The organism is Shewanella sp. 3_MG-2023 (assembly GCF_030548765.1).
Classification (GTDB): Bacteria; Pseudomonadota; Gammaproteobacteria; order Enterobacterales; family Shewanellaceae; genus Shewanella.
Genome location: NZ_JAUOSH010000015.1, coordinates 57,672 through 107,683 on the forward strand (window position 1 = coordinate 57,672; position 50,012 = coordinate 107,683).

Annotated in this window: 51 protein-coding genes (1 of these 51 only partly in view); 14 read left to right on the top strand and 37 right to left on the bottom strand. The window is 42.5% G+C overall.

Translation table 11 applies throughout. From position 1 onward, the window contains the following. The 6 genes from Q4591_RS10365 to Q4591_RS10390 all read right to left on the bottom strand — a co-directional run. On the bottom strand, positions 1-726 hold the 5' portion of the coding sequence (locus tag Q4591_RS10365; protein ID WP_102435965.1) for a formate dehydrogenase subunit alpha. 2,124 nt of this gene lie to the left of the window's left edge; 726 of the gene's 2,850 nt are visible here — the first part of the coding sequence; its start codon is at positions 724-726; the stop codon falls past the left edge of the window. Positions 727-743: 17 nt separating this feature from the next. After that, positions 744-947, bottom strand: coding sequence for a twin-arginine translocation signal domain-containing protein (locus tag Q4591_RS10370; protein WP_102435964.1), 204 nt, complete (start codon positions 945-947; stop codon positions 744-746). Between the two features lie 136 nt (positions 948-1,083). Continuing rightward, positions 1,084-1,779: a molecular chaperone gene (locus tag Q4591_RS10375; protein ID WP_102435962.1), complete on the bottom strand. Its 696-nt coding sequence runs from the start codon at positions 1,777-1,779 to the stop codon at positions 1,084-1,086. Positions 1,780-1,789: 10 nt separating this feature from the next. Continuing rightward, a complete protein-coding gene (locus Q4591_RS10380; protein ID WP_303460951.1) occupies positions 1,790-3,469 on the bottom strand; it encodes a 4Fe-4S binding protein in 1,680 nt (559 codons plus the stop codon). Between the two features lie 152 nt (positions 3,470-3,621). After that, a complete protein-coding gene (locus Q4591_RS10385) occupies positions 3,622-4,245 on the bottom strand; it encodes a DUF3306 domain-containing protein (RefSeq protein ID WP_102435958.1) in 624 nt (207 codons plus the stop codon). After that, a complete protein-coding gene (locus Q4591_RS10390) occupies positions 4,245-4,709 on the bottom strand; it encodes a DUF3305 domain-containing protein (protein ID WP_076541409.1) in 465 nt (154 codons plus the stop codon). Before Q4591_RS10390 ends, Q4591_RS10385 begins: the two co-directional genes overlap by 1 nt. Before the next feature lie 401 nt (positions 4,710-5,110). Here Q4591_RS10390 and Q4591_RS10395 point away from each other — a divergent pair, with 401 nt between their 5' ends. After that, on the top strand, positions 5,111-5,950 hold the full coding sequence (locus tag Q4591_RS10395; protein WP_102520200.1) for a formate dehydrogenase accessory sulfurtransferase FdhD: 840 nt from the start codon (positions 5,111-5,113) through the stop codon (positions 5,948-5,950). 73 nt (positions 5,951-6,023) lie between these two features. On the opposite strand, the gene rlmF is transcribed toward Q4591_RS10395, so the two are convergent. Further along, complete coding sequence (gene rlmF, locus Q4591_RS10400; protein WP_241903444.1) at positions 6,024-7,064, bottom strand: 23S rRNA (adenine(1618)-N(6))-methyltransferase RlmF; 1,041 nt, start codon at positions 7,062-7,064, stop codon at positions 6,024-6,026. A gap of 11 nt (positions 7,065-7,075) precedes the next feature. Continuing rightward, a complete protein-coding gene (locus Q4591_RS10405; RefSeq protein WP_102435952.1) occupies positions 7,076-7,477 on the bottom strand; it encodes a flagellar basal body-associated protein FliL in 402 nt (133 codons plus the stop codon). Positions 7,478-7,584: 107 nt separating this feature from the next. On the opposite strand from Q4591_RS10405, the gene Q4591_RS10410 reads away from it, so the two are divergent. Further along, positions 7,585-8,163, top strand: coding sequence for a chorismate lyase (locus Q4591_RS10410; RefSeq protein WP_102435951.1), 579 nt, complete (start codon positions 7,585-7,587; stop codon positions 8,161-8,163). Positions 8,164-8,245: 82 nt separating this feature from the next. Here Q4591_RS10410 and Q4591_RS10415 read toward each other — a convergent pair whose 3' ends face one another. The 3 genes from Q4591_RS10415 to Q4591_RS10425 form a co-directional block, all read right to left on the bottom strand. After that, positions 8,246-10,624: an immune inhibitor A domain-containing protein gene (locus Q4591_RS10415; RefSeq protein ID WP_303460953.1), complete on the bottom strand. Its 2,379-nt coding sequence runs from the start codon at positions 10,622-10,624 to the stop codon at positions 8,246-8,248. Positions 10,625-10,636: 12 nt separating this feature from the next. Then, positions 10,637-10,918: a hypothetical protein gene (locus tag Q4591_RS10420; RefSeq protein WP_102435947.1), complete on the bottom strand. Its 282-nt coding sequence runs from the start codon at positions 10,916-10,918 to the stop codon at positions 10,637-10,639. A 211-nt stretch (positions 10,919-11,129) separates the two neighbouring features. After that, positions 11,130-11,723, bottom strand: a complete 594-nt coding sequence (locus Q4591_RS10425; protein ID WP_102435945.1) for a YhgN family NAAT transporter — start codon at positions 11,721-11,723, stop codon at positions 11,130-11,132. Between the two features lie 224 nt (positions 11,724-11,947). Here Q4591_RS10425 and Q4591_RS10430 point away from each other — a divergent pair, with 224 nt between their 5' ends. Both Q4591_RS10430 and Q4591_RS10435 read left to right on the top strand, forming a co-directional pair. Beyond that, a complete protein-coding gene (locus Q4591_RS10430) occupies positions 11,948-13,555 on the top strand; it encodes a metal transporter (RefSeq protein WP_102435943.1) in 1,608 nt (535 codons plus the stop codon). A gap of 100 nt (positions 13,556-13,655) precedes the next feature. Then, positions 13,656-14,432: an NRDE family protein gene (locus Q4591_RS10435; protein WP_102476486.1), complete on the top strand. Its 777-nt coding sequence runs from the start codon at positions 13,656-13,658 to the stop codon at positions 14,430-14,432. A 30-nt stretch (positions 14,433-14,462) separates the two neighbouring features. Here Q4591_RS10435 and Q4591_RS10440 read toward each other — a convergent pair whose 3' ends face one another. Further along, positions 14,463-14,861, bottom strand: a complete 399-nt coding sequence (locus tag Q4591_RS10440; protein WP_102435939.1) for an SgcJ/EcaC family oxidoreductase — start codon at positions 14,859-14,861, stop codon at positions 14,463-14,465. 625 nt (positions 14,862-15,486) lie between these two features. Here Q4591_RS10440 and Q4591_RS10445 point away from each other — a divergent pair. After that, on the top strand, positions 15,487-16,059 hold the full coding sequence (locus Q4591_RS10445; RefSeq protein WP_303460958.1) for a lysophospholipid acyltransferase family protein: 573 nt from the start codon (positions 15,487-15,489) through the stop codon (positions 16,057-16,059). Here Q4591_RS10445 and Q4591_RS10450 read toward each other — a convergent pair. Then, positions 16,056-17,312 carry a mechanosensitive ion channel family protein gene (locus Q4591_RS10450; RefSeq protein WP_102476488.1) on the bottom strand — a complete coding sequence of 419 codons (1,257 nt, stop codon included), beginning with the start codon at positions 17,310-17,312 and terminating at the stop codon, positions 16,056-16,058. The genes Q4591_RS10445 and Q4591_RS10450 overlap by 4 nt on opposite strands. Before the next feature lie 287 nt (positions 17,313-17,599). Here Q4591_RS10450 and Q4591_RS10455 point away from each other — a divergent pair, with 287 nt between their 5' ends. Next, positions 17,600-18,136 (top strand): TonB-dependent receptor, encoded by a 537-nt coding sequence (locus Q4591_RS10455; RefSeq protein WP_303460960.1) that lies wholly within the window; start codon positions 17,600-17,602, stop codon positions 18,134-18,136. A gap of 104 nt (positions 18,137-18,240) precedes the next feature. Here Q4591_RS10455 and hutH read toward each other — a convergent pair whose 3' ends face one another. The 3 genes from hutH to hutC form a co-directional block, all read right to left on the bottom strand. Beyond that, positions 18,241-19,785: a histidine ammonia-lyase gene (hutH, locus tag Q4591_RS10460; RefSeq protein WP_303460963.1), complete on the bottom strand. Its 1,545-nt coding sequence runs from the start codon at positions 19,783-19,785 to the stop codon at positions 18,241-18,243. Continuing rightward, entirely contained in the window at positions 19,785-21,458 is a 1,674-nt protein-coding gene (hutU, locus tag Q4591_RS10465; RefSeq protein ID WP_303461018.1) for a urocanate hydratase, read from the bottom strand. Before hutU ends, hutH begins: the two co-directional genes overlap by 1 nt. A 91-nt stretch (positions 21,459-21,549) precedes the next feature. Beyond that, entirely contained in the window at positions 21,550-22,254 is a 705-nt protein-coding gene (gene hutC / locus Q4591_RS10470; RefSeq protein ID WP_102435927.1) for a histidine utilization repressor, read from the bottom strand. Positions 22,255-22,375: 121 nt separating this feature from the next. Between hutC and hutI the strand changes: the two genes are divergently transcribed. Beyond that, the gene (hutI, locus tag Q4591_RS10475; RefSeq protein ID WP_102435925.1) at positions 22,376-23,620 is read left to right on the top strand and encodes an imidazolonepropionase; all 1,245 of its coding nucleotides are present in this window, start codon (positions 22,376-22,378) and stop codon (positions 23,618-23,620) included. A 170-nt stretch (positions 23,621-23,790) separates the two neighbouring features. Here hutI and Q4591_RS10480 read toward each other — a convergent pair whose 3' ends face one another. The 4 genes from Q4591_RS10480 to Q4591_RS10495 all read right to left on the bottom strand — a co-directional run bounded on the left by Q4591_RS10480 (position 23,791) and on the right by Q4591_RS10495 (position 28,257). After that, positions 23,791-25,182 (bottom strand): tetrathionate reductase family octaheme c-type cytochrome, encoded by a 1,392-nt coding sequence (locus Q4591_RS10480; protein WP_303460966.1) that lies wholly within the window; start codon positions 25,180-25,182, stop codon positions 23,791-23,793. Positions 25,183-25,220: 38 nt separating this feature from the next. Next, on the bottom strand, positions 25,221-26,948 hold the full coding sequence (locus tag Q4591_RS10485; protein WP_303460968.1) for a DUF3373 domain-containing protein: 1,728 nt from the start codon (positions 26,946-26,948) through the stop codon (positions 25,221-25,223). A gap of 186 nt (positions 26,949-27,134) precedes the next feature. Next, entirely contained in the window at positions 27,135-27,461 is a 327-nt protein-coding gene (locus Q4591_RS10490; protein WP_102435919.1) for a c-type cytochrome, read from the bottom strand. 346 nt (positions 27,462-27,807) lie between these two features. Continuing rightward, positions 27,808-28,257 (bottom strand): dCMP deaminase family protein, encoded by a 450-nt coding sequence (locus Q4591_RS10495; RefSeq protein ID WP_102435917.1) that lies wholly within the window; start codon positions 28,255-28,257, stop codon positions 27,808-27,810. A 260-nt stretch (positions 28,258-28,517) separates the two neighbouring features. Between Q4591_RS10495 and mtnC the strand changes: the two genes are divergently transcribed. Continuing rightward, positions 28,518-29,198 carry an acireductone synthase gene (gene mtnC / locus Q4591_RS10500; RefSeq protein WP_076541452.1) on the top strand — a complete coding sequence of 227 codons (681 nt, stop codon included), beginning with the start codon at positions 28,518-28,520 and terminating at the stop codon, positions 29,196-29,198. A gap of 103 nt (positions 29,199-29,301) precedes the next feature. Here the strand turns inward: mtnC and Q4591_RS10505 are convergent, their stop codons facing one another. Next, positions 29,302-30,570, bottom strand: coding sequence for a hypothetical protein (locus Q4591_RS10505; RefSeq protein WP_303460971.1), 1,269 nt, complete (start codon positions 30,568-30,570; stop codon positions 29,302-29,304). A gap of 148 nt (positions 30,571-30,718) precedes the next feature. Between Q4591_RS10505 and Q4591_RS10510 the strand changes: the two genes are divergently transcribed. Further along, positions 30,719-31,144, top strand: coding sequence for a thioesterase family protein (locus tag Q4591_RS10510; protein ID WP_303460973.1), 426 nt, complete (start codon positions 30,719-30,721; stop codon positions 31,142-31,144). Between the two features lie 13 nt (positions 31,145-31,157). Here Q4591_RS10510 and Q4591_RS10515 read toward each other — a convergent pair whose 3' ends face one another. From Q4591_RS10515 to Q4591_RS10550, 8 genes are all read right to left on the bottom strand, one after another. After that, a complete protein-coding gene (locus tag Q4591_RS10515) occupies positions 31,158-31,568 on the bottom strand; it encodes a thioesterase family protein (RefSeq protein ID WP_303460975.1) in 411 nt (136 codons plus the stop codon). Between the two features lie 104 nt (positions 31,569-31,672). Next, positions 31,673-32,461, bottom strand: a complete 789-nt coding sequence (locus tag Q4591_RS10520) for an Mbeg1-like protein (protein WP_303460978.1) — start codon at positions 32,459-32,461, stop codon at positions 31,673-31,675. A 127-nt stretch (positions 32,462-32,588) separates the two neighbouring features. Then, a complete protein-coding gene (locus Q4591_RS10525) occupies positions 32,589-33,050 on the bottom strand; it encodes a hypothetical protein (RefSeq protein ID WP_303460980.1) in 462 nt (153 codons plus the stop codon). Continuing rightward, on the bottom strand, positions 33,050-33,979 hold the full coding sequence (locus Q4591_RS10530) for a hypothetical protein (RefSeq protein ID WP_303460983.1): 930 nt from the start codon (positions 33,977-33,979) through the stop codon (positions 33,050-33,052). The genes Q4591_RS10525 and Q4591_RS10530 overlap by 1 nt, the downstream gene beginning before the upstream one ends. Before the next feature lie 141 nt (positions 33,980-34,120). Beyond that, positions 34,121-35,914, bottom strand: coding sequence for a long-chain fatty acid--CoA ligase (locus Q4591_RS10535; protein ID WP_303460985.1), 1,794 nt, complete (start codon positions 35,912-35,914; stop codon positions 34,121-34,123). 116 nt (positions 35,915-36,030) lie between these two features. Further along, positions 36,031-37,323 carry a hypothetical protein gene (locus Q4591_RS10540; protein WP_303460987.1) on the bottom strand — a complete coding sequence of 431 codons (1,293 nt, stop codon included), beginning with the start codon at positions 37,321-37,323 and terminating at the stop codon, positions 36,031-36,033. Next, positions 37,320-38,165 carry an ABC transporter ATP-binding protein gene (locus Q4591_RS10545; protein ID WP_303460990.1) on the bottom strand — a complete coding sequence of 282 codons (846 nt, stop codon included), beginning with the start codon at positions 38,163-38,165 and terminating at the stop codon, positions 37,320-37,322. Before Q4591_RS10545 ends, Q4591_RS10540 begins: the two co-directional genes overlap by 4 nt. A 104-nt stretch (positions 38,166-38,269) precedes the next feature. Then, a complete protein-coding gene (locus tag Q4591_RS10550; protein ID WP_102531645.1) occupies positions 38,270-38,644 on the bottom strand; it encodes a GntR family transcriptional regulator in 375 nt (124 codons plus the stop codon). A 131-nt stretch (positions 38,645-38,775) separates the two neighbouring features. On the opposite strand from Q4591_RS10550, the gene Q4591_RS10555 reads away from it, so the two are divergent. From Q4591_RS10555 to Q4591_RS10570, 4 genes are all read left to right on the top strand, one after another. After that, positions 38,776-40,323 (top strand): alpha/beta hydrolase, encoded by a 1,548-nt coding sequence (locus Q4591_RS10555; protein ID WP_303461020.1) that lies wholly within the window; start codon positions 38,776-38,778, stop codon positions 40,321-40,323. Between the two features lie 2 nt (positions 40,324-40,325). Beyond that, the gene (locus tag Q4591_RS10560) at positions 40,326-41,060 is read left to right on the top strand and encodes an ATP-binding cassette domain-containing protein (RefSeq protein ID WP_303460994.1); all 735 of its coding nucleotides are present in this window, start codon (positions 40,326-40,328) and stop codon (positions 41,058-41,060) included. Positions 41,061-41,181: 121 nt separating this feature from the next. Next, positions 41,182-42,315 carry an ABC transporter permease gene (locus Q4591_RS10565; protein ID WP_303460996.1) on the top strand — a complete coding sequence of 378 codons (1,134 nt, stop codon included), beginning with the start codon at positions 41,182-41,184 and terminating at the stop codon, positions 42,313-42,315. A 107-nt stretch (positions 42,316-42,422) separates the two neighbouring features. Next, positions 42,423-42,659 (top strand): hypothetical protein, encoded by a 237-nt coding sequence (locus Q4591_RS10570; protein WP_303460998.1) that lies wholly within the window; start codon positions 42,423-42,425, stop codon positions 42,657-42,659. A gap of 31 nt (positions 42,660-42,690) precedes the next feature. Here the strand turns inward: Q4591_RS10570 and Q4591_RS10575 are convergent, their stop codons facing one another. The 7 genes from Q4591_RS10575 to Q4591_RS10605 form a co-directional block, all read right to left on the bottom strand. Next, positions 42,691-43,698 carry a GlxA family transcriptional regulator gene (locus Q4591_RS10575; protein ID WP_303461000.1) on the bottom strand — a complete coding sequence of 336 codons (1,008 nt, stop codon included), beginning with the start codon at positions 43,696-43,698 and terminating at the stop codon, positions 42,691-42,693. A gap of 411 nt (positions 43,699-44,109) precedes the next feature. Continuing rightward, positions 44,110-44,601, bottom strand: coding sequence for a hypothetical protein (locus Q4591_RS10580; protein ID WP_303461002.1), 492 nt, complete (start codon positions 44,599-44,601; stop codon positions 44,110-44,112). Positions 44,602-44,603: 2 nt separating this feature from the next. Continuing rightward, positions 44,604-45,026, bottom strand: a complete 423-nt coding sequence (locus Q4591_RS10585) for a DUF5675 family protein (protein ID WP_303461004.1) — start codon at positions 45,024-45,026, stop codon at positions 44,604-44,606. A gap of 405 nt (positions 45,027-45,431) precedes the next feature. Further along, entirely contained in the window at positions 45,432-46,583 is a 1,152-nt protein-coding gene (locus Q4591_RS10590) for a lipase family protein (RefSeq protein WP_303461005.1), read from the bottom strand. Continuing rightward, positions 46,580-47,215 carry a DUF6795 domain-containing protein gene (locus tag Q4591_RS10595; RefSeq protein ID WP_303461007.1) on the bottom strand — a complete coding sequence of 212 codons (636 nt, stop codon included), beginning with the start codon at positions 47,213-47,215 and terminating at the stop codon, positions 46,580-46,582. The genes Q4591_RS10590 and Q4591_RS10595 overlap by 4 nt, the downstream gene beginning before the upstream one ends. A 208-nt stretch (positions 47,216-47,423) precedes the next feature. Further along, the gene (gene mog / locus Q4591_RS10600; protein WP_303461009.1) at positions 47,424-47,957 is read right to left on the bottom strand and encodes a molybdopterin adenylyltransferase; all 534 of its coding nucleotides are present in this window, start codon (positions 47,955-47,957) and stop codon (positions 47,424-47,426) included. 110 nt (positions 47,958-48,067) lie between these two features. After that, positions 48,068-48,556, bottom strand: coding sequence for a C40 family peptidase (locus Q4591_RS10605; protein WP_303461011.1), 489 nt, complete (start codon positions 48,554-48,556; stop codon positions 48,068-48,070). Positions 48,557-48,902: 346 nt separating this feature from the next. Here Q4591_RS10605 and Q4591_RS10610 point away from each other — a divergent pair, with 346 nt between their 5' ends. Then, complete coding sequence (locus Q4591_RS10610; RefSeq protein ID WP_303461013.1) at positions 48,903-49,874, top strand: LysR family transcriptional regulator; 972 nt, start codon at positions 48,903-48,905, stop codon at positions 49,872-49,874. 36 nt (positions 49,875-49,910) lie between these two features. Here Q4591_RS10610 and Q4591_RS10615 read toward each other — a convergent pair. Continuing rightward, the coding region (locus Q4591_RS10615; protein WP_303461022.1) for an NAD(P)/FAD-dependent oxidoreductase at positions 49,911-50,012 on the bottom strand (102 nt) is incomplete at its 5' end.

Consider the following 50,012-nt stretch of genomic DNA (forward strand, 5'->3'; position numbering starts at 1 on the left):
AAGGATGTGTTGCATTGAAACCGGATGAGCTTCACAAGGGTTCGAACCGATAAACATCATCGCTTTCGAGCTACGCATGTCGTTAAAAGAGTTTGATTGCGCACCGTAGCCCCAAGTGTTTGCAACACCGGCTACAGTGGTAGAGTGACAAATACGTGCAGAGTGGTCGACATTGTTGGTGCCCCACATTGCTGCCAATTTGCGGTACATATAAGCTTGTTCGTTTGAAAACTTCGCACTACCCATGAAAAATACTGAATCAGGACCAGATTCTTGACGAATATCGAGGGCTTTTTGACCCACTTCTTCAATGGCTTGCTCCCAAGAAAGTTTCTTCCATTTGCCTCCTTCTAGCTTCATTGGGTATTTAAGACGTTTTTCACCATGACCATGTTCACGCAGTGCAGCACCTTTGGCGCAATGGCCACCAGCGTTAAATGGGTGATCGAATGCAGGTTCTTGACCTGTCCATACACCATTTTGCACTTCAGCATAAATACCACAGCCCACTGAGCAGTGAGAACAAATAGTACGTATCACTTCAGTCGGCGCATCGTAAGCAACATCTTTCGCTTCAGCTTTACGCATCATTCCGGCGCCCAGCATTGAAGCGGCAGCAATACCACCTGTAGCAAGGGTTGCAGACTTCAAAAATTGGCGACGATTGAGTCCAAGTGCAGGTTTATCTGCGACTTTGACTGCTTCTGTTTTGCGGGTTAATCGCATCACATATTCTCCTTAAATTACTTGCTACTACGTAATGTGTCGTAATAACTACGTACATGGTCTGTTTCTCTATAACCATCACTTTTACCTACAACGGGTGTAGCTTCTGGTGAGGCGGCAAGAGCTTGTCCGCTAACAGTGGCAACTGCGCCAGCGGCACTGCCGACAGCCAATGCTTTTAGCATTTGACGACGACCCATGTCGGAAGCTTGCTTCTTCATAGTCTCTCCTTAATTTAACGCGTGTTATAAGAGTAAAATTACTCTCTGTTTTTATGGAAGTTGCCTTCCTTTTCAGTCTATGCCACAGAGTCAAACTCTGTGGCATAAATCTTTGCACCAACAGCCTAAAAATTACCTAAGAGGCAAGTTCATTGGTTGATGGTTCAATCTTGTCTGCTTCATCAGCAGCAGTTTTTTCGGCTTCAGAACCTGGGCAATTAACTGGAATATCTAAGCTTAGTTGCTCAAACTCATTGGCTTCAATGATGAAAAATGCTTTTGCTAGCTGCGCCACAGGCACATAAAACGCTGCACTCGGTGTTTTCTCTAAGGTGTCACAAAATCGCGCAATCCAGCTGCCAATATGGCGCTGATAAAATGCTAATTGACGATAACCTGGCGCCTCTAAAATCAAGGTACCCATCACTTCACATAATGCTGCAACATGATCTTCTGGCTCTTTAACGTCTTCTTCGCGAGCAAAACCTAATTGCATTAAATCTTGGCGTAACAGTGCTAATGGCTTATCCATTAACGAGCCTGTCATAAACCAGCTGCCGTATGGCAATACTTCACCACGGCCAACACCGAAGAAAATATTGAAGTATTCTTCTTCAAGTTGCTCTTGTGTGTACTGGGTCGCAGCTGCCTTTAGCGCCAGCCAAGCCGTGCTCATGTCGTTATCATCTTCAGCTTCTGTTTCTATTTCGATGTCAGCTAAAAATGACAGCAGTTCTTCACTCGGATGGCGACGTAGTAATGCAGCTAATAATTGGTAAATATCTGCCCGTAGCTGATCGTTTTCTGAAATTTCTCTAACTAATTCGGTCATATTGGATCTCTTATCGAAGTTGCTTCTCTGGGTCTTCAAGAATGTCTTCAAACATATCTTTTACGCGGCAATCACCACACATTTTTAGGCGCTCAATATTGGCGTTAAATGCAGAATGTCCACCAATCATATCGATCATTCTATGAACCATCGATTGTGTAGCAAAAGCGGTTCCGCAACGAATACACTCGAACGGAGCCTCTTCTTTTAACGTTTGACGCTGCTGACGTGCTGCTTGGTCCAAATTGATTTGCGGCGTTAAGCTAATCACGTTTTCAGGACAAGAGGTTTCACATAAACCACATTGCACACAGTCTTGCTCTACAAAATGCAGTGACGGTGATTCACCACCATCGGTTAATGCTTGTGTTGGGCAGGTTGCTACACAAGACATACACAAGGTACATTTATCAACTTCGACGTTAACTACACCGTAAGGCACATTGCTCATTGCAATGGCACTATCAGTCGCTGCTGCTTGTTCATTTAAATGATCAATTGCAGCGTATAATGTTTCGCGCTTGGTGCTTGGCGTGAACGCAGCAGGTACGATTAATGGCCAATCTAGGCTGATAGCCAGTTTGTCACTCAACGACGTTAGTGTTTGAGTATCAATTAAGCTAATGCGTTGAGGTTGGCCCATTTCATCTAGAATACTATTAGCTAATATTAGTTCACCATTTAACATTTGCGTTAACGTGGGTGCTGTCGCGTCAGTATTAAGGATCAATACCTGACGTGCGCCCCATGCTAATGCTGACATCCAATGATCAATGCTAGCAACCGTGATTTCTTCCAGCTCAACTGGAATGATGTCACCCACTAGATCTGCGGTAATGTGCTCTGCACCAACGGCACCGTCATGGAATAAGATGACAGGGGCAGCTTGTGCTTGCTCAAGGTAACGACTAACCAGTTTTTGAATATAGCTATGAAGTGCTTGTGGCGTTGGTAAATCAAATGCGATAGCCCCTGTAGGACAAGCATTAGTACAACTACCCGCACCATGACAAAGGTAAGGATCAATTTCGATTTTTTGTTCGATGCTACTAATTGCATCAGCAGGGCAGAAGTTTAAACAGCGATTACAGCCATTGACGCCATTACGGTTATGAGCACAGATATCACTGTTCACTTTCACATAACGTGGCTTATCAAATTCACCAACTAAATCTGGAATTTGCTCCAGCGCATCAGCTAATTTATCTGCATCTTGACCGACATAGAAATAACCTGGTGGTAGCATTTCAAGGTTAAGACATGGCGACATGCTCAGGTCTAAAACCATATCAAAATGCGGCTTACGAATAGCAACAAGACTTAACTCAGTCGCCGCTTGGTTTTCACCCGCGCCTTCATTCTCAACGGTTACCTGAAACTGACCTAAAAAGCCTTTAACAGAAATAAGTTTGTTGTAATAGCTTTCGCTATTTACTGCAGCGTTCATTACCGCTTCAAGATGAGCTTCATCTTGGCTGGTAATGGCTTCATTTGCCAAAATAACCGTATTGGCCATGGTTGACAGTTTATCCGCAGCTAATCGGGCCAAATCTTCTGGGCCGATGACTAACACATTGCCTTCAGTCGTATAACTGACTGTTGGCGGGATCAAGTTTTGGATCACTTGAGTCTGTGCTAATACCTGCTGGCGAACTTGTTTTAGTTCTAGCGGGGTTTGACTATTGCTCACATTGCGTTCCTGAACAGTTTTTTAACGCTTAGGTGATTTATCAGGGCTGCAAATCCATTTTGTATTTAAACATTTATTTAAATACATCAGCTTAAAATGATAAACAAAACACCTTATACGCTAAATAGTGGACTAAAATTTTTAACTACACACTAAGCCTTAGCGCTACTTGAAGCCGTTATAGCTTCTTCATCAACCATTCCCAGAACATCACTCTGGTCTTGGTTGGTATCTAAGTCAGTGGCAGACACGATTTCGCTCTTATCATTTAATACTGGTGAGGCATCAGTTGTATCAACAACTGTGTCATCATCCTCACGAGCAAGTAACTCTTGCTCTTCCGTTTCTTCTTTGTCTTTTACGACGTTACGGAAGACTTTTTTGGCTAATTCAGCCGAAACTTCGGCAGACAATTTAGGTTGATTACTGTAATCAAGGGCGTACTCGAGTAAGCCGTCGATTTCATTGTATTGGGGTTGTTTCCACAGTGCTTTTAACGCTGCTGATTTCGCTTGAGGTGATACATTCGCCCCCATAAACGAAGCAAAACTGCCTCCAACTTCAATTTTTTCGGGATCCGGTAAATCTTCAGCTTCAAGGATCTTCTCAGGCTGAGGCGCTTCTTGTATGGCATCCTCAGTGGAAGAGTCAGCAAGGCTTTCTTCCTCTGCCGCCACACTCTTTTGCTGCAGTTCAGTCTCACGAGCAGCTTCAGCTTCAACTTGCTCACGACGCTCAGTCCAACGAGAGAAAAAACCTTTCGAATTATTGCTCATTAATGTCTCCGAAGGTGATCTGTGCTAGGGCCAGTATCCTTTCGGCGGTTCACATGCTTACGGCGTTTAGCTGATATTTCAACTTCGCCATGACGGGTGATGAAAGCTTCAACCCAACATGCCAGTGCTTCTGGCATTGGGATATTCAGCACTGGGGTTTCAGACTCCAAACAGGCTGCGGCAATATTTTGGTCTGCAGAGATAGCAGCAGGAACCCAAGTGCCATCCGATAACTCATCACAAACGATATATAACATGGTGTTATCCATGTCTAAATTTATCCGGTAACTGCCACGTTCATCTTTATAAAGTTGAAACAATATTAATTTGGCCCCTTCAGGTGCCTCATGAGTCGCAGGAACCATTTGTTCCACTTCCCAAGTGATTGAGGGCCAACGCCCCATCATTTTTTCGACTTTTCTAAGCGAAACATACATAGGCCAAACATTTTCAGTGTGTTGCATACAAGCCTTGCCCTTAAAACATAAATCCACAAGAAATAAATAAAATATATATTAACAACGACTTAAAAGTTGCTCTTGATTATTTTTAGAAGCTAAAAACCACTTTATTTCTCTTAACTAATCAGTGCACTGCAAAAATAGTGCCAGATAAATAAGAACAAAAAGCTAGATCCAGATCTCCTAATTACCACTAAGAGTAGGACAATTTGTCTATATTGCTAATTATACTAGGACATAAGGCTACGTTAATTAGTCGCTGCTGATTAACATCAGAGTTAGATCACGCATTTACAAACTACATTGCCGCCTCGGGAATAAAAGTTGCTATGCTGATAGTTAATTAGTTTTCATTACCATCCTCACTACCGAGCTAGTTAACTATTTCAGAGGCCACACTTTCAATGACCCAATCAAATGCTAATAAATCGCTAAAACTGGTCAAAACCAATGCTGAAGTTCCCCTTACAATTGCAGTTAAAGCAATTAATGAGCAAGGAGAGAGTGTTGATAAATTCGTGGCCTGTGAAAGACCATTAACGGTATATTTGAACTGGCAACCCATAGTGACCTTAATGACCTTGGGCGCAAAACCTGAGTCATTAGCTTTGGGTTACTTGAAAAATCAGGGCTTTATTAACGATGCCAGCTTACTTGAATCAATTATCGTCGATTGGGATGTTGACTCTGCAGCCATTTTGACTAAAGAGCAAACAGCTGATTTAGATAAACAATTATCTGAAAAAACCGTCACTTCAGGTTGCGGTCAAGGTACTGTTTACGGTGGTTTCATGCAAGGGCTCGATGATATAAAGCTGCCAACGCCCCAATTACAACAATCAACCTTATATAGCCTGCTAAAAAACATTAGTGCTTATAATGAAACCTACAAAAATGCCGGTGCCGTCCATGGTTGCGGCATTTGTAAAGACGACCAAATTTTAGCTTTCATTGAGGATGTTGGCCGCCATAACGCGGTTGATACCCTCGCGGGCGACATGTGGCTTGAAGGTGAAAATGGGCACGATAAGATTTTCTATACCACTGGCCGTTTAACCTCTGAAATGGTGATAAAAATTGCCAAGATGGGTATACCAGTATTGTTATCACGCAGTGGTGTCACTCAGATGGGGTTAGAACTAGCTCAAAAGTTGGGGATCACTATTATTGCCAGAGCCAAGGGGCGTCACTTCTTGGTTTACCACGGCGCAGAAAATATTGAATTTGATGCGATGAAAGTTTAGCGTTACCTATTAACGCAAACAAGTGATAACAAGGTGATGACCACCTTGTTATCACTCATCATGTAACCCTATGCTAAATAGCATTATGCCTAAATTTAGCCCACTGCTTTCTTGCCGCTTCGGGCAAATAACTCCAAGCTAAAACCCGGGTAATTTTATTGCCTTGCTTCATTTCAATGGTCTGCACACTATCGGCATGTAACTGTTTTAATAATTGATAACAGGGCTTTAGGTTTTCTGACTTGGACACTAATGAGCTAAACCACAAACATTGTTGCCCAAACTGCTGACTTTCTTTAATCATATTCGTTAAAAACTGCTGCTCACCACCTTCACACCATAACTCAGCTTTTTGCCCACCAAAATTAAGTGCGGCACTACTTGAGCTAACGGCTGGCTTTTGGCTGTGCTTTTTAGCTCTGTTGGCGGCTAAATTGGCATTTTTCTTGGCGCTGCCTTGACTCGCTTCGGCTAATGAGCGATGAAATGGCGGGTTGCACAGAGTAATATCAAAGCGCTCATTATCCCCGATAATTCCGCTAAAAATAGCTTGAGGATTAGTCTGTTGGCGCAGGTCAATTTTCGATGCTAAATCAGGGTTATGGCTAATAATTTCAGCGACATTTGCAATTGAAACTGGGTCAATATCGCTGGCTACAAACTGCCAACCATAGCTTTTAACCCCTAATAATGGATAAATACCATTAGCACCGGTGCCAATATCCAATGCACGGATCTTATTTCCTTTAGGCGCTTTACCATTAACAGCCAGTAAATCAGCAATGTAATGCAAATAATCTACTCGACCTGGTACTGGCGGGCACAAGAACCCTGCCGGAATATCCCACTGCTCAATGTGATAATCAGTCAATAAAATTGCTGCGTTGAGGCTTTTGACCGCTTCAGGATCTGAGAAGTCGATTGAAAGATTACCGTAGGGGTTTGGTCTGACAAAGTGGGACAATTTGGGACACTTTTTTATTAATCCTTCGAAATCATAACCTTGATTATGCTTATTTCGCGGGTGTAGTGTTTTCACTTGAGTATGAGCGACGCCTTTGCTTGCCGCAGATGTTTGCTTGTTCGTTTTGTTGCCAGCTTTACTGTTTTTCATGCAAATGTTCATTAATCATATAGGTATTTAGTAAACAGTAAATTAACCACGGACTGTTCACCCGTTTCAGCTTCTAGCAGTCGATTAACCGTTTCAAAGCACGCACGACGAATATCCTCTCTTCCGGTCAAGGACTTAACCTTGTCTTCAGGCTGATTTCCTAGCACTTCAACGATGGCGGCTCGCAGTAACGGATCATGGTGCTCTATCTGCTGCAATTGTTTAGGATCTTTAACCATTAACTCAACACTGATTTTTACAAAACCGAGTTTTTTGCGGTTAGAGATATAGTTAGTGACAATGTCAGGTTCGAAACCATAGTAAGCAAAGTTCCCAGTGGCTTTGTCATCTGCGCTATGCGCATTGGGGAAAAAAAACAGTGCAACTAACACTGCGAATAGGTACTTTGCCATAGTTAATCAAACTCCATTATTTAAATCTGCCTAATAGCAGCGGCTATCCAGCCATTGCTCTGTCATGATAAACTGCACTCGTTTGAGTATATTGTAACGAGTATTGAATGAACGTGACCAGTCTTAGCTTCCCGTATGGTGAATCAATCCAGTGGTTTTCACCTGATGCAATCAATTCTATGCCGCAATCGGCACTAAAAGAATGGTTACTCGCTACCGGTAGTTTAACCCAAAAGCTTAAAGGCTGTTGCCACGATTTTGAAGTTAAAGTCCTTGGCGAACAACTTACTACACCATTAGCAGGGGAATGCCCGCAGCAAAAGCAGGTTTGGGTAAGAGAAGTACTGCTGTGCCTTGATGGCGAGCCTTGGGTGTTTGCACGCACCTTAATCCCTGAGAACCTAGCCAATGATCAACACAACTTTAAAGCCTTAGGTAAGCGCCCATTGGGTGAACTACTGTTTACCAGTGCTGATATTGTCCCGGGCAAAATAGAGGTCGCTGAATTTGAAAGCTGCACTAAGCTAGCCCAACTGGCAACCCGCCTGTCCCAACCTGTCACCTCTTCACTTTGGGGACGTCGCCGTTACTTTAACTTAGCCAACCAAGACATTATTGTTAGCGAAATTTTCCTTCCTTATGCGGTTAAGCAAATTAACGCCTTAACACTAAAGCAATCTTGTTAAAGTTAGTCCAACAAAGCCATGCGGTTTACCATACGTTGGCAACATCATGGCTATTTGTAAAGTAACCATAAAGCTTATAGCCTTATGTTTTAGTCGAGCGCTTTACAAGAAGTAAGCTCAGTAGCAACAAATACACCCCAGCTAAACTACCGCCACTACTGCTTTGAGATCCATCGTCGCCAGCAATTGTCTGGTTTTCGCCCATAAACTCTGAAGTAACTACACCATTTAGTTTAAATTCGACTATTGCCCTTGAGCTGTCTGACGATTGCGCCTGCACCTCCATCGTTAAGCCCAGTTCAGGTAACACCATGCCTGATTGTGGTTGCAGGGGCGCTGAGTAATCAGCATTATCATCAAATAAACTAAAGTTACTTAGAGCGCTATCGTTAGCGTAGCTTGACTGAGGATATAAGCTAAAGCTGGCATCACGTACCTGCACACTTGAAGACCCGCCAGTTATTAGACTCTGGTCAGCATCAATAACCCCAATAAAGCCATAACCTTCATGCTCGGCGACATTGTTATCTTCATAGTTGTTATTTTCGAGCCATAATAAAATACCGGGCTCGTAGCCGACACTTTGCAAGCCCGCATCAATACCTTGATGGTTTCTCAGTTGCACAATATAGCGTTGCGGCAAACCGGGTAAGGTATCATCGATCCTTGAAAAACCCACTAAATCAACTTTGCCTTGCTCTTCGGCCCCGTCTTGGTAAATGTTGACGCCTTGCTGATTAATTTCAATTTGGTCAATAACAATACCGTAGTCACCTACAGCTTGATCCGTTACATAGCTCATTTCAACTTGCACACTTTGCCCTGAAAAATCGCTCAAGTCATAAACCAGTTCAACCCAAGCATCTGTTCCTGAAGCGCCAGCTATATCGCTCGATACCCCAGAAATATAGTGCTCTACATTGTTGAACAGAGGGTTACTGGCACTGGTATGGTTGCCGACAATGGCTACGCCATCAATCAACAATTGCATATAGTCATAATCTGTTTCTATGCTCCAATGTGCCTGCATAACAAGCTCAATCTGTGCGTCAGCGGGTAAATCTACCTCGAAACTCAGACTATTGGTAAGTTGATGGCCTTTACCTGAATGGTATTGATAGTCGCCAACTAAAGGTGACTTAAAGGCGAAGGGGGGATTGGGTAATGCGATGGACAATTGATTCACAGCATCAGCATTAACTGCTGCAAAAACCTCAGCAGTCAAACCTTCAGCAGTAATATCGGCCAAGTCGATGGCTTGCTCATTGACCCACTTGCCTTGGTAACGTTGTTGCAGATATGAACGGGCATAAGGACTTAAGCCCGCAGGCTTACTGCCAGCAATATAAGGATTACCCGCTTGCGCTTGACCCACCCAAGTACCACTTGCCATTAACGACCAGTAACCCACTGGCGCGCCATCCCCCAGATTAGTGTCGTATTCATCAGGCAGGCCTAAATCATGACCAAACTCATGGGTAACGACCCCGGTACCTGAGTCGATAGGCTGAATGGTATAGCCATAAACTTTCATTGACGTGCCAGGAAGAGCTTGTCCTTGGCTATTGGCACCAACAAAAAAGCGATGCGACCAAATAGCATCGGTGCCTAACACGCCGCCGCCCGCCTCTTCACCAATACTGGAATGAAATATGACAATGTGGTCTATGATGCCATCAGGCTCATTTTCATTGCCGTTGTTATTAAAATCAAATGGATCTTCACTATCGAATTCAGCTAATTCTGTCGCGCTCATCCCTTTAACGGCCTGAGTAACGGCTTCCATAACCAATTCAGGTACTGCAATATCATTATCACTGAAAACCGAATTATTGGCGCCATAGTAAGCAGCATTGTTACTGGCGGTTACCCAGCCTTTAACCTGACCACGAAAGAAAAAACTCTCACCAGAGGCTTGAGCAAAATATTGATAAGCCGTTTGAAGCACCTCACGGTTAGGTCCAGAAAATCCAGATCGAGAAAAAAGCAAATCTTGATAATGTTGTACGGAATAATCGTCATAAAACATTGACGTATCAGACTTGGTTAAACGATTGGCGTTATAGGGTAAATCAGGAAAGTCGACCAATACCGCCAGCACATTCACGGTTTTGGTGACATCCGTGTCAGCCAATGCCGGAGCTGATACTGGTGAGACTTTTATTCGTTGGGATCGATTCTTGGCAGCTATTTGCTTTAGTATTTTGACCTCAGCAGGCAGATAATTATGACTTGCTTTGCGAGTGAACTTCTCTACCGCAGCTTGCTTTGCTGCCTCGCTGGCATCAATTGCCAGCTCACCGCGCTTAATCAACCAGTATTGGATCTGTTGCTGATTCATTACCCCAGCATCTGCAGGAGAAGCGTATTGACTCGGCGCTGCCATGGCGTTTAACGAAAAAAGAGTCATTGCCAATATGGTCATAGCACCAGTAAAGATTTTACTCCATTGAATAGGCATCCTGTGCCTCCTTTACTTCCTTTGATTGCACTTTTTAAATGCATTGTTACGCTTGGCGATATAACGACGAACAATCTCTTGTTGCTGTTGTTCACTCATATCTGTCGTTATTTCACCACTTTTGATTAAATTCTGTTTAACGCCGGACATATCTAAAGGAGGAGGTATTGCCCCACATTGAATGGTATTATTTTGATGCGTTAATTGGGTCTGATTAGAGCCGTTTTCGGCGCTATTACTATGGCTACAGCCCCAAATAACCCAGCTAAAAAAGATAGCGAATACAATGCGCATAATGAACGCCCAAACAACGAAGATGAATCAAAGAGTAATATTAAGTAAAGTTGCTAAAACGGCTTTACACAACTTTTTAGAGCGATTTTTATACAACTAAAGAAGTAAAAAATAATCGAAGATAAACTGAAAGGTAGAGAATATTGCGTAGAAAACCAAAAGGCCGCATTAAGCGGCCTTGTTGACTATAGCGATGCCTGACATGAGCTGATTAGCCGGCAGTTTTTAAATAGCTCGACACCCCGTCTAAGAACATTTGCACCGAAATCATTACCAGCACCATACCCATTAGACGCTCGACTGCGGTTAAGCCTTTTTCGCCTAATATGCGAGTAAAGACTTTATAGAATAGTAAGATAACTGCGCTCACACCCCAAGCCGCCACTAAGGCAATAGTCCAATCCATCATTCTGCTACTGTCACTGTGCGCCAATAATATTAATGCAGCTAACACTGATGGCCCAGCCATTAACGGTATAGCCATAGGAACAATAAATGGCTCTTCACCGGCGGCTAAACCTACCACGCCGCCCGGTTGTGGGAAAATCATCCTAATGGCAATTAAGAACAAAATAATCCCGCCTGCAATACTCACTGACTCTTGACGCAGGCTAAGAAAATTAAGGATCACCTCGCCGGCAAACAAGAACAGCAACATGATTGCCAGCGCAAACAATAATTCACGAATAAGCACTCGGCGGCGTTTTTTGGGTTCAATATGTCGCAAAATTGAAGCAAAAATAGGCAAGTTGCCCAAAGGGTCCATAATCAGGAAAAGCATGACTGCAGCAGAAAAGATGTCCATTACATTAGTTCTATTAATTATTAACAATGAGCTACTATTGTATACTTAATACAGTCATTTGGCAGAAATAACCGTGACTTTCGCTCTATCTTGCAACGCTGAAGGCTATCTTTACCGTGTAAATTGTCATCATGAGTGATAATCAAGCAAAGCAAGTATTAAGTTAATTGAAAGACTGCGATATACTGCGGTGTTTTTTCCGTTTCATTGATTCTTTGGATCCCATGCTCTATCTAGCTGCTAGTTGTATTGCACTTTTATTCGGACCGCTTTTTTATCGCTACTTCTCATCAGGGAGTGGGCTACAAAAAGGCTTAGATGGATTTATCTTCGTCTCATTAGGCGGGTTGGTGCTTATCCATATTTTGCCTGAACTCCTTGAACATGGTGGTTTTATCACTTTGCTGTTCGTGGTGCTTGGCTTATGGGGTCCCACAGCCAGTGAACGGCTTTTCCACCGCTACTCAGATATTACCCATAACGTTACCCTAACTTTAGGGATTGGCGGACTATTGCTGCACACCATTACCGATGGTGGCGCCATGGTTTTAGCCCAACAAGAGGGTAACTCTAGCTTATTAGCGCTGGGAGTGATTATGCATCGCTTACCCGTTGGTGTGGCAATTTGGTGGCTATTAAAACCCCAGGTTGGTACCCGCTGGGCCAGTGCGGTATTAGCTGCGATGATGGTACTCACAGGCTTGGGTTACTTTGCTGGCGAGCAACTACTCGATAGCCTCAGCTTAGATAATACCGTTTATTTACAAGCCTTTGTTACCGGATCAATTTTGCATGTGGTGCTACATCAGCCCCACGGACAACACGAAGAAGATCATCAAGGTCGCTATCAATACCAAGCAGGCATTGGCAGTTTATTGGGGGTCGCATTACTAACTGTATTATTGTTAATGGACAGTGGTGGCCATGCCCACGCACACGCCCATCACAGCCATGGCTCGGATCAGTTTATGTCTTGGTTACTGACCATCTCGCCAATATTAATTGCCAGTTACTTAATTGCCACTGCGCGCTTCAAAGCTGGGTTAACCCCGCAAAACAGTAGCCTCTCCAGTCGCTGGTTACAGCGTCTAGCGGGCCCTGAAGCCTTGCTGATCACCTTGCTATTATTGGGGCCTTGGTTTGCCATATATCAAGCTATTTCATTGTTGGCGATTGGCACGTTACTCAGCTTGGGTAAAGTTGAACTTACCGATCCCCACGAGAATTTACCGCAATCGGCTTGGCGCTTTGGGTTTGCACATTTAGTGGATCGCAGCGCGCCCTGGATTGCCCTTAGCTTAATTTTAGCCAACCTCATTGGTCATCCGTCGGTACATCTTGAGCACCCAGCACTGCAAGTATTAATCTTGTTAGTCGTCTTTCTACCGATGCGTTTTTGTAATTTAGGCGCGGCAGTACTGGCATTATCATTAGCCTATAGCGGCTGGAGCAATGTCGCAGTGGCATTTGCACTTATTGCAGCGCCTGTGCTTAGCCTTAGCCAGTTAAAGCTAATGAGCTGGAGCATGCGCTTGTCATTGTCAGCTGTATTAGCCGTCGCGTTGTTATTCGCACACCAGTATCTGGTTGATTGGCACCAGTTACTCACCTTGCCAAATAACGTTAATATTGCGGGATTAGTTGTGGTGGGATTAATCTTTAGTGCTAGCTTACTGCGCTTAGGACCACGTAAGTTCTTAAGTCGCTTAATGATTAAGTTTAGCGGTCATAACCATGATCATAACCACGATCACTCCCATGGACACGCCCATGGTGCTAATACCTCAGATAAATCTGCGGCTGCGCCAACAGAGCATAAACATCACCACTAATTAAGCCGCCGCATTAAGCGAGGGTTACTGTCAGGTTCATGTTATTCAGGCTATGATGTTTTATCATCGACCGAATAACTGAGCCGACTTAACCAAGCCTATGTGTATTTTATTTATCGCGGTAGACATGCATCCCCAATGGCCACTGATTGTGTGCGCTAATCGTGATGAGTTTCATCATCGCGCCACCGATCCAGCCCATTTTTGGCAAACAGTTGCTAACAGCAGTTTACCTCAATCTCAGTCGATATTAGCAGGCAAAGACCTACAAGCTGGCGGCACTTGGCTTGGAGTGAATCAACAAGGTCACTTTGCAGGCCTTACCAATATTCGCAATCAACAAGCCGATGGCCTAAGAAGTCGCGGCGAACTGGTGGTTAACGCTCTCGATCTTCGCCAAGATGTCAGCCTTGATTGGCTACGCCAACACAGCGCTAATTACAGTCCGTTTAATCTTGTTTATCAGCAGCAGCAGCAACTTTACTGTTTTAATAGCGTCACTGCTGAGAACACGCCATTAACTAAAGGTTTTCATGCTGTGAGTAATGGCGCTATAGATGATGTCTGGCCGAAAATGGCCAAGGGATTACAGGCGTTAGAGCAGCATCTATTAGCTGAAAAGCAGCCCAATATTGAACAAATGTTGGCATTTATGCGTGATGAATCTCAAGCTGAAGATAGCAGCCTACCTAGTACTGGCATTGAAATTGAGTGGGAAAGGCTGTTGTCGTCGATTTTTATTCGCCATCCAGAATATGGCACCCGCTCAACCAGTGTGGTAATGCGAGATAAAAACGGCAACATCGACTTTTATGAAGTGCGTTATGACGGCAAAGCTCGAAACTTAGGGCAACAGCATTTTGTTATAACACCCTAAGTCCGAATTAATCTATTCGCAGCCAAGCAATTAATCAGATGAATGATCATGGGTTATCACCCACTTATCATCAATACGCTCTATCAGTAGGGTGAACACACCATTAGGTTTGTCTTTTGTACGTTCTAATTGCCAACGACCCACAACCAATGCGGCGTAGTTGCTGAGCATTTTAATCTCTTTCACATTGAACGACAGTTTGCCCATGCGCGCTGAATCAGGATAACTTTTTTTATAGCTAGCAAGAATTACATCCCAACCGTAGCTAAACTTACCATTAGACACAAAACGTAAATTGTCACTTTGCCAATAGCCTTGCATATAGGCATCAATATCGCCGCTATTCCAAGCTTGTTCTTGCTGTGAAATCACTGCTCTAATTCTATCTGTAGGTATAGCACTATTGGTATTAACTTCGTCTAGTGACACGGATTGTTGTTCAAGTGAGACAACTGCGCTGACGGCATCAGGTTCAGCCTCAACCTCAGCCGGCGCTGAAGTTAAGGTGTCGGTAACGGCACTAACTAGCTGCTCTGCTGCAATATCTGCTGTATTCGTGGTTTTAGGTGAGCTATCTGAAGGGCTTGGCTCTACCTTTAAATCGGCAACGGGTTCAATCACGCCAACTTCGACCTTGGCAGTTGAAGCAGGTTTTAATGGCACGATTTTTAATTCAGCTTGTTTGAGTGCAACATCTGAGGCGGTTTGAGTCGCTGTTGGTTTATCTTCTGCCGCTAACATAGTAGTAAAACCACCAAAAATAACGGCGAATAAAATAATTATCGGGTGCTTCACACACTCTCCTTAATTTGTACCAAGGTTGAAATTACCCAACACGAGTGCCACAGTAATAACAATGATTTAGTACTTTTGCATTAGATTAATAACCCAGTAAGCATGCTGTGTCGTGTTAATCCCAACTGCGGTTTGGCTTATAAAACATGTTGAGATAAGCGATATCTGTAACATGAGATTCTGTGAAATTAATATATAAATTCATTCTGTTATGGTTAGATTCTAGCGTATCAGAGTGAAATAAACTGGAAAATAGCGCATGTTTAGTAAATTTTGTTTATGGCTATTGGCCATTAATGGCTGGAAATTAGACGGCCAGGTCGCCGCTGATGAACAATTCATTATGGTGGTTGGCCCACATACCAGTAATTGGGACTTTATTGTCGGTATTATCGCCCGCTTTGCTATAGGGGTAAAAATTCACTTTTTAGGCAAACATCAGCTGTTTATTCCCCCTTGGGGTTGGTTTTTTAAAGCCTTAGGCGGCAGCCCTGTGGATCGACGCAAAAACAACAATATGGTCGATGCTGTGGTGCAGCTATTTAATGACGATAACCAATATAAGTTGGCGCTGGCCCCCGAAGGAACCAGAAGCGCGATTACTCGCTGGAAAACCGGCTTTTATCATATTGCCACTAAAGCCAAGGTGCCGATAATCACCGTGGGATTAGATTTTAAAACCAAGTCTATTGTGATTAATCAACCGCTGCATCCCAGTGGCGATGTTGCCACTGACATGAATCGTATTTTAGATTTTTTCCGTAATATTAACGGTCGCCACCCTAAGGTTATCCCGCACTATATTCCCTCGGATGAGCAGCCAAAAAGCTAGTGTGGCTTGATGCTACGAATATCATCCCCAGTAGGGCTTTGAAAAGCACGTAAACCAAATTCAGGTAAGATGGCAAAGACGTGATCAAAGATATCTGCTTGAATGCCTTCATAAAAGGCCCAGCGGACGTCATTGGTAAACACATATAACTCGATAGGCAGACCTTCTGGCGTTGGCGCAAGTTGGCGCACCATCAGAGTCATGTCTTTGTGTAGCTTATTATTTTGACGTAAATAGGCATCTAAATAAGCTCTAAACGTCCCCACATTGGTTAAGCGTCTGCCATTAACCGGCATATCAATATCACTAACCTGCTCATTGGCATGGGAAATTTCTGAGCATACTTTAGGGAAGTAATCTTTAAGGTAATTCACTTTCGACAACCGAGTAATATCGTCTTCTGTCAGAAAGTGGATACTATTAACATCAAGATTAATTGAACGCTTAATTCGGCGGCCGCCCTTTTCTGACATACCGCGCCAGTTTTTAAAGGCGTCTGATACCAGCGCATAAGCTGGGATCATGGTGATGGTATTGTCCCAGTTACGTACTTTTACGGTATTGAGTGATACCTCATCTACAGCACCATCAGCGCCATATTTGTCCATTTGAATCCAATCGCCTTTACTCACCATACGGTTAGCAGCTAATTGAATCCCAGCAACAAAGCCTAAAATGGTGTCCCTAAACACCAACATCACTAAACCGGTGGCAACACCTAAACCACTTAAAAAGTAAATTGGCGACTCATCTGCAATCACTGATATGCCAATAATAAAACCAACAAAGAATAAAAATAGTTTAAATAGTTGTACGAAGCTTTTAACCGGTAAGCGGCGACTAATCAGCCTGACATCAGCAATTTCATTTACCGCATCTAAACAGGCGTAAATCGCCCGAATAACAAAAATGACCACCAGCACGCTTAGGCCACGGTCAATGACTGAGCCCAGCAACTGTTGATGGGTTAAAATAATCGGGATCAGTAAGTCCAAGGTCATGATTGGCACTAACAAGGACAATTTTTCCAATACGCCATAGCGCATGAAAATATCATCCCAAGTCACGGTCGATTTACGGATCATCGCATTAACCGCTTTTACAAATACCTTTTTGGTAATGTAATAAGCGATAGTTGCCACAATAAAGCTCACCATCAGTAATATTGATGTTGCTACACTGTCAGAGGGCTGACTATTCACCCCAATATCAAGCAACCAACTGGCAATATCATCACGTAACTCGTTATCCACGCATTAATTCCTTACACATTTATACTGATTGAAAGACTAGGTTTACAACATCCAAAGCCATTATAGAGAACAAAGACTTATTGAGAACGATCCAAAATAGCATATTTATCGATTAATTAACCCGCTTTCAATTTGATAACAAGTTCGCCATCAAATCACCACCGCATTCAAACAAGGCGACAGCATACCAAAGTAAACTAATGATATTGGTTGCAAAGTTGAGCACATTAATTGACCTAGAGCTCCCTTCACTTACCATTGGAACATTAAAACGAATTGAGGTTCCTATGAAACACACTTGGCTAGCAGTCATCCTAACACTGAGCATTCTCTCGGTTAGCAGTAACGCCCGCGCAGAAACGGATGAACAAAAGTTTAAGCCTTCGACTGCCTTGTTAGTGGATTTTATCGATAGCCGCGGCGATATGTTTGGTATCACCCTTGCCATGAAACATTTTGACCCTGATTACGCCGACTGGGGCTATTATATTGGTTATGCTTGGGGTGATAAATACGACCTTGATGTACCAGAGCCGGCTGAAGCTTATGCCGAAGAATACATGTGGCGCTTTGGGTTAAGCTATAGCCTAACTGAAAATTTTAATCTCTATGGCGGCGCCACGGTTTTTATAAACGAACAAAACTACACCAACAATATTTCTACCCGCGAAGTTAACGGCAAGCCGCGCTGGGAATCTAACCGTGATAAAAACTGGGGCGCTGAAGTTGGGGTACGCTACACAGTGTTTGATAGCTTTGTCATCGGCGCGGGTTACGACACCAGTGCCGAAGCGGCAATAATCTCCATTGGTTTTACCATGTAAGCATTATCAAAATCGTCATAATAGAAAAAGGACCCGCAGGTCCTTTTTTTGTTTTGAGTCTTTTTGTTCAAGCCTTTTGTTTCAAGCTGCTAACTCGCTACCCCCTAAAAGCTCACTAACATACCCGCAGGTAAGTAAGTATTGAAGCTGGCGCTATAGAGTAAATCTGTCGCCGCTTCGATATCCGGCGCAAAAAAGCGGTCTTTATCGTAATACGCAACCACTTCACGCAGCTCGGCTTTGGCTTTCACTACCGCATCACTGGGTTGTAATGGAGTGCGAAAATCTAACCCTTGCGCTGCAGCTAATAGCTCAATCGCTAACACCCCACGGGTATTTTCAGACATATCACGCAACCGACGAGCTGCAAAAGTTGCCATCGAGACATGATCTTCCTGATTCGCTGAGGTCGGTAAACTATCCACAGAAGCTGGATGCGCAAAGGTTTTGTTTTCAGATGCCAATGCCGCCGCCGTCACCTGTGCAATCATAAAGCCTGAGTTCACCCCACCATTTTTCACTAAAAATGGCGGTAATTTCGATAAGCTAGAGTCAATGAGCAGTGCTATGCGGCGCTCGGCAATTGAGCCTAACTCAGCAATAGCAATAGCCAAATTATCTGCTGCCATAGCAACAGGTTCAGCATGGAAGTTACCGCCTGAGATAATATCGCCGGTGTCTTGAAATACCAGTGGGTTATCGGTCACACCATTAGCTTCAACCCCTAACACTTCACCAGCATGGCGAATTTGGGTTAAACATGCCCCCAACACCTGTGGCTGACAGCGCAAAGAATATGGATCTTGCACTTTTTCACAATCAACATGGCTTTGGCTGATCTCAGACTCATCAGCTAGCAAGTGACGGAAGATAGCCGCTGAATCAATTTGACCTTGTTGGCCACGAGCCGCGTGAATACGGGCATCAAACGGGCTACGACTGCCCATAGCCGCTTCAACACTCATGGCACCAATAACTGAACTTGCAGCAAATAAATCTTCAGCATGGAATAAACCTTCAAGGGCTAGAGCGGTTGACGCTTGGGTGCCATTAAGCAGTGCTAAACCTTCTTTTGCAGCCAGTTCTATTGGTTTAAGCCCTGCAATTTCAAGCCCTTCTGCTGCTGTAATGATTTGACCTTGGTAGCTCATTTCACCTTCTGCCAGCATAGGTAAACACATGTGCGATAGCGGGGCTAAATCACCCGATGCGCCCACTGAGCCTTTTTCTGGAATACAGGGATAAACACCGGCATTAACCAACTGAATAAGAAAGTTAATCACTTCTAAGCGAATACCTGAAAAGCCGCGGCTTAATGAGTTAATTTTTAGCACCATCATTAAACGCACTGTGGCATCTTGCATGTATTGCCCTGTGCCCGCAGCGTGTGATAACACGATTGAGCGCTGCAATAACTGCAAATCCTCAGGGGCAATTTTGGTGTTAGCTAATAAGCCAAAGCCAGTATTAATGCCATATACAGTTCGGCCTCCATCTAATACTTGTTGCACTATCGCGGCACTGGTATTAATTTCAGGAATCGCTTCTTCTGCCAAGGTTAGATGAACTGCACCACGGCCAATACGGCGTAATTGCGCTAACGTCAGTGTGCCTGGTTTTAGCAGCAGTTTATAAGGTGTTGCAGTCATTATTTAGCTCCTTGCATTGGCAAATCTAGGCCTTGCTCTTGGGCGCATTGTTGCGCATGTTCATATCCAGCATCCGCATGGCGCATCACGCCTGTGGCTGGGTCATTCCATAAGACTCGGCCTAAACGCACTGCTGCATCATCACTGCCATCGGCAACAATAACTACACCGGAGTGCTGACTAAAGCCCATTCCCACACCACCGCCATGGTGCAATGACACCCAAGTTGCGCCGCTAGCCGTATTAAGTAAGGCATTCATTAATGGCCAATCAGAAACCGCATCTGAGCCATCGAGCATGGATTCGGTCTCACGATTAGGACTGGCAACTGAGCCTGAATCTAAATGATCACGGCCAATGACAATCGGCGCTGATAGCTCGCCCGTTTTAACCATCTCGTTAAACGCTAATGCTAAACGGGCACGGTCTTTTAATCCCACCCAACAAATTCGTGACGGTAAACCTTGGAAGGCGATACGCTCTCGGGCCATATCTAACCAGTTGTGCAAGTGAGGGTTATCAGGAATAAGCTCTTTGACCTTGGCATCAGTTTTATAAATATCTTCAGGATCGCCCGATAATGCCACCCAGCGAAACGGACCAATACCTTCACAAAATAGTGGACGCACATAAGCTGGCACAAAACCGGGGAAATCAAAGGCGTTTTCAACCCCTTCTTCGAAGGCCATTTGACGAATGTTATTACCATAATCTGTTGTGGCCGCCCCTGCCGCTTGCAGCGCCAGCATGGCTCTAACTTGCACCGCCATTGACTGCTTAGCCGCTTTAACCACTGCCGCTTCGTCAGTTTTACGCATTTCAGCAGCTTGCTCTAATGTCCAGCCTTGAGGTAAATAACCGTTTAATGGATCATGGGCAGAAGTTTGATCGGTCACCACATCAGGGGTAATACCACGCTCAACTAACTCAGCAAAAATATCGGCAGCGTTACCCAATAGGCCAACGGACACAGGCTTACCAGAGGCATTAGCCTCATCAATCATCGCTAATGCTTCATCTAATGAGGTGGCTTTCTTATCGACATATTGAGTGCGCAGACGAAAATCAATGCGAGTTTCATCTACTTCACAGGTTAATACTGAATAACCCGCCATAGTGCCGGCTAAAGGCTGCGCGCCGCCCATGCCGCCCAGTCCACCAGTTAGAATCCACTTACCCGCAGATGAGCCCCCAAAGTGCTGCTTGGCCATGGCGACAAAGGTTTCATAAGTGCCCTGAACAATGCCTTGGGAGCCAATATAAATCCACGAACCGGCGGTCATTTGGCCGTACATCGCCAAACCTTTTTTATCCAGCTCATTAAAGTGTTCCCAGTTAGCCCAATGTGGCACTAGGTTAGAGTTAGCAATAATCACCCGCGGCGCATTAGTGTGGGTTTTGAATACCCCCACAGGTTTACCTGACTGCACCATCAAGGTTTCGTCATCTTCTAGACGTTGCAGTACTTCAATTATTTTGTCGTAACACTGCCAATCACGCGCCGCGCGGCCAATACCGCCATAAACCACTAAATCTTCAGGGCGCTCGGCTACATCAGGATGCAGATTGTTCATTAACATCCGCATTGGCGCTTCTGTCATCCAGCTTTTACAACTCAATTGACTGCCATGAGGGGCAATAATGCGGCGGCTAGGGTCGTGTCTTTTACTAATGGTGTTATCCATATTTTCCTCTTCAACTAACATTGTCAGCTTGATGTCTAATATTTTTAGGTTTTTTTAATGATGTTCTGTTTAGAAGCAGTTAACTGTTAAAGGTTAAATGGCCCCCTAAACTAAATTTACTGCCGGGGTGAACCAAGCGCGCAAAGCTCACCACGCCTTTGCGTGACCAAGTGCGACGCAAAATTTGTAAGCAAGGCTCTGTTGGCTCAATATTTAATAATTGCTGCATTTGCTCGCTGGCAATAATGGCTTCGATGCGATGACGGGCTTCGGTTAAAGGCGCCACCTTGGATAAATATTCATGGGGGGTTAATTGGGTAAAGTCTTGCAGTAAGTAGTCAGGCACTAATTCTGGATTCACAAAGCGCTCTTCGACCTGTAATGGCGCATCTTGCTCGCAGTGCAGCAATACCGAGTAATACACAAGGTCGCCAATTTCTAATCCTAAGGCCACCGCAACGGGTCTTGTGGCAGCAATTTGGGTTAACTTAAGCTGCTTAACACTGTAGCCATGACCACGGTCTTTAATTTCATCGGCAATGTTTCGAATGGCCAATAATGATGACTGCGATTTAATCCCCGCCACAAAAGTACCAATACCTTGAGTGCGCTCTAACACCCCAGCCTCCACCAGCTCAGTCAATGCTCTTCTTGCTGTCATGCGACTACAAGAAAACAACTCAGCAAGTTGATTTTCTGATGGCACTTGATCATTTTCTTGCCACTCACCCGCTTCGATACGAGCCAGAATGGATTGCTTTATTTGTGCAAATTTAGCCAACACGGATTTCGCCCAGCCCTTGATGTGATTAAAAATCTACCAACAACCTTACCTTGTATATACAAGTTAAAACAAGTACTGTTTTGTGATAAAGTCTAAAAAATGAGTATTTTCAGGAGCGGTTATGTCGTGGGATCATGTGTGGATTGATGTCAATATTGCAACAATGGATCCAAGCAGTTCAGTCGCTTATGGCGCAATAACCGATGCCGCCATTGCAGTAAAAGACGGTAAAATTGCTTGGATGGGCCCGCGTAAAGAAATGCCTGAATTTGATGTATTTGAAATGCCCATCTATCGCGGCAAAGGCGGCTGGATCACCCCAGGGCTGATTGATGCCCACACCCATTTAATTTTTGCAGGCAATCGCGCTAACGAATTTGAAATGCGCCTCAAAGGCGCCAGCTATGAAGATATCGCCCGCGCTGGCGGTGGGATTATTTCAACCGTAAAAGCGTGTCGTGAAGCTGACGAAGCCGAGCTATTTGAACTTGGCAGACAAAGATTAAACGCCTTAGCCAAAGAAGGCGTCACCACGGTCGAGATTAAATCAGGCTATGGTTTGGATACCCAAACCGAAGTCAAAATCCTTAAAGTGGCCCGCGAACTTGGCCGTAATCATCATGTTGATGTTAAAACCACTTTCTTAGGCGCTCATGCGATACCAGAGGAATATAAAGACACTGCAAACAGCACCGCACGAAGTGATGCCTATATTGATATGGTGATTAACGACATGCTGCCTGCGGTTATCGAGCAAAACCTTGCCGATGCAGTGGATGTTTTTTGTGAAAACATTGCCTTTAACCTTGAGCAAACCGAGCGAGTATTAACCGCCGCCAAACAGGCCGGTTTAGATATCAAACTCCACGCTGAGCAATTATCTAACTTAGGCGGCTCCGCTATGGCGGCAAGAATGGGGGCTAAATCAGTCGATCATATTGAATACCTTGATGAAGCAGGGGTTATCGCGCTCAGTGAACATGGTACCTGCGCAACCTTGTTACCCGGCGCGTATTACTTTTTACGTGAAACCCAAATGCCGCCAATAGATCTGTTACGCAAACATAATGTACCTATGGTGGTCGCCAGTGATTTTAATCCGGGCTCATCGCCGATTTGCTCAACCTTATTAATGCTCAACATGGCCTGCACCTTATTTAAGCTGACTCCAGAGGAAGCCTTAAAAGGCGTGACCATTAATGCCGCCAAAGCTTTAGGTATTGAAGCCAATGTCGGCAGTTTAGCCGCCGGCATGACAGCTGATTTCTGCTTATGGGATATCAGCACTCCAGCGCAACTGGCCTACTCTTATGGGGTGAATCCTTGTAAGGATGTGGTTAAAAACGGCGTGTTAGTGCATCAATAAAGCCTTGCTTTAACTTGCGACTATTTAGTCAGCTCAATCTCGACCCGCCGCGAGTAGCCCCTTTGACTCAAGCGTAACAACAAAAAAGTGCTTAACCTTTTCGGGCTAAGCACTTTTTAATCACTGCAAACAAGGTTCAAATTTAAACGATTTTGATTAAACCAATAACCTTAATCAGTTGGGTGACGTTTGCCCTTTTTATTCTTCATTGGGTCGCCGTCATAGCCTAATGCTTGCCAACCAAGGCGCTGACCTTTGTTATGGCAATCGCTACATTGTAGGGCTTGCTCTTTAGGTGAAACCATGTGATTGATACGCCACCACATTTCAGTTTCCACAAAGCCATGTTCACCGCTATAACTGAGGCCTTTGTCTTTCATGGTGGTATTAGCTTCCATGCCAAGTTTTGATGCTAAGTCCCAATCGAACTTGTCCCAATAGCCATTTTTACCAAACACTTTAGGGGTAATTAAAATATTCAATTTGCTGTCGAATATCTGTTTACCAGTATGGACTTTAAACGGGTAGATTTTGGCTTTGCTGTCATTGATATCACCCAAAGGATAAGTGAGTTTTATCACCTGAGCTGGATCAATTTTATCACCCGCCATATAGGCATCAGCTTTACCGTTAAACCAAGCATATTGCGGCGGCACCATTTTTTGCCATTCAAAACTCCCTTTCTTATTCATAAAGGTTTTTTTGCCGTTTTTGTCTTTGGTTTCAGTTAACTCTTGCCCTGCTGTTGACCAGTCCCAGCGCATTTTTGTTGGCTCATTACGAGCAAAAAATGGGATGTGACAGGTTTGACAGGCGACCGCAGCAGTATGAGTATTAAGCTTTTTATTGTCATGGGGCGCACTGTCATGGCAGTTTTCACAACCAATGGGGTTTTCTCCCCCCGGTGACACGCCCATGGCATTGCCAGAGATTTGATGACTTGCAGTGGTATGACAGGTTTGGCATTGGAAGTCATTGCCGTCAGTGTCCATATGCACATCGGTATCTTTTTCAGGATATGACATGGAAGAGTCTAAATCCCCATGCTTCACCGCGTCACCACCGCCACCATAAAAATGGCAAGTACCGCAGTTATCTCGAACCGGTTGGCCGACATTTTGTGCTACCCGCTCAAGATTCACTTTCGCCATCGCTTCACCCGCGCCTGCAGGCTCTTTGATATAAGTTCCTGTGGTGTCATGGCACACTAAACAATCCACTTTAGTCATATCAGTAAAGTCAAAGCTGTTGTCTTTCCAGCCATAACCCGCATGACAACTGGTGCAGCGCGGCTCGTTACCACTAATGGAGACACAAAAATTATTGATACTATTTTTTTTACCGCGCTTCACAGTGCGGCCTGGTAATTCTTGCTCTAACTCCCAAGTCCAATGGGAAGACTTCATAAACTCTTTCGCATGGTCTTCATGGCATTCAATACATTGCTCAGTGACGTCAGAGCCTTGGGTAAACGGCCCCTCAATCACTTCTTTATGATCAAATTCTGCATAGGCCATCTGACTGCAAAAGGCTAATGCGACTACTAATTTCATGGTTTTCATATAGCACTCCTAGCCCCTGCCACGCAGGGGCACCATGTTTAGAAATTAACTGTTAATGATGCATTTACATCATAAGCAGTATCAACAACAGGCAACATGGAATAGGCAGAGCCTGCAATCACATCATCAATTTTTTGCGGTGCGCCCACTGGAGTGCCACTACCGGTATATTCATAGTCGTAATACAGCCCTGCGACCTTGATAAACATTTTAGGATTGATATCAAAGATGTAATAGGCTTCAGCAACATGGCCACGAGTGGCTAATTTGCTGCCAATTGGGTCATCTTGAGCTTGGGTGAACGGCGTCCAGTATTCAGAGCCATAGTTATATTCAAGGCCAAATTTACCCATTGGTGCAGGCATTTGGAAACCAACATAAATACCATAGCCGTCTTTTGTTGAGGCATCATCAGCAACCGTTGGCATCATAATGATTTCTGTACCAGTGCTGTTAAGCTGCGCTTCAAAAACGGCATCAGATAACATGCCACCAAACATACCGCTGTTGCCATTTGGCTCAGCGCGAGTCCAGCCTAATGAAGCAAAGGCTTTAAAGTCTTCATCACTTTCATAGGCATAACCCAAACCACCTAAGTACATATCACCAATCACGCCACTGGGTTGTACGCGGGTGACAAAGTTAAAGTTGTCGAACTTTTGCATATCTTGATACATGGTTGGCGCAAATATACCTGCCAACTGAGTTGGAAATGCCATGGTGCCTTTGAAGCCATCATTAACATCTTTGGCGCCAAATAAGGTGAACTGTAAGAAGTGGTTACCATCGTTAATGGCATCAATATTAAAGCCGCCTAAATGGGTATCTTTGGTGACGATATCGCCAAACATTTCGCCATTGCCCCACTGAGACTCAAAACCTTGGCCATAGCAAAAGCGCACCACTTGGCCATCAATACCAGTAATTTCACCGAGTTTGTAACCTAAAGTGGCGCCGTCAAAGTTAAAGTTAACTAAATGACCAGATGGGGTACCGCCACGCATTTCGTTTTCACGGTAATGACTTGGTGGGCCGTAAGTTGATGGACGACGACCAATTGACAGGTAAGTTTGACTGCCACCTATATTACGCCAGTCAAAATAGGCTCTTTCCACTCTGAGCCAATCACCACTGGTATTGCCACTACTGGTGCCATCCATGGTGAATGAGCGCCATGAATCAAACACTTGTGTGCCAGTTGAATCGCCCCAGTTTTTATACATAGATAAACGACCCGCAAAGCTGACGTTATCCCACACTTTAGCTTTCATATTTAAGCGTAAACGAGTGGTATAAAGTAAGTCATTGTCGATGTCTTGAACTGTTTTAGGCGCGAGTACATAGGGCATAACACCTTGTAATTGGCCACTTTGAAATGCTTGAGCTAAAGCAGGATTGGTCGCCATCATTTGCCCAAGTGGTGAGTCAGCGCTAGTAGGGTCGCCAAATGCTCCTGACATGGCTTTGGCGCCAAAATCTGAAAAATTAACATTAATGGCAGGATTCCAAGTCACATCTTGATAGTGCAATGAATGCACTTTGGTTCTAAAGTCACCTGTGATAGTTAATCTATCTAAGGCGCTATGGCGCTCAGTTTTATCCACCCGTGAATTAAGATCGTCAAGCTCTTCGGTTATTTCGGTTAATTGCTGTTTTAGCTCTGCCATTTTTTGAGCATCATCATTGGCTGATGACGGTGCTGCGGCCATGGCCGCACCACTAAACGCTAATGCATTGGCAACGAGTATTGATATTAAGGTACGCATAATTTGGCTTCCTTTTATTTTGCCTAAACCATCCAAATACATAGGTTTAGGCTAAATTTTGGCTGCAGAAATCCCTGAGCGATAAACTCAATTTTTCTGCTTTTTATCTGGATTAACTGATGGTGTTGCTGGCTTATTCTGACTTTTGCATTAAGTCTAAGCCGCCATCAGGACGCACGATTTCCGCTAGCCGCAGGTTTGTGGCTGATCAGAGTCCGCTGCGTGGTCATATAAAAACTGCTGAATATCTTTCAGATCTTTTTCTGATAGGGCTTTGAATACTTCAGGCTTAGCCTTATGTTGATCGCGCTTGAAAAATCTGTCCCACTGGCTCATGGTTTTTGCCATTGGGGTTAACTCAGGGCCTTCGGTGCCGACACTATGGCAAGCTTTACATTGTTTTTTATACAGATGTTTACCCTTTTTAGGGTTGCCGCCATCAGCTGCAAAACTGCCGCCAATCATGCACATTGCCACTAAGGCTACTGTCATCGCTATTTTTTTGTTCATCATTACTACCTCATCAATTTTTCTTTAGTTCTTTTTATCAATCAAGACAAACCAAATCTTTAATGCCTTGTTAAAGATGTTACTTAAAATAGGTGGACATTAATTTGACCTTGATCATATTCATGAGATAAATCTAATTGATAAAAACATAATTGAATAAAATCTAATTGAGCGAGTAATAACAATACTGATTTTTATACTTTTTAAGTATTAGTAAGTTGTGAAAAACTTAGCTAGGGGGTGAATGAGTACAGCAGTGAAATAAAATGACGCAAGCTATAACCCGAAAATCAACCACAAAAAAAGTCGCCAATAAGGCGACTTCTTCAGCGTATTAGTTACAGTAAGGTTAATCGTCGCTAAGTTCGTTTATCGGTAACCAGTTCACTTTAACCCCAGCTTGTAAAAACATATCTTGGCTAATTTTAATCTTGTCGCCCCAGCGAGACAAAAAGTCTGTGCTTTGCTCAGGGCAGAACACCCCGGTTATCCCGGTTTGGATAATCTTGGCAGCACAGTTAGGGCAAGGAAAATGGGTCACCCAAATATCACAACCATCTAAATCTCGCTTAGCAAATAAAATGGCATTTTCTTCCGCATGCAGGGTTTTAAGTAGCTTCATATCACGGTCATCGGTTTCTGCACTGTCAGAAATACCATGGGGATAACCATTAAAGCCAACAGACACTATACGGTTATGCTTGGTGATCACCGCGCCCACTTGGGTAGAGGGATCTTTACTCCAAGAGCCTACCAGTTCTGCCATTTGGAAAAATCGTTTTGCCCATTTTGAGATCATAGTAATAGCCTTTTAAGGTGATGATGTTTTTAGCTAAGTAACTGAATTCATCATACCTAATGTTGTTAACATTCTCACCTTTTCTACAGTAAGATTGTTGAATATTGGCTGTTTTCATCTGCGTAGCTAGCAAAAATATAAATACTGCCGACTGATTTGTGCGTTACTGCGCCACAAGTTGTTATTTGGACTAGCCAATAGCCCCAATAAAGCTTAGGATCTTCAGCAGGCAAACTTAAGGATTGGAGTACATATTCATTATGGGTATTAGAGCGATTATCGTAGATACAGCGGGCACCACCACTGATCTAGATTTTATTCAAGATGTACTATTTCCTTATTCAAAAAAGGCTATGGGTGATTTTCTAGCGCAAAATCAACATAACCCGCTAGTTGAATACTGTATCAGTGATGTACGCGACTTAGCATTAGAAGCAGACGCTTCAATTGAACGCGTTACTGAAATCCTCTCTCAATGGATTGATGAAGACCGCAAAGCTACGCCATTAAAAACCTTACAAGGGTTAATTTGGAAGCAAGGTTATGCCGCTAACGAGTTTACAGGCCATATCTATCCAGATTTTATTGATGCCATGCCAGGCTTAGAAGCGAGCAATATTCGTCTTTATAGCTTTTCGTCAGGCTCTGCTGAAGCGCAAAAACTATTATTTAGCCACAGCGATGCGGGTGATTTAACCCCTAAATTTAGTGGCCATTTTGATACCCGTACCGGTAACAAATTAGATAAGCAGGCCTACTGCAATATCTTAAATACCATCAGCTTGAGCCCTAAGCAGGTATTGTTTATCTCTGATGTGGTAGAAGAGCTAAAAGCCGCTGAAGCAGCAGGTCTACATACCCGCCATATGGTGCGTTTTGAAAACCAAAAAACGGCTAAGTTTGCGCAAATCAAAAGCTTTGCTGAGTTAACCATTGATTAAGCATGATTAACGACCATAAAAAACGACCTTAATGGTCGTTTTTTATGGCTTACGTCTTACAAAATAAGCTATCTAAAACCAGCCTTCAAATTTGCAAAACCACTTATTGGGCCGAATAATAAGACGCTGGAAACGCAGGAGAAATACACTGCTTAACTGTAAATGTGTAGCCGTATTTACCTTTCTCTTTATCAGCGCTAATCTCTAAAATTTCATAGTCATTAAGCTCAACCACTTTACTGTCTTTAATGTGCTCACAACGAGAAAATTGGTCAGCTTCAAAATAATACACAAAGCCTGCTACCATGCTTCTTACCAACACTCGGTAAGCTTCACGCACTAAGTCATAACGGCGCTCAGTATTTTCATCGCTAAAGTTAATATTAAATGAATCAGCGGCCTCAATATCTTCGGTTGATTCTCCGGTAATATCTTCAATCAGCTGCTTAGTCTTTTCAGATTCAACTTCTTCAAAGCCAACTTGTTCAGGTGTTGATTGTTCAGAGGTAGGCTCTGCTAAATCTGCAGTAATATCCGCTGGCGCTAAATTACCCTGGTTAATTTCAGCGATAGAATTACCCGTCATATCTTTAACCAGCTGTTCAAGCTCTTGGGGGATTTTCTCTTCAGCGATTGGCTTTGCAGGAATTGGCTCTTGCGTTGTAGGCTCTGGCGCTTTAACAACATTTCTTCCCTGCACACTGGCTTCTTCTTTTAATAAGCTCGCCATTCTGGCCTTGGGGTCAATGCTATCAAAACTGTGTTCAAAATCTCCCAGCAGCAAGATATTGGTCAGCACGATATAAGCCAGGATCACCCGTAACAAAATAGTCCGTTTACGGTAATGCTCGCTGTTGGTAAAGCTAATCGCTTTCACACCAACCAATTTAAAAAATGGTCGGAATACAAAATATAGTGGGATAGCAAACTGAAGCAGCATTAAAGCGATGCCACTGATCACCACAAACCACACAGGCATATACAGCAGCACCACTAAATTGTGGGTATAAGCTAAGTGCTGAGCCGAAATACCGGTGACTTCATTCACCACGGTACCAGCCCATACTAGTGAAAAGTTAGCTATCACCGCATAAAATAATAATAAAAAGGCTTTGCCGGCCAAACTATGCCAGGTTTTAGTAAATAGTGGCCAAAACTCGACCATCATCGCAATCATGGCAATGATAGCCACTAAGGTGAAACCATCAAAAACCAGCATCAGCAGAAACGCAATAAAGTATAGCTTTTGCGCCACGGTGAGCTTGCCGATAACGGTTTTAAAGTAGGTGATAATAGCGCCTGGCAAGGCGCGCCAACTATTTATGGGTTCGCTGATTAGCTGCTGCAAGCGAGCATAGTTTAAGGATTTCAAGTTCTGCGCGTTCCCTAGCAATGACATCATTATTAATCATCAAAGCATATTGGCAAATCGATAGCAAAGAATTAGCCGAGGTTGTTGAATTTGTTAGCGACTGATATGCTGCACAAAATTCAAACAAACGTTTAAATAAAGTGGTGTTATGGAACAGTTTATCGCGCAAAACTCAATTATTACTGAAATCCCTGTGACATGGGGAGAAATGGATGCTCTTAATCACGTCAATAATGCGGTGTATTTTCGCTATTTTGAAACCGCAAGAATTGAATTTTTCAGTCAAATAAACATGATGGATGAATTGAAAAAAACCTCGGTGGGCCCAGTGCTTAGTGAAACTCAAGCGAAATTTAAGCGCCCAGTGACCTTTCCTGACACGCTACTGGTTGGCATCACTATCAGCAATATTAAACAAGACCGCTTTATGATGCATTACCGTGTTTTTAGTAAAGCCCAACAAGCGATTACCACTACAGGCAGCGCAAAAGTGGTGATGTTTAACTTTAAAACTGGCCAAAAAGCCACTCTGACTGCTGAATTATTAGCAGCATTAGAGCAGCATGGCGAATAGCTTATAAGCTAGATTACTCTGCAGGGCCAGTTAGTTGCGCTAGTTGGCTTTTTACTGCATCAGTTAACGGCTTACTCTTTTCTGCTTGATAATCGTAATGCACCATAGTGGTTTTGGCCTCTGCTGTTTGGCGACCATTTTGCCAACAGCTTTGTGCAATCTCAAAACTACTGTTGCCCACACGGCTGATATAGGTTTTAACCGTCACTTCTGCGCCATAAAAGGTTGGTGCATTAAAGACAATATTAAAGCCTGCAATAATCATGTTCCACTTCGACAAATCTTGTCCTGGGTTCACAATATCAAACACTGGATCGCGCGCCGCCTCAAACCACACAGGGATCACCGTATTATTGATATGCCCTAATGCATCGGTTTCACAAAATCGTGGCGTGAGATTTAAACTGAATTGATTATCTGACATGCAAGCCTCTTATTTTTATTTTGTGCGTTCAGTAATGATAAATAAAACCGCAGGCAGTGTATGACAGCTTTAAAAGTGAGTCACCCTATTCTGATTTTTCAAGCTCAAATGTCATCAAAGAAGTCTTTATTACGGATGTATTTGTGCATGTAATGAAAGGCAAAAGGCGACACTATCCAACTAAAAAAACTTAATAGGAATCGCTTTACCGGCGATATGTTTTCATAAATCCGTTCGTTATGCAGCCACAGCATTTTCCCCACATGAAAGTAAATACCTGGCAGTGGTGGCAAAAAAGTCACCACATCAATATCACAGCAAATACGATAAGTACGTCGATGTAATAAATACGCTTTTTGAAAGCTTTTAAACCCCGGTGACGGCTGGCCAAAAGTCACCACCCGCTTAATTGAGTTTGGGTATAATCGCTCTAATCTATCTGCGGCTAATATTGCCATTGAGCCACCTGATGAGTGACCAGTTAGTGAAATACGCTTACCAGCCAGAATCAACGGGTTGAGGATCATTTGTAACTGAGTGAAAAGACTAATATCAGCCTCATAATGCGGTGCTATCGGGTTAGTACTTTGCTCCAATAAATAGTCATAGCCAGAATGCACATTGTAACGACACCCTTTAAACTGCTTCGCTTTCGGCCAGCACTGACAATTGAGTAGCCATTCGTTCATAGTTTGCGAACCACGAAATACCACCAGCACTTCTTTTTTATTGTCACGCCACATAACTCGGGCACATATATTACCCCAGCGATTGGCAATTTCACGATAATTACCCCTAGAAAACCCGAGCTTTTCTGACTCAAAGTCAGCACGGTAAGTCACCTTGCACAAAACAGCATAACGTTCGTATTGATAGCGTTTAAGTTTTTTCAAAAGTAACGGGTTCAGTTAGGCAAACTGAATTGAGGATAAAGCCCTTTTATGACACTACTGTGATTAATAAAGTAAAACTGCCTAAAGAATTAAATCAGTTTAAGTCTTGAATAGTTTATAATTATTCTCACTTATTTTTCTTCGCTTCGAGCTCAGCTGCAATTTCTGATAAAGCTTCTTTTTGATCTTCAACACTTACCTTTCTATGATTTACAAAAGTTAAGTAATGCTTATGACTCAACAAATAAATAGAAACGAAAATAAAAATAGCACAAGAAAATAATACCAATAAATCAAAGTCTTTCGATAATATTACTGGAATCAACAAAAGTAATGAAATAAGTAAAACTCGCTTCAATACCTTCACTGCGTAAAATGAGCCTAAAACAACTTGATAGTTCACAACTACAAACAAACAAGCGGAAATTGAAAGTAATAAAAGCTCAACTTCAGAGGATAGTGAGAAGTAAAATCGTAGCAACATACCTCCCGTTAACCCTATTGAAGCAGTCATAGCTACCGAAGCAAACAAAAAACACACAATGGATAGGATAGGCGGAAATAGTCCTACATGTTCATCTTCATTCATTACACTCCCACCTCTTCATATATACCTATAGCTAAATTTCTGATGTTTCCCGATAGCGCACTACCAGTAAAACTCAATGATGCTCCGATAGCATCTGTTAGTTGTAGTCTAAAAGAAGCTGTGATGTGTTTGTTAGAGTATCGTCTAACCGCACCTTTTCTCAACATTGATTTCAAAACTGTGTTAGATCCTCCTGTGACATTTAGCCTTAATAGCTCTGCACTGAGTCTTCTCTGTTCTGGTCTAGAAAGACCTTTCAGCATTGCATAAGTAGACTTTCCAGTTTGAGCTTGCATTAACTTAATGCTCTTCACTGTGACCGCTGCAGCAGCTCCCGCTCCCGCAATAGAAACTAAATCAATAATGTTACTAGCAGCCTGATACCACTCCAGACTATCCAAACTATCATTTTTACTGGGTTCGGTAATTTCATTCACTGTGCGATACGCACCGTTAACGCATTGCATAGAACTCGCAGCAGTTGCACCTATAGCTAAATAAGTTATCGCACTACTAGTTCCTCCTGTAAGGGGAATGGCTGTAGCACTTCCCAATATAACCATCCAACCAATAATGGCAGCACCACAACTGACCACTGTGCCAGCAACTTCAGACACCAATCTTGACTCTCGGATATTACCTTGACTGCCTTTGAGGTGAGCAGCAAAAGCAGCTTGGTTCATTTGTGCCGGAGGTTCTCTTAATATTATTTTGACCGGATTAATCTGACATACAGCTTCAAATTTTCGTAGCTCGACAATATTGAATTTGCTATCAATATAAACGACACCTGCACCAGTCAACCCATGCATCGCATCAATTTTCGCAAATAAAGTGTCAGTATCAATTTCAGCTAAAATTCGCTGACTTAACTGATTTTCATAATATGATTGAGTACTTGATTTGAATAAAGAATTGCCTGTTTCCATGCTTCCGTCCATGTAAGCTTATTTTAAAATGCATTATACCTTTATCAATTATAATAACCATTATTACAAAGTATTAGCTCCGCGGGTCAACAGACACAAAAAAGGACGCTAATGCGTCCTTTATAATATGCTCAGAAAAAATTACTTAGCGTACATCGCATTAATTTCACGATCATACTTAGAGTAAATCTTCTTACGGCGCAGCTTCATCGTGGGGGTAATTAACCCTGATTCCATTGAAAATGCTTCAGGCAGTAAGGTGAATTTTTTAATTTTTTCAAAGCCTGCTAATTCATGTTGTAGCTCTTTTAAACGTTGTTCAAAGTGCTCAACAACTTGGCTGTGGCGCAATAATTCCATTGGGTTTTCAAACTTAATCTCATGCTCTTTTGCCCAAGATTCTAGTGACTCGAACGCGGGTACAATAAGCGCTGATACATAGTTACGTGCGTCAGCCACAATCGCGACTTGTTCAATGAACGGGCAACAACTGACTTTACCTTCAACACGCTGCGGCGCAATGTATTTACCATTTGATGTTTTCATCAACTCTTTGATGCGATCGGTAATATATAGATTACCTTCGGCATCTAACATGCCTGCATCGCCGGTTTTTAACCAGCCATCTTCGAATGCTTCAGCCGTATCTTCTGGACGATTGTAATAACCACGCATCACCGTTTCGCCGCGAACTAAAATCTCATTATTGCTGCCAATTTTCACTTCCATCGCATGTAATGGCTTACCGTTAGAACCCGATACTCGGTTATCTAAGGTATTACAGGTGACAGTTGCACAAGTTTCAGTCATACCGTAACCACACAAGATTGGTACGCCAATACTATGGAAGAAACCACCAACATTCACATCTAATGCCGCGCCGCCAACAGGCATAAACTTAAGGCGGCCACCTAATACATTTTGTAATTTGCTGAATACCAGCTTGTTGGCTAATTTCCACTGCAATGATAAACGTGTGCTTGGTCGTTTGCGCCCTTGAGTCACTTCAAATTGACGCGAACCCACACCAATAGCCCAATTAAATAGCTTCTGGCGGATCGCTGGTGCTGTACTGACTTTGTCATGCACGGCGCTATACACTTTTTCTAAAAAGCGTGGCACCACACATAATGTATGTGGCCGTACTTCAGCAATAGCTTCTTTAACGCGATTAGTATCATTTAAATACACGTTATGGCCACCACGACAAAGTACGTAGAAACTCCAACCTCGCTCAAATACATGGCTTAATGGTAAAAATGCTAACGATACATCACCTGGTTTAAAGGCAATTTCAGCATCGTGCTGTTCAACCATAGATGCAATATTGCGGTAATCCAACATGACACCTTTAGGGTCGCCAGTGGTACCGGAGGTATAAATAAGGGTCAGTAAGTCATCTAGACTGGTTTGCGATAAACGTAAGGTTAACTCAGCTTCACTTGCAGGCGTTGTCTCTGCAATAAGTAAGTCATCAAAATGGAAATGCTCGTCTGATGCTAATTTTACTTTACTATCAAACACGATAATGTGTTCGACACTTGGACACTGGGCTTGAATTTTACAGGCTGTTGCATACTGACTGTCATCACCAGCAAAAATAATTTTGGCACGGGCATCATTAACAATAAACACCGCTTGTTCCATTGGGCTTGTCGGATAAACAGGCACAACAACGGTACGGGCTTTTAATGCGCCAATATCTGCACAGCTCCATTGCGGGCTGTTCTGCGCAACAATGACCACTTTATCTTGTACTTGAAGACCAAAGTCGATTAAAAGCTTTGCGACTTTACTCGTAATAGTATCGAACTTACTCCAAGAAACTTTGTTCCATGGGGCGGCCATCTCAAATCCTTCGAGTGCGACATTATCTGTTAATGACTGGCTTTGCTGCTGCAGCAATCTTACGATATGAAATTTTTCAAGAGACATGGCTAATTACCTTTAAGCTTACAAGTGTTCCGCTTTTTGCATTCTACTTTAACGAATAAGGAAAAATAAGATTTTTTAATCTAAATTGGTATCAATTCACACTTTAAGGCCGATTATTACATTTTGGTAACACCATTTTTCCATAATTTGTCTTTACTTATAACCAGTAAAGCTGCCATTAACACCAGTAACCCTATATCGCCCCAGTAATATATGGCATTAATAGCGCCTTGATCTCGTAATTGCACTAATGAGTTAGATAACCATAAGGCTTGAATCGCTACCATGGCCATAGATAAGCTAACTTGCCACACTGAGCGACTCATCGCACCTAAAGCCAGAGCAATCCCGCTTGACCAGATCACACTCACAACCAAGTGTACGCCGACTGCTATCGATATTTGTGGATTAAACATTGCCGCTATCATCGTCAAAAAGCTCATTAAAAGCGTAATACAGGCAAGTAAGCGTAATTGAGATTTGAAAAACTGATTGAGCAAGTCTTGTTTCCCGTTAAAGCTCGGTAATACAAATAAGCTTTCCGCAGCTCGCCAACGCTGAACACGTGTCCAATGCACTAGCGAGCATAGAACTAACAACATCTGAGATACGATCATTAACATCGGCGCATCTAGCGTAAAGTAGGCAGCTGCGAGTAAACCTATCACGCCCAGTACAGGAATCGCTATCAATAGTGCCGCGAGCATTGGCCCAATGAAGTAACTGGCAGGATAAAAATACTGATTCAACTTAACTAGCGGTAATGATTGACTGAATTTAGGCAGTACTAACCAACCCGTTTCAAGCCCATTAAGATACACAGATCGAGCATCATCTGACCAAGTCAACTCTCGAGTCTGCTTGATGATTAGCGCAATAAGGATTATTGGTAGTAAAAAACTAGTGCTATTTATTTGCTTGGGCAACAACAATTCTAGCTCAGTTAATAATGGCAGACTGAAGAAAAGCACCACACAGTAGTTGAAGCATTTAGGATTTTTCATGCAGGTATAAATCAGACCTAAACCGATGGCGAGTATGTACCAAATGCTGCTAACAAAGGGTTGTTGAGCCCAAACTAAAATGACGGAGCAAACAACAAGGCAGGCAGAAAATAGCGTTGTAGATTGAATATAAACCAGCCTACGATAGTAAGGCGTTAATACTGCGGCCTCATTGGCGGCTAGCTTGATCAGCTGCCAAGCAATTGCAGTGCACACTGACAGAATACTCATTCCGATGAGCAAATAAAGCGACTCTACTTTTTCAGGGCGGACAGTCACACTTACTACAGCCAAACATAGACCTAATAAACCAGTAAGAAGAAAGCTTACGCTACCAACATCCTTACACCATTGGTGATAAAAGCCTTTAAACGGATTAACTGACGTAATATTTGATCTGCTCATCGATGTAATTCCATGAACAATTGATCCAAGTTAAGCGCCAAGCTATTTTTCGCGCCAGCTATTTCCACCTGTTCTATATTATCCACCAGCGCAGTATGTTGATTGCGATTAAGCACTTTTATACTGCCAGGCAACACGGCATCTGCATTAAGTTGCACCAGCTTCACTTCTTCACGTAAAGCATCGATTTCTTTAAATAGCACTAGCTCGCCTTGCTTTATTAGCGCCACATGGCTGGCAACCCGCTCAATATCAGAGGTAATATGCGATGAAAATAGCACTGCAGAGCCAGACTCTAATGCCAGCTCGAATAAGTCCGACATGAATTGGCGGCGCACAATGGGATCTAAACTGGCAACGGGTTCATCAAGAACAAGTAATTGCGGGCGATAAGCCATGGCCATGATTAACGCCAATGATTGACGTTGACCGACAGATAAGCGTTGTACTTGTTGTTTCGCTTCTAGCCCAAAGCGCGTTAACCAGTCTGTTTCCAGCTGTTTATCCCAATCAGGATAAAAACTGCTGTGCAATTCAAGGGCACTTTTAACTGAAAAACCTTCATAACCAAATGGCTGCTGCGGTACATAACCAATTTTTTCTTTGGCTTTAGTGCTGAGATTAAGCGCGGGCTCACCTAATGTTGTCACGCTACCAGCATCAACATCTAAAATACCTAAAGCACTGCGCATTAGCGTAGATTTACCAGCGCCATTTTGGCCCAATAATCCCACGACCATGCCTGCTGATAAACTAAAGCTAAGCTGCTTTAATACCGTTTTATCATCAAATGATTTACTGACTTGATTAAATTCAAGAATCACTTCTGAGCTAGTATCCATTAACTCGTTCCTTGTTATCTGCTGACTCAATATGACCAGCTATATTATTGTTATTTCGTTACTGCTGGTCGTAGGGTTTATTTTATTCGTGAATGGCTTAAAGATTACTTATCCCACTCTTTTGCAAGTAATTGTTGGACTTCTTCCAAGCTAATTCCCAGCTGTTTTGCTTGGCTGATCAAATCGCTGGTTTGAGGTGCTAATAGCTGCAAGCTAGAAGTCGTTGGTGAATCCTGCTTTTGCGCAACCCGCGTTGGCTGACCGCGGCGACGCTCTAGCCAACCTTGCTCAACTAATTGCTGAATGGCACGTGATACTGTCATTGGGTTGACAGCAAGGTGCTCTGCCATCTGCCTAACAGAAGGTAGCACTTGCTCTACTTGTAGCTGCCCACCCACAATCAAACGCACAATTTGTTCATGCAATTGTCGATAAATAGGTTCGCCACTACTGGGGTTGACTTTTATTAGCTCTAGCATTAGCCTTTACTTACTGTATTAATACATTGATACACCGATACACTCATGTTAAGTTAACACAATCATCGTGAAATGCAAAAAGGAAAGATGTTATGAACATCAGAGAATCACTGTCACAAGGAGAGTTTGACATGGTCAGCCAGCCCATAAAGGCAGCGAGAAAAAAACGTTCTTCATTATTACTGTCGGCATTAAACCTCAGTATTAGTCTCAGTATCGGTATAAGTGCTTATGGATTTTTAAGTAGCACAGCATTAGCCGACGACAGTCAAAGTGAGATTGCAGCACCTAATAACGCTATTTTATCAAGTTGCTACCTCGATGGTTTATCAGAGCAAATGCAATGTGGTTCACTTGAGCTACCTGAAAACCCAGCCATGCCGAATGGTAAAACCATCTCGATACATTACGCGGTATTACCCGCGATAAAACCTAGCTTTCAAAAACAAGCCATGTTCGCCATTGCTGGCGGCCCAGGTCAATCAGCCATTGAGAATGCCGCAGGCTTTAACCGTGTGCTAGCGAAAGTGCGCCAAGATAGAGATATCTTACTGGTTGATCAACGCGGAACTGGCCAGTCAAATATTCTAGCTTGTGAAGATGACACCATGTCGGCGCTGTCTTTTAATGATGACAATATGGATATCACCAAAGACACCCAAGTTTGTCTCGATGCCATTGATGCTGATGTTAGCCAGTATGGCAGTTTAACCGCACTAACCGATTTTGAAGCTGTTCGTCAGCACCTAGGTTATGAAAAACTGCACATTTATGGGGTATCTTACGGTACCCGTATGGCACAGCTTTATATGCGTGAATACCCGCAAGCGATAGCCACTGTCACCCTCGATGGCGTGGTGCCAATGCAGCAAAGTGTTATCGCTATTGGTAGTGCCATTGACCGTGGTTACGATTTATTATTTAAAGACTGCCAGCAAAACAGTCAATGTCAGCAGCAGTTCCCCGAGTTAAAGCAAGAATTTGAACAGATGGACTCAGCCTTAGCGCAAGCACCTATCATTACCCAAACCCGTGATCCGCAAAATGATGAGATTGCCAGCTTTACACTCACTCGCGGTAAATATAATGGCGCGATAAGAATGGCGCTATATATGCCAAGTATTCGGGCACTGCTACCCCATGCAATTCATCAAGCGGCACAAGGTAACTATCAGCCTATTCTCGGTATTTTTGCCTTAACCACTGACAGCACAGGCATTGCATTAGGCATGCACGCTTCAGTCGTTTGTGCTGAAGATATCCACCGTATTACTGATGATATGCGCCAGCAAGCGCAAGACTCTTATATGAGCCGTACCATGCTAGAAGGATTAGAAGCGACCTGCAAAGTGTGGTCAATTCCGTCGGTAGATGACAGTTTCAGCGACGCAATTGAAAGTGATATACCAACACTTTTACTATCAGGTGAGTTAGACCCCGCTACACCACCAAGTTGGGGGGATATGGCAACAGAAAAGCTCACCAATGCGAAACATTTTACCTCTCAGTATGCGACTCACGGCGTGGCTTATCAAAGCTGTGGTAATGATCTCATTGCTGATTTAGTAAAATCGGGGTCTGTTGACGATATCGATGGTGAATGTTTAGAAAAAGATACTCGCCGCAGTTTTTACCTCAATGCCAATACTGTTGAAACCATTCCAGCAGGGGAAGAATAATCATGATTACCGTATCTAATCTCTCGAAAAAAATTGGTGACGTTCAAGCACTGGATAATCTTAGTTTCAGTGCTCACGACGGCCATATTACTGGACTTCTTGGTCCAAATGGTGCCGGTAAAACAACCTGTTTACGCACTGTATTTGGCTTACTTGCTGCAGATGAAGGTCATGCTGAAATTGACGGTATTGATGTCGCCAAAGAACCCACTAAAGCCAAGGCACAGTTAGGTTTATTCCCTGATCCATTTGGCCTGTATGAGCGTTTATCACCAAGAGAATATATTAGTTATTTTGCCCAGCTAAGTGGTATGTCAAAAGCTGATGCCAAACAAGCAACTGCCAATGTGATTGCACAACTTAAGTTAGAAGATATTGCCGATAGACGCTGCAAAGGTTTCTCACAAGGTCAACGAATGAAAACGGCATTAGCCCAGGCCATAGTCCACCAGCCAACCAATATTATTTTAGATGAGCCAACACGCGGCTTAGATGTCATGAGTACTCGCCTATTACGTGACATTCTGGTTGAGCTCAAAAAAGCTGGGCACTGTGTGTTGTTCTCAAGTCATGTGATGCAAGAAGTTGCAGCCTTATGTGACCAGGTGATTGTTATGGCAGACGGTAAGGTTGTGGCCACTGGCAGCCCTGAAGAGTTATGCCAACAAACCGGTGAAGACTCACTAGAAGAAGCCTTTATTAAACTCATCGGAACTGACGAAGGGATCGCAGCCTAATGAAAACGATATTTAACCTAATTCAAAAAGAGCTTATCCCGCTCGAAAGTAAAATGCAGCCTGTTAATAACGCTGCTTTTATAAACCTTTATTTCAATACTGACGCAGGGATCGCTATCTAATGAAAACTGTAATAGCCATGGTTCAAAAAGAACTTATTGACGCAATGCGCGACAAACGATCGGTGATGGCGGGATTATACTACGCCATCGGTACGCCTATTTTAATGTGCGGCATGTTCATGGTGCTGATTGGGCAACTTTCTAGCCCAGAAGATTTAAACATTAACATCAGCAATGCTGACAATGCCCCTGACTTAGTACGCTTTTTAAATAATCGCGGTATTAATCATACTAATGATAAAGACACTAAAGAAATTGAATTGGTGATCAGTGATAAATACACTGCGCAAATGGCAGCAGCAAAACCTGCAGAAGTTACCCTGATTGCTGATAACTCCAATGAAAAACTGCAAAAATCAATTCGCCGCGTAGAAATGCAATTACAAGCATATAGCAGTGAAATGGGCAGCTTACGCTTAATTGCTCGCGGTATTAATCCTGCTGTAGTGCAACCAATTAAAGTGGTTGTAGAAGACCAAGCGACACCTGACTCAAAAGGCGGCTTTATACTTGGTATTGCGATTTTCACTATGATTTATTCTGTGTTTATCTCAGGTATGAACCTTGCCATTGATACCAGTGCAGGCGAACGTGAGCGTAACTCACTGGCTTTATTACTCAGCCATCCGATTAGTACTCGCCAGTTGGTCATGGGGAAAATTATCGCGGTAACCTGTTTTGCCTTACTCGGACTAATCTTGATTTTAATCGTCTCTAAATTCGCTTACACCTTCGTACCTTGGCAGGAACTGGGCTTTAGCGTCAACATCTCGCCTGACTTTATGGGACTGATGCTATTTATCGGCATTCCACTCGCCATCATGGCGGCAACACTGCAGCTGTTTGTGTCTTTCATGGCCAAAAGCTTTAAAGAGGCCCAGTCTTATTTAACCATGGTGTTATTTGTACCGCTGGCATTATCCATGGCCGCCAGTTATAACATCGCCCCAGATGTACTTGAGTGGCTTCCGGTTTCAGGCCAGCAGCAAGCGTTAATGGCCTTTATCAAAGGTCGTGAAATTCCAATGTTGCAGTTATTAGCGTCGTCAGCTGCCACCATAGCAATTTCAATCGTATTGGCGCTGGGATTAGAGCGCCTATTGAAAAGCGAGAAGGTGGTCTTTGGTCTGTAATTGAATTTGATAAATCAATAGAGGATGACTGGCTCAAGCATTATCGAGTCAGTCAAACTGAATTTAACTAACGTTGGGGCATCCCAACGATCAAGAAGGAGTTTGGTATGGAACAGGAATATGCGATTTTAACCTTGGTGATTGTCATCACTATTGGTACTACGGCAACAGAGATGTTTAAGCACTATATCAAGTCAAAAAATAGTGCCAATGCCAGTAATAATAACAATGAGATTAACTCATTACGTCAACAAAACAGCGAACTACAACAGCGAGTGGCCACCCTAGAGAAAATCGTCACAGAACCTGATTATGATTTAAAGCAACGTATTGATGCACTGTAATATCTGTTTGATTGAAAGAAGCCAAACAGGCTTAACAGCAAGTATGAGTATTGAATTTTTGTCGATAGGCACGCGGGGTTAAACTGGTTAACTGAATAAATAGCTTTCGAAAAGAGCTGACATCTTCATAACCGACCCGTTCGACAATCTGCTCAATGGCAAGCTCAGTGGTCTCGAGTAACCTTTTAGCTTCATCGACTCGAAGTCGTTGCATGTAACTTGCTGGCGTTTCATTAACGGCTTTTTTAAAACGTCTAATCAGGGTGCGTTTTCCCACAGCAAATTTATCGGCTATATCATCTAATAGCCAATGCTGGTTTATATGCACTTGCATCCACTGCTGCACTTTATGAATTAGCTCATCTTTATGCTGCTCAGGATTAATTGCCATGGTCATAAACGGTTGTTGAGAACAACGGTTTGGATCAATCAACAATATCTTCGACATCTGCTGCGCCATTTGTTCACCAGCAAGAATCGATATTAAGTGCAATGCTAAACTCAAGTTAGAGGTGGTCGCGCCTGCTGTATGTAAATGCCCATCAGATACGACGAGCGAATCCATACATAAGTTCACGTCTTTAAAATTGCGTTCAAACATTTCACTCAACCACCACACCGTCGTCGCACGCTTTTGATTAAGCAGCCCTGATGCCGCTAACAATAATGTGCCAGAACAATAAGCTGCCACTGGTTTTTCTGTTGCAGAAAAAGCTACTAACGGCGCAAACAATGGTTCAAAGTCGGTTAAAAAAGCTTGAAATTCTTCGCGATTAGTCACAAATGCCGACGCTAAAATAACCGCATCTGCCGCTAAAATATCATCAGGGTGATCAAGTCCTTTAGCGGGGATCTCAAAACCTTGATTGGTTTTTACATTTTCACCATCACTTGAGATAACGTGGCAATGGAACAAGTCTTCAGTGACATCGGCATTAATACGACGCCAATAACTATTACAAAAACTAAATACATCTAAAAAACTGACGAGCCCACTCGCTACGACAGTCCCCGCCGTTAAGATATAAACCGTTTTCATAATAGAAACCCCAAGTTTGTCATTTTTAGCCTTATATTTGTCAATAATGACACTTAATAATTTTTTGTCTAGTTTTTATACTAAGTGCTTAGTCTGTGCATCATCGCTAAACAACGCATCCTATGGATTGAGATCAGAACACAAAGCAGTAAGGAAACGAGCAATGAAAAAAACCACATCACATATGGCAATCAGTCTTGGCTATCTCTCAGTAAGTTGGGGATTATTACTTTGGCTTAATTTCAGTACCGAACCGAATATATTCGCCCACCTGATCGCGATACCTAGCTTGGTATTATTTACAGGATACAGTGCAAATTTAATCGTCAGAAAAGGGATATAGCCGATGGATTACAAACATAAAAAAACCAGCCGTAGCTGGTTTGAATTATTTGATCAGAAATAACTGTCTCAATCCACAACTCTAATTTCAATGGCTTTAAGACTTTCCAATAAATTCATAGCTAGAGGAATCAAGCTTTCATCACCATATTGGGAATAGTTCTCCATTGCGCTAGACAGGTCACAATGCAATTTTTTTAGTGATTTATGATCATTACCTGAAAAATCAGTAAACAAAGTACCTTGTAATTGAGTTAACCATCTCTCGTAAGACTTAGGATGCTCTGCAAATGCACGTAAAGTTAATTCTGGATGATTGATTAATGAAACCGCTAATAATGGCGATATTTCACCAGTCATTGCACCATCTCTTTTCGTCCACATAACGATTAGGGTATTTAAGTAAGGAACCAAGCTCAAGTCAGCGTCTTGAGCCAAAACGTTTTCAATTTGAACATAGTTGTTATTGAACCAGTTCAAATTTTCGTCATGCATAGTATCGGCAGAATATACGGGTAAAGAAATAGCAAATAAAGCAGTAAAGAGTAATATCCTTATCATAACTAACTCCCAAACCCATTTTTTATTACAACTTGATTAATGTTTAGCTCTTTAATTTTTTTAAATATTTCATTTGTTGCAATACGACTGCTTGATACATAGTAATGACCTTTCTGATTCACCAATCCCCAAGATAATCCAGGCATAATGCAGCCTTCTGTATTCTCGTGGTAATTGCCAGCATGAATCAAGATTTTTGTTCTGCCTGGAATATTCTTTAATTCATACACATTAAGGTATTTAGGAGAGCTATAGGGGGATATTTTATACGTACCTGTTGATATTCTTTTATCAGAACCTTCAATTGTAGAGTCTGGCCCTCCGGGCTCTAGAACGAACCAAGATTTACTTTCACCATCAATAGAAAGCTTTCCTAACGTAGTCTCTCCAAATTGTTTAATTCTGTTTATACGAAGAATCGACATATTTTAATCCTTTAAAATAATAAACTTTATAATTAATCAGAATTTTACAGCTTTGATTAATCTTGTACATTATCAAAAAGAATGTGCCTAAATAGTTTTCCTCTCTATATAACGATTCTAGTTTTAGCAGAAAATTTAGGATGAGAAACAAAAAATCTCATCCTAAATTTAAAAACTAGAGTTCACAATCCCAAATCTACTTAGCCTTAGGTCTAAATGGCTTAATGACTGACTCATCACATACCAAAAAATGGCCATCCATTAAATCATTAGTCCATAAAGTGTCAATTAAAGCCGATTTTAAACAGGGTTGAAGTAATACAACTTTTCAATGCAGGGGCGTAAATGATCAAACCGCTGACAATTCAACCTATCAGCGGCTTTAGTTAAGTTAGTAACTAAAAATTATGATACAAGCTCAATTGCTTGTTTAGCAGTGGTATACAGTGTCTTGATCATCAAGCCTAAAACCCAACGAATAAACTTCACACTCATGTCTTTCACTTCTTGTACCTTATTACCTGCAAAAACTAACATATGACCGAGTAACCCTCTTAGTTCCTCTGCTATTTCTGCCGATGACTTAACAACAGCACCGTGTAAACAACGGGCTAATATGTCATAAAACTGCAAACCATGGCTTAAAGAGGCTTGGGCGAGAATTACTGCATACTGACCCGTTTTTTTCAAAAGCGTGATTAAAGCATCAGTAATGATTTGCTGCCAGCGCTGAGAAAATGATGCATGGTGACGTTGATCATATTTAAGCACGGTATGCTTATGATGAAGTGTTTTAAGTGCACCATCCATAGCGCTATAGCTTTTATATGCTGCAACTGTATTAATATAACCAGGGGTAGATTTCTCCATCGAATGTGCGCCAACCGAGAAAAAAGATCCACTATTCATTGCAGTTTGGTACTCCCCAACAGTATGACTAAAGGGCCATACAGGAACTGCTGGTACTGGGTCAGCACCGTGTGTAACACGATAATGCTCAATATTAGTAGATGCTTGGTGAACGCATCTCTCAGTGACCACCCTAGGTGCACCAAAGGTATATAGTTTGGTATCTATGCCTTTCTCGCTTGCCCAAAGTGCTGTTAACTGAGCAATTGCTCCGCCTAAGCTGTGACCTACAACATGCAAACAGCTAGGGTTATGCAGTGTTACATAATCATTAAAAGCTGACTGCATACTGCTAAAAGCTTTTTCAAATCCAGAATGCACTTCAAGACTTTTAGGCCCAGCTGTTATGGCGATATTGCCATTGGTTAACCAGTCTGCAAATGAAGTAAACACTGTACCGCGAACACCAATAATATGATGCTCCTTGAATTGTGGCGAAATCCCTTGTGCTGTTAATGCAAAACCAGTACTGCGATTCAATAGTTGATTAATTAAGCCCCCACTAACACCTTTGATTTGACTATTCGATATTTTAAAATTTCTTATAAAATCAAGACTAAAATCATTATTAAAGCTCTCATTTGTTCTAATGTCATATACTCTTGAAGCTACACTTGCAGCAATACTTGGTGAAATAGTGTTACTCATAATTCGACTTCCTTGCCAGTAAAACGATCCGTTAATTTATTAAAATCCCCATCTTCAACAATATATTGGCTCTCTCCATCATAAATTAATATAGGAGTATAATCCTCTCTCCAACGGCATATGCTGGACGCCATGTGATCAAGATGTTCATTATTGGTATTTTTAAACTGAAAAGTCACTCGCTTATCCGCTAAATCACAAGCCATGGATAATAGCTTTTTAGAAAACTCTGGTACCTCGGTGATACCAATATGAGTTGCTACCCATAATGGAAGTAACTCACCATTGGGTTCTATAGTAATATGTTGCGACACCCTATCTTCAGAAAAAAGCCTATTAGGTATCGATGAGCGAATGGTTTTTTTAGGAAAATAAAAATGACCTTTAATATCAGTCACTGCAACATCAATATGATCTTTTCCATCGATATACATTAATGAACGCGTCACTTCTAAATTAGCACTGGGTTTACCATTTTCAGTAATGACGCCTTTAACTTCAGAGCTTAAAAAGACTTCCTTTTTTTTAAACCAACCAAACATATCAACTCCATGACTTAAATTTGGGTAAGTAAATACACAACAAACAAGCAGTATGAAACGAGTACGCGAAAGTAATCTGCGTTTTTTCATTAGCAATCCTTGCTGAAGAACATTTAGATTAAATTAGTTAGATATTGGCTGACAATTTTACACTTTTACTCTGGAATTTCTATTATCAAATAGAATGGGTTCTAGCTAACTAGTTACTATTTCGGATATAAAAAAGCGCATTGCAGGCTGACATCCCACAATACGCTTATAAGGTTAGAAATCGAAATAACCTGAACTCGGCTTAAAATTATTTTGCTTTCGGTCTAAATGGCTTAATGACTGACTCATCACATTCTAAGAATGGGCCATCCATTAAATCAATACAGTAAGGGATCGCTGGGAATACTGCATCTAAGCATTCACGAATTGACTTAGGCTTGCCTGGTAAATTAACAATCAGTGAATCACCGCGTAAACCTGCTGTTTGACGAGACAAAATAGCCGTTGGTACAAACTTTAATGACTCAGCGCGCATTAGCTCACCAAAACCTGGCATCATTCTATCGCACACCGCTTCTGTGGCTTCAGGAGTAACATCACGCTTAGCAGGGCCGGTACCACCAGTGGTCACAATCAAACTGCAATTTTGCTCATCGGCCATTTTTATCAAGGTGGCTTCAATCACATCTTGCTCATCAGGGATAACTTTATAAACAGGTTCCCATTCAGAGGTTAAGTACTCATTTAGTACAGCAATGATGGCCTTACCTGATAAATCTTCGTACACACCTGCACTGGCACGATCACTTACAGTAACAATACCGATTTTAGCTTTAGTCATGACTGGGTCCTTAAACTTGATCACATAAACAATAACGACTTAGATGAGGCTAAAATAACATAATTTATCTGCCATAGCGGAGAGATTGATCAACAGATAGCGAAACGGTGTTAAATACGACTAGCAAACCAGTATCGCGGTTTCCAATAAACATTATCCATACTGGAAATAATCACCCCTTTTTTGGTCGATACATGTAAAAAGCGATTACCAGACAAATACACCCCAACATGACGTCCACTGCCCGTGGTTTTAAAAAACACTAAATCACCACTTTGTAAGTCACTTTTAGCAATGCGAATACCTAAGCTTGTTTGACCTTGCACAGTTCTTGGAATACTGGGCCCCACGAGATCTTGATAAGCCACATACACCAAACCAGAACAATCTAAGCCTTTTTTGGTTAATCCGCCTAATCGATATGGTGTACCCTGCCACTGCTGGTGAAATTGCAGTAAACGAGCTTCATTCCATCGTTGAGCATCAGTCATTACGCTATACCCATCGACAGCAATGCCATTGCCAGCAGTTTGCTCAATACGAGCAGAACAACCACTCATAATCAGCCCAACTAATGCTATGACGCATATTTTGTACAAAAGCCCCCCCTTATGATTTATACAACGCCTTATCTGCCACTATCTAGCTCTGCCATCTATGCATTGAAGCGTTATTTGGCTATCGAAAAAAGTGTCATTCATTAAAACACCGATGCCCAACAAAGCTGACTATAAAACTAACATACAGAACCATAACGCCACTAAATAACAACAGCTTAGTGACAATAATAATAACTTTAGACTCTTCTAACTGAAGAGAATGAAAAATCAGTCTTACCAATATCACATAGTACCTCTTTATGGGTATTTGTGTGATTTAAGCACCTTTTAGCTCTTACTTAGTATGCTAACGTAAATATCCTGACTGGCTCACTTGGTAAAACCCATGCAAAAGCAACTATCAAGACTAGATTATTTTACGTTAAAAGTACTGATCGGCTTATTCGAATTTAAAAATGGCTCCGTTGTGGCAAAAAAGCTTAATAGCACTCAGCCTAAAATTAGTCGAGCACTAAGCAATATACGTGAAATTATCAATAATGAGTTATTTGTCAGACAACAATACGGCCTGCAACCTAACGCCATGGCAAAGCGCCTGTACCCTTTAGCGAAAGCCATCATTGCCGCTTACGATGAAATGGCCCAGGTTGCAAACAGGCAGCCATTGCAGCAGAAAGTGCTACATATCGCTGCGCCAGAGCATATGTCGAGCTTTATTCTTGATGCCATTGAACAGGTTAATCAAGACTTAGGCATATCTAGAACCGTTGACATCCACCCCTGGGCTGACAACGTTGAACAATATATTGCCCAAGGTAAAATTGATTACGCTTTTGGCACTCGTACTCGTCAGCAGGAAAATGTCCAAATTAGCACGTTAGCTGAGGTGAAATATTGGTTTTTAGCCGTTAAAAAGAACCACCCTATTTTGAAAAATGAAATCACCATGGAGGCCATTTTTAATCACAAACTGGTATTAACCAATAATGGTCCCATTGCAGACTTGAATGACCTTTTTGAACTTTGCGCGCAAAAAGTTAACCAGAAACCCGAGGTAAGCTTAATGACTTCAAGCCTATTTATGGCATTTGAAAAAGTGGTAAATTCTAATGATATTTGCTTGGCATCAACGATATTTCCCTACTTTATCGGTGAAAAACGCGATGATATTGAACTGGTTGATATAACTGACTTTTATAATAAAAATATTAAGTTCATGCATGAATGGAAAGTACCACTACATTCATTGCAATACCATGATTCCCATGAGCAAGAGTTCACAGATGCGTTAACTCAGGTGATGACAACGAACCTAGCTGAATATCAGGCTTGCTATGAAAATACCCAGCTGCAGTAGTGAGCTTGTTTACCCTGCTCTGGCGCGATAAACAAGCTAAACCGCCATCCCGGCCGCCACACCAGACGACCAAGCCCATTGAAAGTTGAACCCTCCGAGCCAACCACTGACGTCCATCACTTCACCAATAAAGTACAA

Bases quoted from the DNA above. Each gene is read 5' to 3' on its own strand.
- Q4591_RS10540 (WP_303460987.1), bottom strand. From the start codon at position 37,323: ATGAGCAGATCAAATATTACGTCAGTTAATCCGTTTAAAGGCTTTTAT.
- mtnC (WP_076541452.1), top strand. From the start codon at position 28,518: ATGGGTATTAGAGCGATTATCGTAGATACAGCGGGCACCACCACTGAT.
- Q4591_RS10435 (WP_102476486.1), top strand. From the start codon at position 13,656: ATGTGTATTTTATTTATCGCGGTAGACATGCATCCCCAATGGCCACTG.
- Q4591_RS10570 (WP_303460998.1), top strand. From the start codon at position 42,423: ATGGAACAGGAATATGCGATTTTAACCTTGGTGATTGTCATCACTATT.
- Q4591_RS10495 (WP_102435917.1), bottom strand. From the start codon at position 28,257: ATGATCTCAAAATGGGCAAAACGATTTTTCCAAATGGCAGAACTGGTA.
- Q4591_RS10555 (WP_303461020.1), top strand. From the start codon at position 38,776: ATGGTCAGCCAGCCCATAAAGGCAGCGAGAAAAAAACGTTCTTCATTA.
- Q4591_RS10390 (WP_076541409.1), bottom strand. From the start codon at position 4,709: ATGCAACACACTGAAAATGTTTGGCCTATGTATGTTTCGCTTAGAAAA.
- Q4591_RS10375 (WP_102435962.1), bottom strand. From the start codon at position 1,779: ATGACCGAATTAGTTAGAGAAATTTCAGAAAACGATCAGCTACGGGCA.
- Q4591_RS10395 (WP_102520200.1), top strand. From the start codon at position 5,111: ATGACCCAATCAAATGCTAATAAATCGCTAAAACTGGTCAAAACCAAT.
- Q4591_RS10545 (WP_303460990.1), bottom strand. From the start codon at position 38,165: ATGGATACTAGCTCAGAAGTGATTCTTGAATTTAATCAAGTCAGTAAA.
- Q4591_RS10580 (WP_303461002.1), bottom strand. From the start codon at position 44,601: ATGATAAGGATATTACTCTTTACTGCTTTATTTGCTATTTCTTTACCC.
- Q4591_RS10535 (WP_303460985.1), bottom strand. From the start codon at position 35,914: ATGTCTCTTGAAAAATTTCATATCGTAAGATTGCTGCAGCAGCAAAGC.
- rlmF (WP_241903444.1), bottom strand. From the start codon at position 7,064: ATGAAAAACAGTAAAGCTGGCAACAAAACGAACAAGCAAACATCTGCG.
- Q4591_RS10515 (WP_303460975.1), bottom strand. From the start codon at position 31,568: ATGTCAGATAATCAATTCAGTTTAAATCTCACGCCACGATTTTGTGAA.
- Q4591_RS10595 (WP_303461007.1), bottom strand. From the start codon at position 47,215: ATGAAAAAACGCAGATTACTTTCGCGTACTCGTTTCATACTGCTTGTT.
- hutI (WP_102435925.1), top strand. From the start codon at position 22,376: ATGTCGTGGGATCATGTGTGGATTGATGTCAATATTGCAACAATGGAT.
- Q4591_RS10480 (WP_303460966.1), bottom strand. From the start codon at position 25,182: ATGAAAACCATGAAATTAGTAGTCGCATTAGCCTTTTGCAGTCAGATG.
- Q4591_RS10610 (WP_303461013.1), top strand. From the start codon at position 48,903: ATGCAAAAGCAACTATCAAGACTAGATTATTTTACGTTAAAAGTACTG.
- Q4591_RS10370 (WP_102435964.1), bottom strand. From the start codon at position 947: ATGAAGAAGCAAGCTTCCGACATGGGTCGTCGTCAAATGCTAAAAGCA.
- Q4591_RS10405 (WP_102435952.1), bottom strand. From the start codon at position 7,477: ATGGCAAAGTACCTATTCGCAGTGTTAGTTGCACTGTTTTTTTTCCCC.
- Q4591_RS10560 (WP_303460994.1), top strand. From the start codon at position 40,326: ATGATTACCGTATCTAATCTCTCGAAAAAAATTGGTGACGTTCAAGCA.
- Q4591_RS10410 (WP_102435951.1), top strand. From the start codon at position 7,585: ATGAACGTGACCAGTCTTAGCTTCCCGTATGGTGAATCAATCCAGTGG.
- Q4591_RS10550 (WP_102531645.1), bottom strand. From the start codon at position 38,644: ATGCTAGAGCTAATAAAAGTCAACCCCAGTAGTGGCGAACCTATTTAT.
- Q4591_RS10585 (WP_303461004.1), bottom strand. From the start codon at position 45,026: ATGTCGATTCTTCGTATAAACAGAATTAAACAATTTGGAGAGACTACG.
- Q4591_RS10575 (WP_303461000.1), bottom strand. From the start codon at position 43,698: ATGAAAACGGTTTATATCTTAACGGCGGGGACTGTCGTAGCGAGTGGG.
- Q4591_RS10455 (WP_303460960.1), top strand. From the start codon at position 17,600: ATGAAACACACTTGGCTAGCAGTCATCCTAACACTGAGCATTCTCTCG.
- Q4591_RS10525 (WP_303460980.1), bottom strand. From the start codon at position 33,050: ATGAATGAAGATGAACATGTAGGACTATTTCCGCCTATCCTATCCATT.
- Q4591_RS10490 (WP_102435919.1), bottom strand. From the start codon at position 27,461: ATGATGAACAAAAAAATAGCGATGACAGTAGCCTTAGTGGCAATGTGC.
- Q4591_RS10530 (WP_303460983.1), bottom strand. From the start codon at position 33,979: ATGGAAACAGGCAATTCTTTATTCAAATCAAGTACTCAATCATATTAT.
- Q4591_RS10420 (WP_102435947.1), bottom strand. From the start codon at position 10,918: ATGCGCATTGTATTCGCTATCTTTTTTAGCTGGGTTATTTGGGGCTGT.
- Q4591_RS10415 (WP_303460953.1), bottom strand. From the start codon at position 10,624: ATGCCTATTCAATGGAGTAAAATCTTTACTGGTGCTATGACCATATTG.
- Q4591_RS10510 (WP_303460973.1), top strand. From the start codon at position 30,719: ATGGAACAGTTTATCGCGCAAAACTCAATTATTACTGAAATCCCTGTG.
- Q4591_RS10565 (WP_303460996.1), top strand. From the start codon at position 41,182: ATGAAAACTGTAATAGCCATGGTTCAAAAAGAACTTATTGACGCAATG.
- Q4591_RS10385 (WP_102435958.1), bottom strand. From the start codon at position 4,245: ATGAGCAATAATTCGAAAGGTTTTTTCTCTCGTTGGACTGAGCGTCGT.
- Q4591_RS10590 (WP_303461005.1), bottom strand. From the start codon at position 46,583: ATGAGTAACACTATTTCACCAAGTATTGCTGCAAGTGTAGCTTCAAGA.
- Q4591_RS10445 (WP_303460958.1), top strand. From the start codon at position 15,487: ATGTTTAGTAAATTTTGTTTATGGCTATTGGCCATTAATGGCTGGAAA.
- Q4591_RS10485 (WP_303460968.1), bottom strand. From the start codon at position 26,948: ATGCGTACCTTAATATCAATACTCGTTGCCAATGCATTAGCGTTTAGT.
- hutH (WP_303460963.1), bottom strand. From the start codon at position 19,785: ATGACTGCAACACCTTATAAACTGCTGCTAAAACCAGGCACACTGACG.
- Q4591_RS10425 (WP_102435945.1), bottom strand. From the start codon at position 11,723: ATGGACATCTTTTCTGCTGCAGTCATGCTTTTCCTGATTATGGACCCT.
- mog (WP_303461009.1), bottom strand. From the start codon at position 47,957: ATGACTAAAGCTAAAATCGGTATTGTTACTGTAAGTGATCGTGCCAGT.
- Q4591_RS10430 (WP_102435943.1), top strand. From the start codon at position 11,948: ATGCTCTATCTAGCTGCTAGTTGTATTGCACTTTTATTCGGACCGCTT.